General features: G+C 28.5%; 47 protein-coding genes (2 of these 47 cut by a window edge). 43 read left to right on the top strand and 4 right to left on the bottom strand.

The features are described from left to right. Positions 1 to 1240: the 5' portion of an undecaprenyl-phosphate glucose phosphotransferase gene (locus L1S46_RS00620; protein WP_238898817.1), read on the bottom strand. 182 nt of this gene lie to the left of the window's left edge; only the first 1240 of its 1422 coding nucleotides appear in the window; it begins with the start codon at positions 1238 to 1240; its stop codon lies beyond the left edge, outside the window. A 187-nt stretch (positions 1241 to 1427) separates the two neighbouring features. Between L1S46_RS00620 and L1S46_RS00615 the strand changes: the two genes are divergently transcribed. From L1S46_RS00615 to L1S46_RS00525, 19 genes are all read left to right on the top strand, one after another. Continuing rightward, positions 1428 to 2174, top strand: coding sequence for a glycosyltransferase family 2 protein (locus L1S46_RS00615; protein ID WP_238898816.1), 747 nt, complete (start codon positions 1428 to 1430; stop codon positions 2172 to 2174). 378 nt (positions 2175 to 2552) lie between these two features. After that, complete coding sequence (gene wecB, locus L1S46_RS00610; RefSeq protein ID WP_275298942.1) at positions 2553 to 3707, top strand: UDP-N-acetylglucosamine 2-epimerase (non-hydrolyzing); 1155 nt, start codon at positions 2553 to 2555, stop codon at positions 3705 to 3707. Positions 3708 to 3756: 49 nt separating this feature from the next. Next, the gene (locus L1S46_RS00605) at positions 3757 to 4563 is read left to right on the top strand and encodes an ABC transporter permease (protein WP_238898814.1); all 807 of its coding nucleotides are present in this window, start codon (positions 3757 to 3759) and stop codon (positions 4561 to 4563) included. Positions 4564 to 4582: 19 nt separating this feature from the next. Beyond that, positions 4583 to 5383, top strand: coding sequence for an ABC transporter ATP-binding protein (locus tag L1S46_RS00600; RefSeq protein ID WP_238898813.1), 801 nt, complete (start codon positions 4583 to 4585; stop codon positions 5381 to 5383). Between the two features lie 19 nt (positions 5384 to 5402). Then, positions 5403 to 6476 carry a methyltransferase domain-containing protein gene (locus L1S46_RS00595; protein WP_238898811.1) on the top strand — a complete coding sequence of 358 codons (1074 nt, stop codon included), beginning with the start codon at positions 5403 to 5405 and terminating at the stop codon, positions 6474 to 6476. Between the two features lie 13 nt (positions 6477 to 6489). Further along, a complete protein-coding gene (locus L1S46_RS00590; RefSeq protein ID WP_238898809.1) occupies positions 6490 to 9804 on the top strand; it encodes a glycosyltransferase in 3315 nt (1104 codons plus the stop codon). A gap of 321 nt (positions 9805 to 10125) precedes the next feature. Continuing rightward, entirely contained in the window at positions 10126 to 10455 is a 330-nt protein-coding gene (locus L1S46_RS00585; protein WP_238898807.1) for a transposase, read from the top strand. Between the two features lie 3 nt (positions 10456 to 10458). Next, positions 10459 to 10728 (top strand): hypothetical protein, encoded by a 270-nt coding sequence (locus L1S46_RS00580; RefSeq protein ID WP_238898806.1) that lies wholly within the window; start codon positions 10459 to 10461, stop codon positions 10726 to 10728. 364 nt (positions 10729 to 11092) lie between these two features. After that, positions 11093 to 11707 carry a hypothetical protein gene (locus L1S46_RS00575; RefSeq protein WP_238898805.1) on the top strand — a complete coding sequence of 205 codons (615 nt, stop codon included), beginning with the start codon at positions 11093 to 11095 and terminating at the stop codon, positions 11705 to 11707. 11 nt (positions 11708 to 11718) lie between these two features. After that, entirely contained in the window at positions 11719 to 13038 is a 1320-nt protein-coding gene (locus L1S46_RS00570) for a glycosyltransferase family 39 protein (protein WP_238898804.1), read from the top strand. A gap of 31 nt (positions 13039 to 13069) precedes the next feature. After that, on the top strand, positions 13070 to 13777 hold the full coding sequence (locus L1S46_RS00565) for a glycosyltransferase family 2 protein (protein ID WP_238898803.1): 708 nt from the start codon (positions 13070 to 13072) through the stop codon (positions 13775 to 13777). 7 nt (positions 13778 to 13784) lie between these two features. Then, on the top strand, positions 13785 to 14147 hold the full coding sequence (locus tag L1S46_RS00560) for a DUF2304 domain-containing protein (RefSeq protein WP_238898934.1): 363 nt from the start codon (positions 13785 to 13787) through the stop codon (positions 14145 to 14147). Next, positions 14144 to 14491: an EamA family transporter gene (locus L1S46_RS00555; RefSeq protein WP_238898802.1), complete on the top strand. Its 348-nt coding sequence runs from the start codon at positions 14144 to 14146 to the stop codon at positions 14489 to 14491. The genes L1S46_RS00560 and L1S46_RS00555 overlap by 4 nt, the downstream gene beginning before the upstream one ends. An 87-nt stretch (positions 14492 to 14578) precedes the next feature. Then, positions 14579 to 16135 (top strand): hypothetical protein, encoded by a 1557-nt coding sequence (locus L1S46_RS00550; RefSeq protein WP_238898801.1) that lies wholly within the window; start codon positions 14579 to 14581, stop codon positions 16133 to 16135. Positions 16136 to 16213: 78 nt separating this feature from the next. Next, complete coding sequence (locus L1S46_RS00545; protein WP_238898800.1) at positions 16214 to 17482, top strand: nucleotide sugar dehydrogenase; 1269 nt, start codon at positions 16214 to 16216, stop codon at positions 17480 to 17482. A gap of 454 nt (positions 17483 to 17936) precedes the next feature. Beyond that, a complete protein-coding gene (dltD, locus tag L1S46_RS00540) occupies positions 17937 to 19121 on the top strand; it encodes a D-alanyl-lipoteichoic acid biosynthesis protein DltD (protein WP_238898799.1) in 1185 nt (394 codons plus the stop codon). Positions 19122 to 19239: 118 nt separating this feature from the next. After that, positions 19240 to 20754: a D-alanine--poly(phosphoribitol) ligase subunit DltA gene (gene dltA / locus L1S46_RS00535; RefSeq protein ID WP_238898796.1), complete on the top strand. Its 1515-nt coding sequence runs from the start codon at positions 19240 to 19242 to the stop codon at positions 20752 to 20754. Continuing rightward, entirely contained in the window at positions 20754 to 21908 is a 1155-nt protein-coding gene (gene dltB / locus L1S46_RS00530) for a D-alanyl-lipoteichoic acid biosynthesis protein DltB (protein WP_238898795.1), read from the top strand. The genes dltA and dltB overlap by 1 nt, the downstream gene beginning before the upstream one ends. A 948-nt stretch (positions 21909 to 22856) precedes the next feature. Then, on the top strand, positions 22857 to 23621 hold the full coding sequence (locus L1S46_RS00525; RefSeq protein WP_238898793.1) for a PRD domain-containing protein: 765 nt from the start codon (positions 22857 to 22859) through the stop codon (positions 23619 to 23621). 75 nt (positions 23622 to 23696) lie between these two features. Here L1S46_RS00525 and L1S46_RS00520 read toward each other — a convergent pair whose 3' ends face one another. Beyond that, the gene (locus L1S46_RS00520) at positions 23697 to 24830 is read right to left on the bottom strand and encodes a cadherin-like beta sandwich domain-containing protein (protein WP_238898790.1); all 1134 of its coding nucleotides are present in this window, start codon (positions 24828 to 24830) and stop codon (positions 23697 to 23699) included. A gap of 246 nt (positions 24831 to 25076) precedes the next feature. Beyond that, positions 25077 to 26081 carry a C40 family peptidase gene (locus L1S46_RS00515; RefSeq protein ID WP_238898788.1) on the bottom strand — a complete coding sequence of 335 codons (1005 nt, stop codon included), beginning with the start codon at positions 26079 to 26081 and terminating at the stop codon, positions 25077 to 25079. A gap of 265 nt (positions 26082 to 26346) precedes the next feature. Here L1S46_RS00515 and L1S46_RS00510 point away from each other — a divergent pair, with 265 nt between their 5' ends. From L1S46_RS00510 to L1S46_RS00455, 12 genes are all read left to right on the top strand, one after another. Beyond that, positions 26347 to 27438: an AI-2E family transporter gene (locus L1S46_RS00510; RefSeq protein WP_017212064.1), complete on the top strand. Its 1092-nt coding sequence runs from the start codon at positions 26347 to 26349 to the stop codon at positions 27436 to 27438. Positions 27439 to 27806: 368 nt separating this feature from the next. Further along, positions 27807 to 28007: a hypothetical protein gene (locus tag L1S46_RS00505; protein WP_238898786.1), complete on the top strand. Its 201-nt coding sequence runs from the start codon at positions 27807 to 27809 to the stop codon at positions 28005 to 28007. Positions 28008 to 28138: 131 nt separating this feature from the next. Next, complete coding sequence (locus tag L1S46_RS00500) at positions 28139 to 29104, top strand: protein tyrosine phosphatase (RefSeq protein ID WP_238898784.1); 966 nt, start codon at positions 28139 to 28141, stop codon at positions 29102 to 29104. A gap of 149 nt (positions 29105 to 29253) precedes the next feature. After that, complete coding sequence (locus L1S46_RS00495) at positions 29254 to 29946, top strand: Wzz/FepE/Etk N-terminal domain-containing protein (RefSeq protein ID WP_238898782.1); 693 nt, start codon at positions 29254 to 29256, stop codon at positions 29944 to 29946. Positions 29947 to 30226: 280 nt separating this feature from the next. Further along, positions 30227 to 30949 (top strand): CpsD/CapB family tyrosine-protein kinase, encoded by a 723-nt coding sequence (locus L1S46_RS00490; protein WP_238898932.1) that lies wholly within the window; start codon positions 30227 to 30229, stop codon positions 30947 to 30949. A 123-nt stretch (positions 30950 to 31072) separates the two neighbouring features. Next, positions 31073 to 31855, top strand: a complete 783-nt coding sequence (locus L1S46_RS00485) for a CpsB/CapC family capsule biosynthesis tyrosine phosphatase (RefSeq protein ID WP_077829298.1) — start codon at positions 31073 to 31075, stop codon at positions 31853 to 31855. 344 nt (positions 31856 to 32199) lie between these two features. Further along, a complete protein-coding gene (locus tag L1S46_RS00480) occupies positions 32200 to 32862 on the top strand; it encodes a sugar transferase (protein WP_012060893.1) in 663 nt (220 codons plus the stop codon). Positions 32863 to 33019: 157 nt separating this feature from the next. Continuing rightward, positions 33020 to 34369, top strand: coding sequence for a UDP-glucose/GDP-mannose dehydrogenase family protein (locus tag L1S46_RS00475; protein ID WP_012060892.1), 1350 nt, complete (start codon positions 33020 to 33022; stop codon positions 34367 to 34369). A 116-nt stretch (positions 34370 to 34485) separates the two neighbouring features. Next, positions 34486 to 34935, top strand: coding sequence for a UDP-N-acetylglucosamine--LPS N-acetylglucosamine transferase (locus tag L1S46_RS00470; protein WP_012060891.1), 450 nt, complete (start codon positions 34486 to 34488; stop codon positions 34933 to 34935). Then, the gene (gene pssE / locus L1S46_RS00465) at positions 34878 to 35420 is read left to right on the top strand and encodes a PssE/Cps14G family polysaccharide biosynthesis glycosyltransferase (protein WP_238898780.1); all 543 of its coding nucleotides are present in this window, start codon (positions 34878 to 34880) and stop codon (positions 35418 to 35420) included. Before L1S46_RS00470 ends, pssE begins: the two co-directional genes overlap by 58 nt. A gap of 30 nt (positions 35421 to 35450) precedes the next feature. Next, complete coding sequence (locus L1S46_RS00460; protein WP_012060889.1) at positions 35451 to 36539, top strand: glycosyltransferase; 1089 nt, start codon at positions 35451 to 35453, stop codon at positions 36537 to 36539. A 228-nt stretch (positions 36540 to 36767) separates the two neighbouring features. Next, positions 36768 to 37322: an acyltransferase gene (locus L1S46_RS00455; RefSeq protein WP_012060888.1), complete on the top strand. Its 555-nt coding sequence runs from the start codon at positions 36768 to 36770 to the stop codon at positions 37320 to 37322. A 3-nt stretch (positions 37323 to 37325) separates the two neighbouring features. Here L1S46_RS00455 and L1S46_RS26245 read toward each other — a convergent pair whose 3' ends face one another. After that, positions 37326 to 37457 (bottom strand): hypothetical protein, encoded by a 132-nt coding sequence (locus L1S46_RS26245; protein ID WP_274603555.1) that lies wholly within the window; start codon positions 37455 to 37457, stop codon positions 37326 to 37328. Between the two features lie 394 nt (positions 37458 to 37851). Between L1S46_RS26245 and L1S46_RS00450 the strand changes: the two genes are divergently transcribed. The 12 genes from L1S46_RS00450 to L1S46_RS00395 form a co-directional block, all read left to right on the top strand. Beyond that, the gene (locus L1S46_RS00450; protein ID WP_238898779.1) at positions 37852 to 38853 is read left to right on the top strand and encodes a hypothetical protein; all 1002 of its coding nucleotides are present in this window, start codon (positions 37852 to 37854) and stop codon (positions 38851 to 38853) included. Between the two features lie 134 nt (positions 38854 to 38987). Then, complete coding sequence (locus tag L1S46_RS00445; protein ID WP_238898778.1) at positions 38988 to 40148, top strand: glycosyltransferase; 1161 nt, start codon at positions 38988 to 38990, stop codon at positions 40146 to 40148. A gap of 41 nt (positions 40149 to 40189) precedes the next feature. Continuing rightward, the gene (locus L1S46_RS00440; protein ID WP_012060885.1) at positions 40190 to 41158 is read left to right on the top strand and encodes a glycosyltransferase; all 969 of its coding nucleotides are present in this window, start codon (positions 40190 to 40192) and stop codon (positions 41156 to 41158) included. Positions 41159 to 41298: 140 nt separating this feature from the next. Then, complete coding sequence (locus L1S46_RS00435; RefSeq protein ID WP_012060884.1) at positions 41299 to 42480, top strand: glycosyltransferase family 4 protein; 1182 nt, start codon at positions 41299 to 41301, stop codon at positions 42478 to 42480. Between the two features lie 34 nt (positions 42481 to 42514). After that, positions 42515 to 43945: a lipopolysaccharide biosynthesis protein gene (locus tag L1S46_RS00430; protein WP_012060883.1), complete on the top strand. Its 1431-nt coding sequence runs from the start codon at positions 42515 to 42517 to the stop codon at positions 43943 to 43945. Positions 43946 to 43985: 40 nt separating this feature from the next. Continuing rightward, entirely contained in the window at positions 43986 to 45953 is a 1968-nt protein-coding gene (locus L1S46_RS00425; protein ID WP_238898777.1) for an ABC transporter ATP-binding protein/permease, read from the top strand. 1028 nt (positions 45954 to 46981) lie between these two features. Continuing rightward, positions 46982 to 48763 (top strand): cell wall-binding protein, encoded by a 1782-nt coding sequence (locus L1S46_RS00420; RefSeq protein WP_012060881.1) that lies wholly within the window; start codon positions 46982 to 46984, stop codon positions 48761 to 48763. Between the two features lie 432 nt (positions 48764 to 49195). Further along, on the top strand, positions 49196 to 50617 hold the full coding sequence (locus L1S46_RS00415; protein ID WP_012060880.1) for a cadherin-like beta sandwich domain-containing protein: 1422 nt from the start codon (positions 49196 to 49198) through the stop codon (positions 50615 to 50617). 322 nt (positions 50618 to 50939) lie between these two features. Beyond that, positions 50940 to 53174: a cadherin-like beta sandwich domain-containing protein gene (locus L1S46_RS00410; protein ID WP_012060879.1), complete on the top strand. Its 2235-nt coding sequence runs from the start codon at positions 50940 to 50942 to the stop codon at positions 53172 to 53174. Positions 53175 to 53443: 269 nt separating this feature from the next. Continuing rightward, entirely contained in the window at positions 53444 to 54751 is a 1308-nt protein-coding gene (locus tag L1S46_RS00405; RefSeq protein ID WP_012060878.1) for a methyl-accepting chemotaxis protein, read from the top strand. 272 nt (positions 54752 to 55023) lie between these two features. After that, positions 55024 to 57126: a cell wall-binding protein gene (locus L1S46_RS00400; RefSeq protein ID WP_238898776.1), complete on the top strand. Its 2103-nt coding sequence runs from the start codon at positions 55024 to 55026 to the stop codon at positions 57124 to 57126. 315 nt (positions 57127 to 57441) lie between these two features. After that, positions 57442 to 57671, top strand: the start of a protein-coding gene (locus tag L1S46_RS00395) for an Ig-like domain-containing protein (protein ID WP_238898775.1). Its footprint extends 3088 nt past the window's final position; only the first 230 of its 3318 coding nucleotides appear in the window; the start codon lies at positions 57442 to 57444; its stop codon lies beyond the right edge, outside the window.

Raw genomic sequence — 57671 nt, 5'->3', positions numbered from 1 at the left:
CATTTATTTGGGCTAGTCCAGTTATTCCAGGTTTAACTTGATGTTTGATCATATAACGAGGAATTTCATTTTTAAAATTTTCAACAAAATGAGGAAGTTCTGGGCGAGGGCCAACTAAGCTCATGTCACCTTTTAACACATTAAAAAATTGTGGCAATTCATCTATAGAAAATTTACGTATAAATGCACCAAACTTAGTTTTACGTGGATCAATATTTGTACTCCAAGCAGTTTGAGATTTAGAGTTTACTTTCATGGACCTAAATTTATACATAGTAAATAATTTTTTGTTTAAGCCTACACGAGTTTGTTTGAAAATAATTGATCCAGGAGAAGTAAGCTTAATTATAATTGATGAAATAAACATAATAGGAGATGTAATAACAATCAAAAATATTGAACCCAATATATCTAAACTTCTCTTTAAAAACGCATTACCTAAATTATCTAGAGGAATTCTTCTTAAATTTATTAAAGGAATTTTTTCGATTTGATCAATATAAGGTTGACTAGATATATATTTGTAGCAAAATGGTATTATAGAAATCTTAGTACCGCTTTTCTCACAATCAGAAATTATGTTCTCGATATATTTTGCATCACACAAGTCAAGTGCGCAAACTACTTCATCAAATTTAAATTTATATAATATATCTAATAATTGTTCATACCCACCGAATCTTCTACCAACGAAGTGTGAAGAATCAGAAACATAACCATCATAGCTATACCCAAAACTTTTATTATTTTTAATAATGTTTAGATACTCTAAAGCTGTTTCTCCGGAACCAACAATTAATACATGTTTTAAGTTCAATCCGTTTGTTCTAATATTAGATAAAGTTTTCTTTAGAAGAAATCTCTTGCTTATGACTAAAGTGGTATTAATAAAATAAAAGATAATTAAAACCCATCTTGAAATGTCAACTAATTTAAAGATGAATAATGCAGATAAGCAAAAAGCGATTAAAATGGTATTGCTTTTAATTACTTTAATATAGTCTTTACTAATTAAAGAGGATCTTATTGAATCATATAAATTGAAAAAGATATATAGCGTAACATTTATAGGAATCAAGAGAAAAGTAAATTTCATATATATATTAAATTTTAAATAGATTGTGTCAGGAGAAAAAATAAAAAAACGAATAAAATAAGCTATGCTCATAGAGATGAATAATATTAATATATCGCTAAGAGCATTTATTTTATTTAATAAGTTTTGATTTTCTCTTATCATTAAAATTCATCCTTTTTACTTAATATTTTTTACGGACTACATGCAGTTTGGCCTCAATATAATTATAGATGAATTTAAGGAATAATCCAACTATATTTTAAGAAGCTATGACTAAAAAACAAATATTAAATAAATTTATGTTGTGGTATACTGGATTAAGATAGAGTTTTGTAGGGGGAACTAGAAAGTGGAAGTGTTGGTGTCTGTAATTATACCTGTTTATAATGCATCTAGAACAATTGAAAAAACAATTAATTCAGTTTTAGATCAAAGTTATACAAATTTTGAGTTAATCGCCATTGATGATTGTTCAACAGATAACTCGTTTGAAATTCTAGAAAAGTTAAGTAGTGAAGATAATAGAATAATTTTATATAGAAACTCAAAAAACTTAGGAGTGGCGAAGACTAGAAATATAGGAATAGATATAGCAAGAGGTGAATTTATTAGTTTTTTGGATAGTGATGATATATGGAAGGTGTCTAAATTAGAAAAACAATTGAAATATATTAGACAAAAAAATGCTCACATATGCTATACATCATATGAAATGATAAGTAATGATGGAACTAATAGTGGTCTTAGATGTGTACCTAAGGAAATCAACCATACTAGGCTATTAAAGGAAAATGTTATTTGTCTTTCAACTACTATTGTTAAAAGTTATGTGCTTAAGAAATATTCTTTTCAAACAGAATTTTTTCATGAAGATTTTGTTCTGTGGCTAGAATTACTAAGATCTGGATATAAAGCAGTAGGAATTCAGGAGTACTTAGTAATATATAGAAAAGGGGGGCGCTCTTCTGATAAATTAAAGGCAGGTATGAATAGGTGGGTAGTATATAGGAAAAGTGAGAAGTTGAGTTTAGTATTATCAATTTATTATTTAATAAATTATATAATAAATGGCATGAAAAAATATTATTTGAGCTAAGTCTCACTCTATATAATATAGAGTGCTATTCGTTTGACATTTAATGTTAGATATGATTAAATCATTAGTAAGTATGCTAATGAAGATATTGATATGCAGTAATATTGGTATTTATAATAGGAAATTTGAATTTATCACCAAAGTTTGTTTAGCGATTGAGCTATAGAATTCAAGCTATATAAATTCGGTTTTAAAAATTTCATAATAAATATCTTTGATTATTTAGTGATATAATAATATTTAAGTCATTTTTATGTGATATATTTGGAGTGTTAACAGAATATTATATCGCAAAGGATGACTTGTTTACTTTTTGACAGATATGTTAGTTAGAAGGTTGTAGATAAGTTTCAAAAAATCTAATAATGAGGTGTATATATGAAAATAATTAAAGTTATGAGTGTTTTTGGAACAAGACCAGAAGCTATAAAAATGGCTCCAGTTGTAAAGGAACTTGAAAAAAATGAAAATATTGAAAGTATTGTATGTGTAACAGGTCAACATAGAGAAATGCTTGATCAAGTTTTAGAAATATTTGATATTAAGCCGGATTTTGATTTAAATATAATGCGTCAAGGTCAAAATTTGACTGACATTACTACAAGAGCTTTGGAAAGCCTTAGTGAACTTATGTCTGAAGTTAAGCCAGATATAGTACTTGTACATGGAGATACTACGACTACTCTTGCTGGCGCATTAGCAGCTTATTATAATAAAATAAAAGTAGGACATGTTGAGGCTGGACTAAGAACTTATGATAAATATCAGCCATTTCCAGAAGAAATAAACAGAAAATTAACAGGTGCTTTAGCGGACTTACACTTTTGTCCAACTATTCTTGCTAGAGAGCATCTTTTAAAAGAGAATATACCAGAAGAAGATATTTTTATAACTGGAAATACTGTAATAGATGCATTATCAACTACTATAGAGGATGAATATATATTTAGCGTTGATGAGTTAAACAATATAGATTTTAAAAATAAAAAAGTAATTGCTATGACAGCTCATAGACGTGAAAATCTTGGAAAACCGCTTATAAATATATGCAATGCAGTTAAAAGAATAGTAAATATAAATGAAGATGTAGAGGTTGTATATGCTGTTCATAAAAATCCTGCGGTTCAAGAACCAGTAAGAGAAATCTTAGGTGATAATGAAAGGATACATCTTTTAGAGCCTCTAGATTTAAAAGATATGCATAATCTCATGAAGCGTTCCTATTTGGTTATGACAGATAGTGGTGGGCTTCAAGAAGAAGTGCCGTCGATGGGAAAGCCAGTTCTTGTTCTTAGAAATGTAACGGAAAGACCTGAAGGAATTGAGGCGGGAACACTTAAATTAGCTGGAAATGAAGAAGCGGTTGTCTTTGAAATGGCTCATGAACTTTTAAATAGTAGAGAGGCATATGAAAAAATGGCACAGGCAAAAAATCCTTTTGGTGATGGGAAAGCATCTCAAAGAATTGTTGATATAATTCTTTATTATTTTAACATTAAAAATGAAAGACCATTAGATATTATTTCATATTAAATGTACGTAGTTAATTCGTTAAGTATACATTGAAAGGAAAAATGACATTATGTGGGAAAACATTAAAACTGTTTTTAGAGAAAATTTTGAGAATAGAAATAGACTATTAAGATTAGCAAATTATGAACTAAAAGCGCAAAACAATGGAACTATGTTTGGATTTTTATGGAATTTTTTTAATCCAGCACTTCAAATATTTGTATTTTGGTTTGTTTTTGCAATAGGATTGAAATCAGCTGCTCCACAAGGAAAGTATCCGTATATTATTTGGATGATTGTGGGAATTATTCCTTGGTTCTATATCAGTACAGCATTGACTACTACGGGAAGCTCAATATATTCATATAGTGGAATACTTAAAAGAATGTATATTCCTATGTCTATTGTACCTGTAAAATCTGTATTATCAGCTCTTATTGGTCATTTTTGGGCTATGCTTGTAGTAGTTGTAATTATATTTTGCTCTGGCTATAATCTTAGTTTTTATTGGTGGCAAACTTTTTACTTTACATTTTGCAGTTTTGCATTTCTTGTTGGATATGCACTTTTTGCATCTGCTATCGTAGTTATTTTTAGAGATTTTCAGAAAATTATGGCATCGATTATTAGACTTCTTTTTTATATTACACCTATTGTTTGGGTGCAAGATAATTTGCCCAAACAGCTTAGGTTTGCATTTAGTCTGAATCCATTTTCGTATATTATAGATGGATACAGGGATAGCTTGCTTTATGGAAGAAACCTTATGTGGCATTGGAAACAAGGTGTGTTTTTTTGGATTGTTACTATAATAATATTTATAATCGGATGTAACATACATATGAAATTTCGTAAACAATTTATAGATTTAATTTAAGATGGGCTTGGTGGATTATATGGATAATAATTTAGCTATTAAGTGTACAAATTTATATAAAAAGTACCCATTATACTCTGGAGATTTTGAAAGATTAAAGGGGCTATTTTTACCATTTTATAGACCTAAAGAATTTGCTGCACTTTCAAATATTAATCTAGAGTTCAAAAAGGGTGAAATTGTAGGATTGATAGGCCTTAATGGATCAGGAAAATCTACACTTTCGAGTATTATTACAGGTATAACTTATGCAACGGATGGAACAGTTGAAGTTGATGGTGAAGTAAATATGCTTTCTGCTAATGCAGGTATGGAAAATCATCTTACAGGTGTAGAAAATATAGACTACAAATGTCTTTTACTAGGCTTTAGCAAAAGTGAAACAGAATTTATAAGAGAGGATATTATTAATTTTGCAGATATAGGCGTTCATATAAACCAACCATTAAGGACATATTCGAGTGGTATGCGTTCTAGGTTAGGTTTTGCGATATCTGTACATATGAATCCGGATATACTTATAATTGATGAGGCTTTAGCTGTTGGTGACAATAGTTTCACTGAGAAATGTCTTGATAAAATGAATGAGTTCAAAGAAAAGGGGAAAACTATACTTTTTGTTAGTCATGCAGTTGCACAGATGGACGAATTTTGTGATAAAATAGTTTGGCTTAATAAGGGGAATATTGTAGGTGTTGATGTGCCAGAAAGAATTATTAAGCCATACTGTATTTTTGCTAGACAATTTAACGCTATGACAAATGATGAACGGAGTAATTTTGAGGTTAATTTAAAAGAGTATCAGGAAAAGTTTTTATAGTTAGAAAGTGAGATCTATTATGGCAAATAATGATAAAATTTATGAAGCATATATGGGGAATTTTGGTAATGAGACTAAAAATAATGTGATGGAAAGGGTTAATTGGATTTTAGATGAAGTTAATAATGCAAGGTCTATACTTGATGTTGGTTGCTCTCAAGGCATAGTATCTTTACTAATGGCAGAAAGAGGCAAAAGAGTTTTGGGGTTGGATATACAAAAAGAGGCTGTTGAATTTGCCGATTCATTATTGAAAGAAAAATATAATGATATTAAAGAAAATGTAGAATTCCGATGTATTGATTTTTTAGATTTTGATGAAAATGTAAAATTTGATACAGTTGTTATGACTGAAGTATTAGAACATCTAGAGGATCCTTCTAAATTTATAGTAAATGCAAAAAAATACTTGCATGATAATGGTTTGTTAGTTGTAACTGTGCCTTTTGGTGTTAATAATCATCCTGATCATTACTCTACGTTCTACTTAAGTAATATAATAGACGTTATTGAAAAAGAGTTCCAAATAGAAAAAATTGAGTATATGGGAAGATGGTTAGGTTTAGTTGCTAAAAAGTGTGAAAGAATAATTAAATTTAATTATACTCATGAAAATGTAGCTTTATTAGAAAGTAATTTTCTGAGAATTGATTGGGCAATGACTAGAAAGCTAGAAAAATTGTATTCTGATAAAATTAAAGCAAATGAAAAATATAGAGAGTCAACTCAAACATATTCTAAACTTAGAGAAAAACACAATAATACTATTAAAGAATTTAATACTATTAAGGAAAGACACAATAACACTATTAAGGAACTTAATAGCTTAAAAGCGGATAATAAAGGATTACTTGATGAAAAAAATCAATTAATGAATATCGTTGAAAAGCTTGTGAATGATTTTAATGATGAAATATCAATATTGAAAGAAAATAAAGCTCTAATAAATAGGCTTGAGACGCAAAAAAACTACCTTAAGCATGAAAATGATGAATATAGACGAAAATTATCATTAATCACTAATACATTCGTTGGAAAGATTGGGATTAAAGTGTATAAATTATTGAAAAAATTAAAGGCTAAATTGAAATAGGAGGTACGATAATTTGTTAGATTTAAGTTATATAGATAAAAGAATAAATTATATTGAGAAACAAAAAGAAGCAGTTATTAATATTGTTGAAAAAATGGGATTTAAAATAGTACAAAAAAATGAAATTAAAACAAATGCAGTACGTGATTTTAATTTGGATATAGATAATTTAAAAGATTTAAGAGTAGCATGTATTATGGATAGGTTTACTCTTGATAGTTATTCTCCAGAATGCACCGTGTTAGAAGTGACTCCAGAGGGATGGAAAAATGAAATAAACGAATTTAAGCCTCACATGCTATTTATTGAATCAGCCTGGAAAGGTAAAAATGATTTGTGGTATAGAAAAATAGCCAATGGAAGTAAAGAATATTTTGAAATGACAAGTTATTGTCAGGATAATAATATACCTATTATTTTTTGGAATAAGGAAGATCCTATTTATACTGATATATTTATGATAGCTGCTAGAATGGCGGATTTTGTTTTTACAACAGATATTGATTGCGTTAAAAAATATAAGAATTCTCTTAAACATGATAATGTATATCATCTTCATTTCGCAGCACAGCCTAAAATACATAATCCAATTGAAAAGTATGATAGAAAAGACAAGTATTCTTTCGCAGGTGCATATTATCATAAATATGTAAATAGATGTAAAGTTTTTGATGATTTCTCAAAGTTTTTTATAGAAACTAAAGGTTTTGATATTTATGATAGAAATTATAAGAATGCTCGTCCAGAACATAAGTTTCCAGAAATATATGATAAATATATACTCAGAAGCTTAGATCCTAGTGAAATAGATATTGCATACAAGGGATACAATTTTGGTGTTAATATGAATTCTGTTCAACAATCACAAACCATGTTTGCACGACGTTTATTTGAAATGTTGGCATCTAACACTGTTACAGTAGGTAATTATTCAAGAGGAGTAAAAAATTTTTTTGGAGATTTAACTATATGTACTGATGATGGTGAAACATTAAAGCAAAGTATAAATAAATGGTGCAATAATACTGTTGATTTTAGAAAATACAGATTACTTGGATTGAGAAAAGTATTAAATGAACATTTATATGAGGACAGGCTTTCGTATATTGTTGAAAAGGTGTTTAACAAAGATATTAAAAAGCCATTACCTAATATAAATATTTTAGCAAAGGTTAGTGATGAAAAAGAATTTAGTAGTATAATTAAATCTTTTAAAAGGCAAAAGTATAATTCGAAAAAGCTTTATATATTTGCTGAATATAAAATAAATGAAAATATTCAGGATGTAATTTATTTGACAAGTGACGAAATAAAAGAAGATATAGTAAGTAAGTTAGGTGAGAATGGATATATTACAATATTTAATAGTAAGAACTATTACGGTGAAAATTATCTGTTAGATTTTGCTCTTAGTACTCGCTATAGCGATTGTGATGGTGTTGGTAAGGCTGACTTTTATTATAATATAAAAGACATTATTTCGATAAAGAGTATAAATAATACTTATAAAGAAGTAATCAATCTAAAAATAGATAGAGCTATGTTTAAAAATAAGTTGTTCAAAAGTAATACCATTAATGAACTTTGGGAGTTAAGTGAAATTACAGGCGAAAAACTATTATCTGTTGATGAGTTTAATTTCTGCGAGAATTTAATAAGTGATAATTGTGAAGTAGTCGATGACATTATTATCACAGACCAAGGAATTCCGATGGAAACAATTGAAAAAACAGCTGAGCATATTAAAATAGATAAGTTCCAAAGTTTGGGACTGTCACTGTTAAATGAGGAACTATTTAATAATATGAAACAGTACAAAGACTCGTCTGTTACATTTAATAAAATCGATAATGCAGTTAAATTTATGAGTACCCTCGATAGTGAAATCAGCCATTACATTAATATAGAAAGATTATTTGATGTAAATGAATTTTTAGAGGATGGACATATAAATTTAGTATTTAATGGAGTAGGAAGTCTTGATTGTTTAGGTACATGCATCTTTTATGATAATAATCAAAAGAAAATATCTCCTGCATTTACTAAACTTAATAGGTTACTTAATGTAGAAGTACCAAAAAATGCAGTGTTTTTTAAATTATGTTTAAGGATCAAAGGAAGTGGAGAGTTAAAAATTAGCGAAATTTTAGTTGGTGCAGATGAAAATCCAGAAGAAAAAGCTTGCTTTGTATCACGTTCTAATGTGCTTGTATTATCAAATCATTACCCTTCTTCTGAGATGCTCTATAGAAATATGTTTGTGCATAAACGCATGATTGCTTATAAAGAGGATGGTTTTGTATATGATGTTATGCGTATGAACATTTATGCTAAAAATGAGTATAGAGAGTTTGAAGGGATTAATGTAGTTGAAGGACAAGGAGAGACTCTTGTAAACATTCTTGAAACTGGTAATATTGACACAGTTTGTGTTCATTTTTTAGATAGACAAATGTGGGAAGTTTTAAAGGGATTTAAGGATAAAATTAAGATTATAGTATGGCTGCATGGTGCTGAAATCCAACCATGGTGGAGAAGAAAATTTAACTATAAAACGGATGATGAATTAGAAATGGCAAAAAAGGATTCAGATTTACGAATGGATTTTTGGAAAGAAGTTTTTTCATGTTATAAAGAAATGAAAGTTCACTTTGTTTATGTATCAAAATATTTCTTCGATATGATAATGGAAGATTACAAAATATCAATGGATGATAAGGAATATAGCATAATTCACAATTGTATCGATACTAACCTTTTTAAATATTATAAAAAAAATCCGGAAGCTAGAAAGAATATTATATCTATAAGACCATATTCAAGTCAAATATATGGGAATGATTTGGCAGTAAAAGCTGTACTTGAACTTAGTAATGAAGATTTTTTCGAAAATATAAATTTTACATTCATTGGTGATGGCGATTTGTTTGACGAAACATTAAAACCATTAAAGAAATTTACGAATGTAACTATAAAAAAACAATTTTTAAGACAGCAGCAAATCTCGAAAATTTACGAAAATAGTGGGGTTGTCCTCGTACCTACAAGAGGAGATACACAAGGGGTTTCTCGTGATGAAGCAATGTCATGTGGTGTTGTACCTATTACTAATGCTGTAGCAGCTATACCTGAATTTGTAGATAAAAAATGTGGAATACTTGCTGGTGAGGAAGATTACATTGCAATGGCTGAAGGTATAAAAAATCTTTACAATGATCCTGAATATTTTTTAGATCTTTCAAAAAATGCAGCCAATAGAGTGAGAAATCAGACATCTAAAGAATTTACTATTGATAGAGAAATTCAGTTAATTAATAATATAAATTAGAAGTTATGTATAAAATTAGATGAAAGCATTTTTATAGTTGATTTAATAGTATCAGAAATAAATTGAATTATATAGTTAAATTAATATAACGCGTTGTGCTAGTTAAAATTTAATAAAGAAAAACTCTAACAAAATTTAATCATCCCAATTATAATTAAATTAACACTAAAAGTATAATAAGGAGATGATTAAAATGTTAGAGTTCACTTATTATAATACTGAAAAAATTGCTAATTTAAAAGATTTTTTTATAATTTCTTTTGTGTTAATCGATGATGTTTACACAAAGTAATTTTAGAAATCCAAAGATACTTTTCAAGTTTGCCAATATTTAGTGATGATGATACTAGAATTATTGACAGTATGCCTATCCCAGTATGCAAATTCGGAAGAGCCTGCTTTAGTAAATTATTCAAGGACATATCAACTTATAGTTATTGCGCTTCAAAAAAGAAAACTTATTTTGGATTGAAACTTCACGCTTTAATTACTACTGATGGTTTCATAACAGATTTTCTTTTAACGACTGCTAATACTGATCATAGAGATGCTGTATTCGAACTCATTCAAACAAACACCAATATAAAGATACTCGCTGATAAAGGATACATCGGTAATGAGCTTAAAGTATCATTAGCTGAAGAAAAATAAATCTTGTTTTTATCGCTGAAGAGAAAAAATAGTAAAACACCACTAGAAAAACGACTTCGTAACGCTTTATCAAAAGCGCGTCGGAGAGTTGAAACTAGTTTTTCTCAATTAGCTGGCCAATTTAATATTGCGAGAGTTCTAGCTAAATCAAAGTGGGGATTAATGCTGAGAATTACTCTAAAAATACTTACTCATAATATATCATTTGTACTAAATGCAATTACAGGAAATACTATTCATATAGCTCAAATTAAACATCTTGCATTTGGTTAAAATTCATTAAATTTTACTCAAGGATATTTTGCGCATTTTTATACTACAATAATTGCAATATAAAAATTAGCACAACGCGTTAATATAGTATATATTACGTAAAAGAGCAATAATTCTAGAAAAATATCATGCAAAAGACAATGATGCGAATTACCAATTGAAATATTTAAGAATTAATAGTTTCAGAACTTCTATAGTTAGTTAGATCAACATCAATGAGAAATATTTGCTTAAGTTCCAAAGGATAATTATTATATTAGTAACTTGGAGGGTATATATTTTATGGGTTTGAAATAATACTGTGTTAATAATAATTAAGGTTTATAATTATTTGAAGCTTGATTAGTGAAAAGGGGGAATTATCTTGGGAAATGCCAAAGAATATATAAAAAGACATAAGGCATTACATATATTTATTTTATGTCTAGTAATTTTATGTATAATAACTACAATGTGTATTAATTATAGTTACGCAAAAAATGATTTTAATTATTATACTGATTATGAAAAAACATCTGAATATCCATGGTTTGTGTACGGAGAAGGTGGGGATTTAAAAGTAAGTGGAGAGCATAGGATTGATCTTACTTGGACAGATAAATCAAATAAAATATATCTTCAAATGCTTGACGGTGATGGTGGAATTCTACCAAGTAAGAAGTATTTAGATTTAGCTAAGATACCGGAAGGAACAAGTAAAATTCAGTTTGATTGTACTTTGTATTTTAAACCTGGACAAAAGATTACAGCTTACATTTTTCAATTTAATGATTCCAAGAAAATCGAAAATGCAACCAAGATAGACAACATTTCTACAGATACTTTATATGAAAATGATAGTAATTTGCGAAATAAAGCATATTCTTTTTCAACTAAAGTAAACAATAAGGCCAAGTACTATAAAATTTTATTTGATATTAGAGGAGAAGGAAAAGCCGGAAGTCTAACATTAAGGGATATGGACGTAATTTTTAAGTAGGGGGGATTTCCATGAAGGATCATTGTAGTGATAATAAATCAATTATCACAGTTAAATTTTCTAATATAGTTTTAATTGTATTAGCTCTAGCATTATTAATACGAATATTTTTAATATTTAATTATGGAAATAAGTTATCAACTTATTCTGACGACAGAAATTATGTATTTGGAGCAATTTCATTTATAAAGAATAATGTGCTTGTTTACGGAATCGCTTGGCCAGAAGAACATGCAATGATAATAATGCCAGGCATATTGTTTTTGCTTAGATTACTATTCCAAATATTTGGATATGATCAAACTGGGATGCTATTATCTAAATGTATATTTGCTATTATAGGGTGTTTTGGAATATATGGAATGTATTTAATCATTGAAAAAACTATTAATAGATATGTATCCTTAATAACAATAATAATTCTAGCCATATGGCCTCCTTTGTTTTTGTGTGATGTTTTATTTTTAACACAAACACCTACAACAGTTTCTATTATTTGGTTCGTTTATTTTGTTTTAAGGTATTGTGAAACAAAAAGTGATAGAGATTTTATTTTATTAATGATAACATATATTATGCAATTAATGTTTAGAAACAATTTTGCATTAATTCCGATAATTTTTATTTTCTATTTTTATCATAAAAAATTTCCTATTAAGATATTGATAACAAAAGGGATTTATGCTGTTATTATTTTATCATTAGTATTATCGCCTTGGTGTGTTCGAAACTATAATGTGGTTGGTAGATTTGTACCCACAACTGGTGGAATTGGTGATCCACTTTTAGGAGGAACATTTAGTGGAAAGTATTTTCCAAAATCAGAAATGCAAATGAATGATTATAGAACAACTCTATATGATGCTAAAGAAGAAAATTCGTTGTATAACAGAATGGAAAGAGAAAAAAATGTTGCAATAGAAAGGCTCACACAATGGTGGAGAAACGACAAGAAATCGTTAGCTAAGGATTATTTATTTTATAAACCTAAGCAATCGATAGTCGATATCTATTATCCAATTACTTTATTAGATATTGAGAAAACATTGTTACAGAAAATATATTATGCTCTTTTAATTTTAGCTTTAGGTGGAGCAGTAATTGGGATTTTTAGAAGGAAAACTCGTCAAATTGTTATGATCTTTAGTTTAATAATTATATATTCTATAATACTTTGTGGTTTATTTTTACCATATCCAGAATATAACTATCCTATCTTACCTTTTTTATTTACGTTAAGTGGATATGCAATTTATGAAGTATACCAATATTATGTGATACTAAAAAAAGTATTTTTGCAAGCAATTAAAAAAGAACATGAGGTTAATTAATTTTTGTAATGCAATTGAAAGAAGGATGTAAATGAAAACATTAATTATAATCCCAGCTTATAATGAAGAAAGTAATATAAGGCAAGTTATTGATGAGCTACAGAGGATAAATAGTGACATTGATTATATAGTGATAAATGATTGTTCTAACGATAATACTATAAAAATCTTAAAAGATATAAATGCTAATTATATAGATTTGCCTGTAAATCTTGGAATTGGAGGAGGTGTGCAATTAGGTTACATATATGCTTTAAATAATGATTATGATATAGCTGTTCAAATGGATGGTGACGGACAACATGATCCTAAGTATATAAAGAAGATAATTGATCCTATAATTAATGGACAAGCTGATTTTGTTATTGGTTCAAGATTTATGAACAAAGAAGGTTTTCAGTCTACTGGGATGCGTAGATTTGGAATAAGTTGTTTGAGTATTTTAATCAAATTAGTTTCTGGGACTAAGATTTATGATGCGACTAGTGGATTTAGAGCAATAAATAGAAAAATGATAAAAATTTTTGCTAATAACTATGCACAAGATTATCCAGAGCCAGAAGCAATAATTGCAGCAGTTGTACATAAAGCAAGAATTATAGAAGTACCCGTGATCATGCATGAAAGGACGGGAGGAGAAAGTTCCATAACATCCTTTAAATCCATTTACTATATGATAAAAGTATCAATTGCTATTATTTTGTATAAATTAACTTTTAAGGGAAGGAAGGCGTTGTAGTTTGGATATGACATTAAGGATTACTCTTCTTTTGGGTGTGCTTTTATACTTCTATTTACTGTTAAAATTATTAAGAGATGACAAGTTATATTTAAAATACACTTTGTTATGGATTGGTTTGGGTGCGATTATGATGATTCTTGTTGTATCTCCAGATTTTCTTTTGCTCATAACAAAAAGTATAGGAATTATAGAAGCAACTAATGGATTATTTGCTATACTTATTTTTGGTATACTAATTATTTTAATGTCACTAACATCTATTGTATCGAAGTTGAATGATAAAAATAAAAAGTTAATTCAAGTTATAGCTATCTTAGAAAAAAGAGTTAGAGAGTTAGAAAATGTAGATTGTGAGGATAGAATATGAAAATGATTTTATTATGTTTTGGCAACACATTATTAATGGTTACTGGCCAGATTTTATTCAAGATTGGTTCAACTGGAAAAAATATAGACAGTATTTTTGATATAATAAAATTATTTTTTACACCTATTGTATTTTTTGCACTTTGTTTATATGCTTGTACTACAGGTTTATGGTTATATATTCTAAGTAAAATTCCTATAAGTTTTGCATATCCTATTCAGGCTTTAGCGTTTCCAATAGTATTATTCGTATCTATGTTTTTGTTTAAAGAGGAAATTCCGATAAGTAGATGGATTGGCATTATATTTATATGTGTAGGAGTTTTTATTTCAACGAAAGCATAAAATTAGTATTTCAATTTGCTTTTTATAACGGGAGCTGTTTTATATTAATTGTTTTGGGCTAGATTTAATGAAAATGAGGTTAACAAAGTGAAAGGGTTACTATATAAATTGTATAAAAAGCTAGATGATATACCATTAATTGCAACAATAGCATATTATTTATTTGGTGTATTGATTCCTAGGTTTACAGGAAATAATAAATCATGTGATTACAATATTAGTGATATAGAGTTTATTCCACAGGCTTACAATGAAGCAAAATATTATAAAGATATAAAAATTGCATTTGTATGTGATGAGATGACTTTTAAAAGCTTTAAAGATGAGTGTAAGGCTATCTTTTTAACACCATCAAATTGGCTTGAGGTAATGAAAGATTTTCAGCCAGATATCTTGTTCTGCGAATCTGCTTGGAATGGAATTGAGGAATATAAAGATTGCTGGAGAGGAAAAATTTATAAGAATAAAAATATTCTCTTTAATAACCGAAAGGATATTTTTAATATTTTAGATTATTGTAAAAAAAGTAAAATTAAAACAGTTTTTTGGAATAAGGAGGATCCCATTTTTTTTGATAATCCAAAATATAATTTTTGTGATACTGCAATGTACTTTGATTATATATTTACTACCTGCAGTGAATGTGTAGCAAAATATAAAGAATTGGGACATAACAATGTTTATACACTTATGTTTGGATTTTCTGAAAAAATATTCAATCCTATAAACTCAAATAATAAAAATAATATAGCTATATTTGCTGGCAGTTGGTATGCTGACCTTAGTGAACGATGTGAGGATATGCTTAAAATATTTAAAATGGTTCAAGATCACAATATTAAATTGAGAATATATGATAGAAATTATAACACTTCAAATCCATTGAAAGTATTTCCACAAAATTTTAGGTCTATTATTTTTAAAAGCATGCCTTTTGAGGAGTTAAAGAAAGTATATAAAGAAGCTAATTTTGCAATTAATATCAACACAATAAAAAATTCTGAAACAATGTTTGCAAGAAGAGTTTTTGAACTTATGGCTTGTAATACTTGTGTTATTAGCAATAATTCTATAGGGATGAGAAAAATGTTTGGTAAAAATGTTTGGTTCTTAGGAGAAAAGTTCCATTTTGATTCAATAAAAAAAATTTGTGCTGAAAATGTTCAATATGTTATGGAAAATCATACAAATAGCAAAAGGATTAAACAAATATATGATGACATTGGAATAAGTTATATTAATGATAAGAATAGTTTAACAATTATTTACGATAATTGTAATTTTGAAGAATGTAAAAAGCATTTTGAATCCATAATTTATGATAATAAATATGGTTTTATAATTAAATCAGATAAAGTTATAAATATTAATGATGAGAAAAATATTATAGATATAGAATATTTTATAGAGCATCACAAAACTGATTATTTTATAATTTTTGAATCACCAGAAGAATTGGATTTTGATATAAAAAAGGCAATAGTACATTTTAGTTATTTGGAGGGATTTATAGGTATTTGTGGTGGCAACAATAAGTTTATTATTGAGAAAAGTAGTAACTACTATAAATGTGTTTTAAATGGTTTATATCTAAAAAAAATAATAGTTAATAACTACAAAATAATTAAAAGATATACAATTTAAGTATTATTGAAATGAATTTAGGATTGTTTTATAATATATATTAGTGTAATTAAATTTAGCTTGAATGGAGATATAAATATGAAAATTTGCGTTATTGGTTTAGGTTACATTGGATTGCCTACTTCTGCTATGTTTGCAAGTAGTGGTTGTGAGGTTGTTGGAGTTGATGTTACCTCATCAGTTATAGAAACATTAAATAAAGGAAATATACATATTGAAGAGCCAGGACTTGAAGAAGTTGTTAAGAGAAATGTAGAGAATGGTACTTTTCATGCATCTTTAATGCCGGAGGAAGCGGATGTATTTATAATTTGTGTACCAACTCCTAATAATGATGATGAAAACTTAAGTTGTGATTTAACATATGTCTTAAAAGCAACAGAATCTATAATTCCTTACGTAAAGGATGGTAATGTAGTTATAATTGAATCTACTATTGCACCAAGATCAACAGAGGATTTTGTAAAGCCTATTTTTGAAAAAGCAGGTTTTAAAGTTGGACAAAATATATACCTTGCACATTGCCCTGAAAGAGTGCTACCAGGTAAAATTTTATTTGAATTAAGAAATAATAATAGAATTGTTGGAGGTATTACACCAGAATGTACTGAACGTGCAGCTAAAGTGTATGAAATTTTTGTAGAAGGTGAAATAATTAAAACTGAAGCTAAAACAGCTGAACTTAGCAAATGCATGGAAAATACATTTAGAGATGTAAATATTGCTCTTGCAAATGAGCTCACAAAGATATGTTATAAGTTGGATATTAATGTGCTAGATGTTATAAATATGGCTAATAAACACCCTAGAGTTAATTTGCATTTTCCAGGTCCTGGAGTGGGAGGTCACTGTTTAGCAATCGATCCATATTTCGTTGCAGCAAAAGCACCAAATGAAGCAAAAATAATTCGCCTTAGTAGAGATACAAATTGCGGTATGCCAGAATTTGTTGCGGAGAAAGTTGAAATGCTTGTTAATGATATTGTCGATCCTAAAATAGCTATATTTGGAATGACATATAAGGGAAATGTTGATGATATTAGAGAAAGTCCAGCTATTGAAATAGTAAGAATGCTTAAAGAAAAAAGATATAATGTTGTAATAAATGATCCTCATGTTAAAAATTCTGAATATGTTAATATGAGAGAAGCTGTTTCTGGGGCTGATATAATTGTTGTATTAGCAGATCATGATGAATACAAGGCATTTAATCATAGAGAAGTTGCTCAGGAAATGAGGACGCCTCAACTACTTGATACAAAGGGAATTATAGGTAAACAAGAGAAATCAGGATTGGAAATTATTAATTTTGGTAATTTATATAAACATAAAAAAATCAAAAGATAAAAATTAATAAATTTTTATCTGAATTATTTAGATAAATATATTAGAATATAAAGTCTAATTTTTGAACTGCTGTTCTAACGATTAATTCATATGAAGAGAGATATATGTAGTTAATGGTTAGAATAGCAGTTTTTAAGGATCATTTGTAGTTTGAGAATGTTTAATTTTGAATATTGAATTTATAAATATTTCTGATATTTTAAAGAAGGTTTAATTTGTTACCAAAAGACTATGATAAGCACGATATTTGTATAAAAAGCATAGTTTTTTCAAAGGATTTAATATTGAAATGAAAAATATAAATGATATTTCAAAGAGATTTTTGTTTTTAATCTTAACTTTTTAAAGTCAATGAATAATACAATTTCAATTATTCTGACAAGTTAGCTTTTGGAATAATATTTATCACTTATATATTTTATACGTAAACGTAATTTGGCCAGGAGGAGAGAAAATGTTAAAGAAAATTATATGCCTAGTAATTCCTATATTTACAGCTATAATAACAGTAATTTTTTTAAATATTTTTTTTAATAAAAATATAGAAACCATGTTAAAATCCAAAGAATTAGCTGAGATAAATAATGAGTATGGAAGTGTCTACAAAGATAAGGGAGTAGTATACAATAATTATATTTCTCAAAATAATTATCCAATATTGCAAGCGTCATCGGAATTAAATATTCAAATTCCTGAATTACCAACAAATTTTTTCCCGATAGAAGGAATGGATCATTTGGTTACTCAAGGAAAGACAGGTTCTCAAGATATTACGCAAATATCTATTTTGGGGAGTCAAAAGGAATATGGTGGAGATAGGAAAATAGCTATGATTGTTTCTCTCCAGTGGTTTTATAGTAAAGCAGGAATTACACAAAAAGCTTTTCAAGGAAATTTTGCGCCAATACAATTCTATGATTTTCTAGAAAATGAAAAAATAAGTCATGAAAATAAAAGAAAATATGCTTATAGAGTTGATAGTTTATTAGCTGGGAGTGACCAATTTTATCCAGAAAAGCTTTATGCAAAATTATACGCTAGTGATAGTAAAGTATATAAATTAATAGCATGCATACTTAGACCATATTTTTCGGCAAGGAAGAATATAGTAGAACTTAAGGATAAAGCAGCGTTATATGATAAATTAAAGACATTGCCAGATAAAACAGAATATAAAGATAAAAAAGTTAGTTGGAGTAAAGAAAGTCAAAAGGCAGAAGAAGATGGAAAGTCTAAGGTAACTAACAATGATTTTATGTTAAATGATGAGGCATATAAAAAATTGAAAGCCAGTGTGGAGGATGATAGAAAAATTGTAAAAAATGCAAATTTATTAAATTCGAATGAATTTAATGATTATGAGTTATACTTGGATACGTGTAAGGATCTGGGAGTAAAGCCCTATATAATATTAATGCCAACAAATGGTAGATGGTATGATTACCTTGGACTAACTAAAGATAAAAGAGATGCATTTTTTGATAAAGCACAAAAAATTGCAGAAGAAAAAGGATTTGAAGTTTTAAATCTAAAAAATCAGGAATATGAACCTTATTTTATGTATGATGCAGTACATTTAGGATGGAAAGGATGGCTTAAAGTAGATGAAGAACTTTATAAACACTTTAAAGAAAAATAGAGATATAAGTTTTGCAATAATGGGTTCGATAATAGTTATTTTAGCTATTTTAATATTAGTATATGAACCGTTTAAAGAGGTACCATTTATATATAATCAATTTTAAGGAGATATAGGAATGAAGATCTTAGAAGGAATAAAAAAATATTCAAAGAGTGATAGAATAGCGTTAAAGTGTGACGGACAAGTGATGAAATATAAAGAATTAGATGATATTTCAGAGCAAGTAGCATCATTTTTATTAAAAGAATTGGGAGATGATAGGACACCAATTATTATATATGGAAACAAAGAAAATCTAATGATGGCAGTTATGATGGCCGCGTTAAAGTCAGGAAGAGCATACATACCAATTGATATCAGCTATCCTAAGGAAAGAGTTGAAGCTATTGTTAGTGAAGTTCAACCCAATATACTTATAGATTTCAGTGAAGGAAACGTCTTTAATGGTGTACGTGTCTTAAAGGAAAAAGAAATCATTCAAATTGAACAGGAATATCAAGGCATGGAAGTTGATAGAGTTAACTGGGCAAAAGAAGATGAGAATGCTTATATTTTATTTACTTCTGGAAGTACTGGAAAACCAAAAGGTGTACAAATAAGTAGTAATAATTTAGATAATTTTGTTGAATGGATAGCAGACTATTTAAAGCTAGATGAAAGTGAAGAAGTATTTATGAATCAAGCTGCCTATTCTTTTGATTTATCAGTAACATCAATTTATCCAGGATTATGCTATGGGAAGACATTACATGGCTATTCAAAAGAAACTTTATCAAATTTGAAAAAAATGTTTGATGATATGAGTGAATCAGAAATTAATATCTGGGTCTCAACACCGTCATTTGCAGGAATGTGCGTTATTGAAGATGGTTTTAATTCAAATATGCTTCAAAACTTAAAATCAATGATCTTTGTTGGAGAAGTTCTACCTAAACCATTATGTGAAGAATTATTAAATAGATTTCCGAGCACAAGGATAGTTAATGGATATGGACCAACAGAAGCGACTGTAGCAGTAAGTGCTAACGATATGAGTAAGGAATTATTATTAGAAGAAGGTAGTTTACCTATTGGGTATCCTATGAAGAGTGCAGTTGTAAAAATTGTTGATGAGCAGGGTATCGAACTAAAGAATGGATTAAAAGGGGAAATTATAATTGTAGGTCCTAGTGTAAGTAAAGGATATTTCAATAATGAGGAGATGACAGAAAAGGCATTTTTCTACGATGATTACAATGGAGTCAAATGCAGAGCTTATAGGACTGGAGATTTAGGATATTATATAAATGGAAATTTATATTATTGTGGTAGAAAAGATTTTCAAATAAAACTTAATGGATATAGAATCGAAATAGAAGATATAGAAAATAATTTAGTAAAGGTTGGTAATGTTAAAAATGCAGCAGTAGTTCCAGTTTATAAGGAAGAAAAAATAGCATATTTAACAGCTTTTGTTGAGTTAAAGGAAGACAATGGATTAAGTGGATTAAAGAACGGAATAGCGATAAAAAAGGAATTAGGGAAACTCGTTCCTTCGTATATGGTTCCTAGAAATATAAAAATTATTGACCAATTTCATACTAATGTAAATGGAAAAATTGATAGAAAAAAATTACTGGAGGAAATATAATGGAATTAATACAATATGGGGATTATTTATATCTATATATGTTATTATTAACATTAATTCCAGCTATAATACTTATATTAAGTGGCTTTAATGCAAAATATTATGGAATAGTGGCATCTTTAGGAATGATAATAATAATAATGGGTAAGACATTAGGTTTAAAATTATTTTTAATATTTTTTATTTGTGAAACTATTCTAGTTTATGCTTATTTATATATAAGAAAAAAGATGGATAATAAATATGTATATTTTCTGGCGTTATTTTGTTCGATGCTGCCAGTTGTTGTAACTAAAATTACTGGTGTTACAAAGTATTCATCAATTATTGGCTTTATAGGATTGTCATATTTAAATTTTAAAATAATCCAAATGATAATTGAAATTTATGATGGAAGGATTACGAAAATAAATTTTGTTGATTATTTATATTTTATTATATTTTTTCCAACATTAAGTTCAGGTCCAATAGATAGATGGAAAAGATTTGAGGGAAATTTAGAAGGCCGATTAGAAAAAAAAGAATATATTAATAATTACTTAATAGTTGGATTTAAAAAATTATTAATGGGAATAGGGTATAAATTTGTAATAGCCTATTTAATAGATACATATTGGTTGTTAAAAATACCTCAAAGTATAACTATGATAAATAGTATAAATTATATGTATGCATATACAATGTATCTGTTTTTTGACTTTGCAGGCTATAGTTTATTTGCAGTTGGGACAAGCTATATATTGGGTATTAAAACTCCTGATAATTTCAACAAGCCATTCCTAAGCAAAGATATGAAAGAATTTTGGACAAGATGGCATATATCTCTATCGAGGTGGTTTGGCGATTATATTTTCTCAAGATTTGTATTAAATTCGATGAGAAATAAAAGATTTAAGAATAGATTTATAGCATCACATGTAGCACAAATAATAACTATGTTTATAATGGGATTATGGCATGGTTTAACGAAATATTATATAATTTATGGCTTATATCAGGGAATATCATTGGTTTTAACTGATATATATCAAAGAAAATCAAATTATTATAAGAAGCATAAAAAAGAAAAATGGTTTAATTACGTACAGATAGTAATAACATTTCATATTGTTTGTTTTGGTATGTTAATATTTTCAGGATATTTATTTAAGTAAAAGGAGATTTCTATAATTATGAAAGAAAAAATATTGGAGATATTTATTGTCAATAAGTTGATAAAATTCTTAGAAAATATAAACTGAAAAGAAATTGCTGCTGACTTTTTTGTTTTAGAGAAATGTTGGAGAATTTCTAAATAAAGTTACAAATATTTTCTGATATAGATGTATGAATTCAAATGAGTTACTGGTTCATGCTAGGAGTTTGAAATATAAATATACTATGTCATTATATAGAATAAAATCATATATACTAAAAGAGTATTATCTTATATGAGAACTTTCCTAACAAAGCAATGTCTTGAAATTAATAATAATTCAGCTAAAGAATCTATAAAGCAGTCTTATAATTGGCAGAAGAAACTTCATGTTTTCAACGACAGTAAGAGATGTAAAATAAAGTGTAGCAATTTAAAACATTATTGAAATATTTAAATCTAGTGGCATAGATAGTAGAAAGGTATTTAGTATATTTACTCTTTTTATACTGATTTAATATAATTTTTTCTTATAAGGTCTACAGTAAAAAGATTTTCCAACAATTATACTTATCAAAAGATATCAAAAGTAAATATAAAACCAACTCTGCATATAAATATAAAAATAGCAATTCATTGAAATTTAATAACATTAAATCAATGAATTATGATTACAATAGGTTAAAAAATTATCCATTAGGTTAATGATATATTCATAATTAAATGATATCTTATTTCTTTAAATAAAGGAAATATATTATCTATGTTGTAATATATATCTTTGATAAACTTTAATCATACCGAAGAGATTCAAGTGATAAATATGTTAGTGAAAGGATTGTAAATGTTTTGATGCTGTTATTAGGAAGTAGAAACCTTTGACGAGTGAAAAATATGGAAAATAACAGGAAACCTTCTAGGACCTTAAGGTGTGATATTAAGGCTTTAAATGATTTGCGGAAATAAAATGCAGATAAGGTATTGTATTTCTGAGTATATATTTAGTAGCAATAAGTCAAATTGTATAGATGATAACGAATTCTATAAAAATATATTTAATGGAATAGACTTGAGAACATTAAAAGAGATAGTGTTAAAAGTTATTTCTAAATATTCGATAAGGCCAACGGATGCGGCTTTTGAAAATATATTAACGCATATTGCTATAACAATTAAAAGATCTAGCAATAAAAATTTAATTGTATACAATATAGATCAGATAAATGTAATTGAAAAGACATCAGAATTACCAGTTGTAAAAGAAATAGTGAAAGAAATCTATGAAAAATTAAACATCTATTTAATTGAAACAGAAATATATTATATAACCCAGCACTTAATAGCAAGCAAGAAATATTTAAATATAATTGAAAATGAAGATATTGACGAATGTGATTATATAGTATTATTGATAATTAATAGAGTAAAAGAAATTACAGAAATTGATTTTTCTGATGATGGTCAATTAATAACAGGTTTGAAAATTTATCTAAAAATTGCAATAAGCAAAATGAAATTTGATATGAATATTCGAAATGATATGTTTGAAGTTATAAAAAATGATTGTCCGTTGACTTTAATAAATCAATTTATGCCAATTCAATATAATAAGATAAGAAATGGACTGTTAAGGAATGATCCAGAGGAACTTATTAAAGATTGGGTAGTTAATTGCATTGACGAATATATTTATGCATCAACTCCATCAGAAGTGAGTAAACAAGTTATTTAAAAAATAAAGCAGCTAATTCTTGTATTGTACACAAGATTAGCTGCTAGTTTTTTATTTTAAAAGGATAATTTAGGATTATTTAGTATAAGTTCCGTCAGAGCCTAATTTATATCCATCAATTGTGGTATTTTTAGCCATAGTTCCTGATTCTCTTAGATAATACCATTTTCCAGAAGAATCTTTTATCCAGCCTGTTTTCATTGCACCGCTTGCATCAAAGTAATACCAGTCATTTCCGATTAATGTCCATCCCACAGCTATAGTTCCGTCAGCTTTTCTATATTGCCAGCAAGCTTCTGCTTGTATAATTTGAGAGTTTTGATTAGTTGCAGTAGTGTTATTATTTGAAGATACTAGCGAACTGTTACCTCTTGTCACAACTAAATAGTACTCTCTAGTTTTACGATCAGAATTTATAATTCTAATTTTTATAATATTTTTTCCTTCATCTAAAGATACGAGTCTAGTATCTTTATCATCACTAGGATCTAAATCTTTGTCATTAATTGATAATTTATAGCTTTGTTGTTCTGGAACAGCTTTAACGTTAATATAGGATATGTTTTCATCAACATTTATATTTTGTACAGGTTCTGTCTTATCAAAAGAGAAATCGATTTTATTATTGTTAGGATCAAATAAAACTAATCGATTTAAGTAAATATCATCATAGTCTTTTAGAGTTATTGTATTATCATCTGTAGTTTCTTCTGTATTGGCATCAATAATATTATCTTCATCATTCATTTCTCTTTCTACAATAAGTTCATATTCTAAAGAATAATTGCTATCAGAGGCGTTTTTAGAATCATAAAGTCTTATATAAATAGTCTTGCTTTGACCTTCCGCGATATTTATTTTACCATAGATATCACTTAGCTTTATATTTTCATTTCCAACAAAGACTCTTATATCAGCGGCCTTAGTTTCAATGGTGCTCAAGTTAAAGCTAGTTTTATTAGAAGGAATTTTTGAATATATAACTACTGGAATTTTGTCGCCTTTTTTTACTCTATAATCTCCTTTGCGAGTTATACTATTGTATATTGACAAAATAGAACCTTCTGATGTTAGATCTAAAGATGTTATTTCATCTCCAGAGTATGCATAAGCGCATTTTTCTCCTATGCTCATAGTTGATGGCATCCATGTATAAAAAGCTGTACTTATAACGGTAAATATAATAATTTTTTTTACATTTTTGTTCATGATAAATCGCCTCCACAATAATTATGTATTCGATTAAATTATACCATTTTATATATATTCTATAAATACTAAAATATTACAATATATTATCTTATGAAAATTTACAAAATAAAGCAGCTAGTTTCTTTAATTAAACTAGCTGCTTTGCTTATAGTATATAATTTTATTTTTCGATATATGTTGCAATTAATCTTATACATCTCAGTATTAATTTAGTACTTAGCTTACTAAAGTTTTAAGTTAATATTAATTTAAAACTCTACCAAAATATTTCATATTTGAGGTGCTTAACTTACTTATTTTAACGACATCGCCAGTGTGAGGAGCCTGAATATACATATCATATCCTATGTACATACCTACATGAGTTGAATCCGAAACTTTATTGAAGACTAAATCCCCAGGTTTAATTTCTGCCATGCTAATAGGCTTGGCAAAACTTTGCTGTTCTTGTGATGTTCTTGGTATAGCGATCCCTTTAGAATTAAAGACATACTGCATAAGTCCGGAGCAATCAAACCCTTCAGGAGATTCCCCTCCCCACAAATATGGAACTTTCAAATATTTCTCTGCTTCTTCTATAACTCCTTTAGCCTGATCTGTAATATCAGAAGGTAATGTTACAGGAATAGTGATTCCTATATCCCCTGTTAATAGTGCGTTATTATCTTGTACATATTTTAAGAGAGTATCTTTTTTATCTTCCAAGTCCTTAATTTGTTTTTCAACATCATCTTTATCAGTTTGTAATTCTTGATTTTCTTTTTCTATAGTGGTTTTAATGTTTAAAAGATTGTCTTCTGATTTTTTTGTTTCTAAAATTAAATCTTTATCGCTTGTACAAATTTGAGAAATCAATGACACCCTTTTTAATGCATCCAAAATATCACCTGAAGAAAATAAAGCGTCTAAATATTGTAATGGTGTAGCTTCAAAGCCTCCATTGAATTGAATGCCCTTTAATCGTTCAGATAACTGGTTTTCTCTTTCAGTAAATTGTGTTTGGGTTAAATCAAGCTTAACTTGGTTATCTTTTATATCATTTTCTTTTTCAAGAATTTGCTCTTTTAGTTGATTTAACTTATCCATGTTATATTCAATTTCATTATCGTATTCCTGTATGTTTTGTATAGCTTGTTCAAGTGTTAAGTTGCTATCATTAGGGTCCGCCAATGCTGGTACTGAGTTGCATATTGACGTAATAAGTAGCGCTGAAGCCACTATCGTCCCAATTCTATTATTTCTTTTCATCTTATCCTCCTTTATGCCTACTCTCTGGATATGGTTTTTGTAAAGTAGAATAGATTATTAAATATTATCCAATAATTTATATTATACTACAAACAGTTTACAAAATAATTGCAATTTATTAAGATTTTATTAAAATGTTGAGGTAAATAGTTCCAGAGCGTAACTATTTTATTTAAATTTCTTAATATGGAAAGGTTTATTGGAATTTCTTGTTTTAAGCATATGATTTATAGGATATAATAATTACTAGAAGGGGGAATAAGATGTGAATTTCTTAAGAGAACTATTTAAAAAAGATATAGTCAGAAGAATTTGCGTTCTTCTTATTATTGTATTTTTTATGTATATATTAAGATCAATGCTTAATCTATTTTTACTTACATTTTTCTTTACATATATTGCATACAGTCTACAAGTAGGAATTACGAAACGGTTAGATAAGTTTATAAAGGTGAAACCGATAATAGTAACATTATTTTTATACATATTCATGACATCTATTATTATCTTTGCAAGTTATAGGTATATACCAATAATTATTAGACAGCTTACAGAGATTGGGATGAAAATATCTAGATTTGATTTTAGAGATATTGGTGGGGAAGTTTTATCTACGTACATTGTACCATACTTTGGAAAGGTTGATTTCATGTCATTTTTTAAGAATTCTGAAATAAATGATTTATTGAAATTTGATCAATTTTTGAAATATGCTTCAAATATAGGTACTTGGAGTTTTAATATATTTGTGTCTTTAATATTAAGCCTCTTTTTTATGGTTGAAAGAGAGAAAATCAAAGAATTTTTCTCAGAGTTTCAAGATAGTAAGATTGCCATATTATATAGGTATACAAAAGATTTTGGAATAAATTTTTTGAATTCATTTGGAAAAGTAATTCAAGCTCAAATAATTATTGCATTTGTTAATAGTATTTTATCTGTTATATCTCTTTTTGCATTGGGATTTCCGCAAGTTTTAGGCCTTGGAGTTATGATTTTCTTATTTAGCTTAGTCCCAGTTGCAGGAACAATTGCATCGTTAATACCTTTAAGTATAATAGCATACACAGTTGGCGGTTTTAAAATGATTTTATATATTCTTATAATTATCGCAGTTTTACATGCACTTGAGAGTTATGTATTGAACCCTAGGTTTATGGCAGATAAAACTGAATTGCCAGTCTTTGTCGTATTTATTACACTTTTAGTATCAGAGCATTTTATGGGAGTTTGGGGGTTATTACTTGGAGTGCCTCTTTTAATGTTTGTATTAGATTTGTTGAATATCAAACCAAGATCTAAAAATGGAAAGCATAGAAAACTTGTGACACTTAAGAAAAAACGCATTGTTGAGTAAAATTACTCTCTAAAATTTCAGAAGGAAATATCTTAGCTAGGTTAAAACTATTGGTTTCAGCCTAGCTTTTATTTTATGCTTTAATGCTCATAAAACCACCTACTAAGTGAATTTATCAGCCTAAAGGAGGTAATTTCACTTAGCAGGTAGGCTTAACTTTTAATTTTATTCAAGAATTATATTTTAAATAGAGTACAGTACAAAGGGCAAATGTTTAGAGATATTTGTATATATTTGAGTATTTATTAATCAAAGTATTTGGTGTTCATTTGAATAATCACATAATTTTCACATAACTATTTCATACTGGGTAATGGTGAGTGATTTTCCATTATGTAGATAAATCAATTATAAGTAAGGTTTATATTGTGAAATATATCTCAACTAGAAATAAGAATTATGCTTTTGTGAAATGTTTCATTAGGAATTTGATGGTTTTGATTCTTAGATTAAAAGTTGTTCCAAGTATGCTAGTTCAAAGCATGTCTTTGAGGCTAGCATCTTGGATGCAACTTGTGATCTTAGAATCATCCATCATAAATTCCTTAGAAACTGGAACAACAGCATAATTCTCATTTCGGCGAGATATATGAATAAGTATAGATTATAGTTGGATATCTATAATCATTAGCAAAGCACAAAAGAATCTAAGATTTATGAGTGAAAAATATTCAAATATCAAGAGGAAGGGTGATATTTAATGAAGAGGAATAAGGTTGCATATATAATAGTAGCTTTAGTTATAATAGGAGGAGCAACTATTATGTATAGTATAAATCAACATTATAAAAGTAGTAAAATAGCAATTGAAAAGACAAATGGTGTACAAGCTAATAAAGTGAAACTTGTAATAGATACAGATAATAAGGACGTATTACCCAAAAACTTTAGGACTACTAAGGATAAAATTAATGATGAGAAATCAAAAGATATTAACCTTACAGGATTGAGTGATCTAAATATTTCTGGTAGTGGAGCGCTTTCGGAGAAAAGTTTAGCGATGGTAAAAGAAAAAATAGGTGATAAATCTATCATAGATATTGACTTGCGCCAAGAAGATCATGGATTTATAAATGGTATGGGAATAAGTTGGTTTGGAAAGAATAATCAAGCTAATAAGGGAATTAATAGAGAACAAATTATATCTGATGAGAACAGCAATTTAGATAAAATATCTAAGAACAAGCATGTTAAGTTTGATGAACTTCCAAAGGGAAAGTCCTTAAACACAGTGAAATCAATTGATAATCCTGAAAGTGTAGAAACAGAGGAAGAATTAGCTAAAGGCTTGGGTATGAGCTACTTAAGAATCACAGTTACAGATCATGAGAAACCTTTAGATGATCAGGTAGATTTATTTATTGAATCAATTAAGAATCTGCCAAAGGATACATGGATACATTTCCATTGTAGAGGAGGAGCAGGCAGGACTACAACATTTATGTCTATGTATGATATGATGCACAATGCAAAAAATGTGAGTTTTGAAGATATAATGAACCGTCAAAAATTGATTGGTGGATCAGATTTACTAAAGGAAACAAATAAAGATGAAGATAAATCAAGAGTAGAGTTTTTAAATATGTTTTATAAATATTGCAAAGATAACCAAGATGGGTATGAAACATCGTGGTCTCAGTGGATTAAGAATAGCGGAAAGCAATAATGCAAATGTATAAAAGGTTAATTCTAGTGGAAATTTTCCATTAGGATTTTTTTATTTTAAAAATATGAATGAAAGAGAAGGAAATTACTAAAAATATAATTATTGTATTTAGCACTATTGAAAAATTTATTGTATATGGAGAAGTTTAAATGATGAATAACGATATTATAAGAATTGATGAAATAGCAAATCCAATAATAAAAAGATGGAAAATGATACTCTTAGTAACATTAGTAACGACATTGTTAGCTTTAATTATAAGCTATTTTATAATTCCACCTAAATATGAAGCAAATACTAAAGTCTTTATAGGAAAAGAAAATACCACTGGTCAGGATCAAAACTATAGCACTAATGATGTACAAATGTATCAAAAACTGATAAAGACTTATGCAGAAATAATAAAGACCAATGATCTAGTACAAAGGGCCATAGACTCAAGTAATATAAACTTAAATTCAGAAAATGTTCTTGATAATTTATCAGTTACACCAAGAACAGATACACAAATATTAGAAATTAGTTACGTGAGTGCAAATCAAGCATTAGCTGGGGATGTAGTAAATTCAGTTACAAATGAGTTTATAAAATCATCTAGAGAGTTTATACCTAATGGTAACGTAAAGGTTGTAGAGAGTGTTAAAGTACCTCAAAAGCCAGTCAGTCCAAATAAAAAAATGTATATAGGAGTTGGTCTTTTGCTTGGTCTGATAGGCAGTGCTGGAGCAAGTTTCTTATTAGAGTTCTTTAATAATACTTTTAAAACTAGGGAACAAATAGAGGAGATTTTAGGATTACCAGTTCTAGGCGTTATTCCTGACTCATTTAAAGAAGGTAAGTGATGTGAATTGACAGGAAAAGCGGAGATAGAAATTCTATTTTTTATCAATTAATGCGCTAGATAATTAAAATAAATCATCTACTCTTAAAAAATGAAGTTTATGCTAATAAATTATTTGTAAACAAATGCAAGTTGTACTTTGTGATTATTAATGTAGCAAATTTATTTTGATGTTAGGAAGGTGTGAAATCATGTCGTTACTAGAGAAAATAAAAGGCTATACACTAGAAATAATGAAAAGATATAAATTAGAAGAAGCGAGGAGTTATAAAGCAGATAGAATGAAAAGATATAAATTAGAGAAAACAGTAGTTGATAATAGAATTCATGCCGGCTTCATAGTAGAAGATAAACCTAAATCTATAGTTGCAGAAGCTTATAGAACATTGAGAACTAATATACAATATTCTTCCTTTGATAAGGAGATAAGAACAATAGCTGTTACTAGTGCAGAAATGGCAGAGGGAAAATCAACAGTTGCAGGAAATATTGCTGCATCTTTTGCTCAAAATGAAAAGAAAGTTATACTAGTAGATTGCGATTTACGAAAACCCTCAGTTCATAAAAATTTTAAAGTCTCAAATTTGATTGGACTTTCTGAAGTTCTTCTTGGAAAGGCTGCCATTGAAGAAGCAGTACAAAAAAGGAATGATAATTTCTATTTTTTAACATCAGGGAAGATTCCACCAAATCCATCAGAAATGCTATCATCTTCTGCTATGAGCAATTTAATAGAAAGATTAAAAGTAGAATTCAATATAGTGGTTTTAGATACAGCACCGCTTAAAGCAGTTACAGATGCACAAATACTATCAACAAAGGTAGATGGGACTATTTTAGTTATAAGGGCGGGAGAAACGAAAAGAGATATAGTAATAGATGCAAAAAATCTTTTGGATAAAGTGGGAGCTAATATTATAGGAACAGTATTGCATGCGGTGGAGAATACAAGAGGAAAATATTCTTACTATTATGGAAATGATGAAGACAAGGATAATTTATAGTGAACAAATGTTAGTTTATAATATAAGGAATAAAATTTATGTGATTTCGGCTGATTACCACATAAGCCTAGGTTAAAAGTTTGGTATCAATAAAATAAATTATACACTAAAAGAGGTGCGGTTATGATAGATATTCATTCTCATATACTACCGGGAATTGATGATGGATCTAAGGATATGGAAATGACTTTAGAGATGCTAAGAAATGCAGAAAAAGATGGAACAAGAGAAATAGTTGCGACACCTCATTATTTATTAGAGTACGGGGAAGCTACTATTGGTGAAGTTAAATCGCTGGTACAAGAAGTTAACTCAATTATAAATAAGGAAGGTATAAATATAAAAGTATATAGTGGACAGGAAGTTTATTTTAATGAAAATATAATTAATAACTATTTGGAGGGTAAAATAGGGACAATAAATGATTCAAGATATATGTTAGTTGAATTTTCAATGCATAAGTTTGATGATAATATATTTGATACCCTTTATGAACTCCAGGTTAGAAATATCACACCTATAATAGCACATCCAGAAAGATATAAGCCATTTAGAGAAGATCCTTCACTTATTAATGGATTTATTGATCAAGGATACTTATTTCAAATGAATGCAGGAAGTATAACAGGTAGATTTGGAGAAAGTATTAGAAAAACTACACATATATTTTTAGAGAATAATATATATAATTTTATTGGTTCTGATGCTCATGACATAGATAACAGAACTACTGGCATAAGAAAAGCTATAAATACATTAGATGATAATAATAATGAAATAATAAATAAAAATATCTTTGAAGAGAGCTCTAAAAAGCTGATCAATAATGAAGTTATAAATTTCGTTGGAAAAAAAGTTAAGATAAAGAAATCAATATTTTCGTTTTTTAAAACTAAGTCAAAGTAAATAATATTTTGAAGTGCCTAGAACGTAATAAATAAGGCAAGGGGGACGTTCTTTTGGCTCACAGCTGCCATAAAAAAGAAAATAAATTAAATATTTGTCATAGAACGCTATATTAGCAACTAACCTTTTTATTGCTTAATATAGCGTTTATTGTGCGTTGAATTATAGTAGACATACAAGGTAAGATATTTAGTAAGAAGTGCAGAAATACAAAATATTATTATTATAAAAGTCTATAAAATAAAATCAACAAATGAAAAAATGTTGTCATTTATCAAAGTAAATATAAATTAAAAAAGCTAAAGTATTTAGCTAAAAATTAATTCTTATGAGGTGGTGATAAAATGCAACAAGTAAAGGTTAATAAAGGAGAATTCATTTTTCAAGAAGGTATAGAACGCAGGATTGAATATTACTTTTTTAAAAGAGTTATGGACATACTTTGTTCATTAATCGGATTAATAATCTTGACTCCATTATTTTTAATTGTTGGAATTTTAATTAGACTTGAATCTAAGGGATCTATAATTTTCTCTCAGGAGAGGATTGGTAAAGACGGTAATGTATTTAAAATGTACAAATTTAGATCTATGGTTGCTAATGCTGAGGAGTTAAAAGGTAAGCTATGTCATAAAAATGAGATGAGCGGACCTATGTTTAAGATGAAGGATGACCCAAGAGTAACTAAGATAGGCAAATTCATAAGAAAGACAAGCATAGATGAACTTCCGCAATTGTTTAATGTTCTAAAAGGTGATATGAGTTTAGTCGGACCTAGACCATCTCTTCCAAAAGAAGTAGAAAAATTCGATAATTGGATGATGACAAGGCTTGAAGTAAAGCCTGGTTTAACATGTTACTGGCAGGTATCAGGAAGAAATGATATTGATTTTGAAGATTGGATGAAACTAGATATTAAGTATGTAAGGGAAAGAAACACTTTAGTTGATATTAAGTTAATATTTAAAACATTTTTTGTGCTGTTTGGAGACAAGCATGCAAGTTAAGTGACTTTAGGCATATGGACGTGTTGTTTTTTGATTATACATTAATAGGGCGCATTAGAGGAAATAATAAATTTAAATCTATTGTCTCTAAAGCTATGGGTAATATGGGAGTAAATAAATTTAATCAATTAGAATTACGGAATATATGGAGGTAAGTATGAAAATAGTAGTAGCAGGAACAGGATACGTAGGTTTAGTTACTGGAGCATGTCTTTCGGAAATTGGTCATAATGTAACTTGCGTTGATATAGATAAAAATAAAGTTGAAATGATGAAACAAGGAATTTCACCAATATACGAACCAGGATTAGATGAACTTTTAAAAAGAAGTCACGATGAAGGCAGATTAGATTTTACAATAGATTATAAAAATGCTTATAAAGATGCTGATTTGATATTCATAGGGGTTGGAACTCCAGAAAGAGACGATGGTTCAGCAAACTTAGATTATGTGTTTAATGTATGTAGACAAATTGCTGAAAATGCTGAAAAAGATTGTTTAGTAGTGGTTAAATCAACAGTACCAATAGGAACTAATGATAGAATTGAAGAGTTTTTAAAGGAAAATGTTAAAAATAATATTCAAATAGAAGTAGCTTCGAACCCAGAATTTTTAGCACAAGGAACCGCAGTTGTAGATACTTTATATGCAAAGAGAATTGTAATAGGAGTTGAATCTAAAAAGGCGGAAGAACTTTTAAAAGAGGTTTATGGAGGCTATAATCAACCAATTGTTGTTACGAATAGAAGAAGTGCAGAAATGGTTAAATACGCATCAAACGACTTTTTAGCACTTAAGATATCATTTATGAATGAAATAGCAAACTTCTGCGAAATGGTTGGAGCAGATGTTGAAGATGTAGCTAAAGGAATGAGCTTTGATCCAAGAATCGGTGATAAATTCTTAAATGCTGGAATCGGGTATGGCGGATCATGTTTCCCTAAGGATACAAAAGCACTTCATTGGCTTGCAAATGATAATGGATATGAATTAAAAACAATAAAAGCAACAATAGAAGTAAATGAGAATCAAAAATATAAATTGTTTAGACAAGCTAAGAATAAATTTGGAAGTTTAAGAGGATTAAAAGTGGCTGTGCTTGGATTAACATTTAAGCCTGGAACAGATGATTTAAGAGAAGCTCCATCTATACCAAATGTAAGAAGATTATTAGATGAAGGTGCTGAAATAATTGCATATGATCCAGTTGGTGTTGAGAATTTCAAAAAGATATACACTGATGTTAAGTACGTAAATGCTCCAGAAGAAGCTTTAAAGGATGCAGATATGACATTCATATTTACAGAGTGGAATGAAATTAAATCTTTAGATCTAAGTGTATATGAAAAGCTTATGTATACTCCAATTATATTTGACGGTAGAAATTGTTATAAAATTAAAGAGGCTAAGGAAAGACAAATAGATTATTATTCAATTGGAAGAAAATCTGTATTGAATTTAGAAGAAAAAGCTTTAAGTAAAGGAAAAACAGCAATGGTAATATAGCAAGGGAAATTAAATGAAACTTTTCAGATGGGCATGGTAACTCCATTTAAACTCATAGCTTAAAGAATGCTAACTATGGTATGGTAAATTTTTAAATGGTTAAGGAGGAGAATATTATGAAGGTATGTTTTATAACATCAAGTGGTGGTCACTTAACTCATTTAATCCAATTAAAAGAGTGGTGGAAAGATAAGGAGAGATTCTGGGTAACCTTTGAAAAGGAAGATTCTAAATCAATACTTAAAGACGAAAAAAAATATTGGTGCTATTTTCCTACAAATAGAAATATAAAAAATTTAATCAAAAATACACTTCTATCAATAAAAATATTACTTAAAGAAAAACCAGATTTAATTGTCAGCACTGGTGCAGCGCCTGCAATTCCATTTTTCTATATTGGGAAATTATTTGGTGCAAAAGTTGTTTATATTGAAGTGTATGATAGGATAGAAAAACCAACTATAACGGGGAAGGTAGTTTATCCTATAAGCGATTTATTTATATTACAATGGGAAGAACAAAAGAAGTTTTACCCAAGAGGACAAGTATTGGAGGGATTATTTTGATATTTGTAACAGTAGGAACACATGAACAAGGCATGGAAAGATTATTTATCCAATTGGATAAACTAATTGAAAGTGGAGATATTAAAGAAGAAGTATTTGCTCAAATTGGGTACTGTAATTATGAGCCTAAAAATTATGAATACAAGAAAATGATTGGATATGATGAAATGGATGAATATGTGAGAAAAAGTGATATAATCATAACTCACGGAGGACCAGGAAGTATATTTCATCCTCTCCAATATAATAAGGTTCCAATTGTAGTGCCAAGAGATCCAGAGTTTGATGAACATGTTGATGATCATCAAATACTTTTTACCAAAAGATTAGATAAAAATTCAAAGATCATTGGAGTATATGATATAGAAGATTTATGTAGCGTAATAAGTAATTATAAAGAATTATCGGCAAAATGTAATACATATAGTTCTAATAAAAATGACTTCATTAGAAAGTTTGATAATGTAATCGGCCAGATAATGTAGAGCAGCATTCATAAATAAAGGAGATTATTGATGAATATATTATATCTTAACAGAGGTATGGGCCTTGGAGGAGTTGAGAAATGTATTATTCAACTATGTAAGTTATTCAATAGCAGTAACAAAGTTATAGTTGCAAGTATGGGCGGTGAATTAACTAAGGATTTAGAAAAAATGGGAGTTAAACACTACAATATTTTAAATACAGATTCCAAGAATCCCGATATTATATTAAATAACTTAATAGCCATATATAAGATGGTGAAAAAGGAAAATATAGATATAATTCATAGTCATCATAGAATGACAACATTATTAGCTAAATTAATATCGAAAATTACTAAAGTTAAAGTAATACATACTCAACATTTATGTATAGAAGATAAGTTTAAGTTAACGAATGTATCTTTAAAAGGCATTAAAACAATAACTGTAAGTGAAGCAGCTAAAAGAATTTTAATTGAAAAGGCTGGTTTAGAAGAAAAGAATATAAAAACTATATATAATACTGTAGAAACTGAGCATGATAGTAAAGAAGTTGATGATAAGCTTTTAGAGCTAAAGAAAAAAGGATACTTTATAGCAGCTCAGGTAAGTAGAATAGTAGATTACAAAGGAATCTATGATTTTATTTCTATCGCAAAAAGTACTGCATTAGAAAATGAAAAAATAAAGTTTGTATTAATAGGTGATGGACCAGAATTAAGCAATATTAAAGAACTTATAAAGAAAGAGAAATTAGAAGATTATATTTATCCGTTAGGTGCGAAGGATAACATTATAGAATACCTAAAATATATAGATGTATTATTATTATGTTCCTATATAGAAGGATTACCACTAACTCCATTAGAAGCATTTTCACAAGGGGTTCCAGTTGTAGCTACCAATATAGATGGAACAAATGAAGAAATAGAAAACGGATATAATGGGTATTTAGTAGAGGCTAAAGATATTGAAAGCTTTAAAGAAAAAATACTTGAATTATATGAAGATGAAGAAAAATATTCTTATATGAAGGGTAATTGCTTTGAAATTTTCAATACTAAATTCAATAAAGAGATATATTTTAAATTACATCTTAAAGAATATAAAGAAATTTTAAGCCATGAAAGAAAATAATGAGTCCAAAATGTCATGATTATTTTTCATTATGTGAGGAAGCAGATTGAACTCATAGCGAGTCTATTAGTAAAATCTGCTGGTAAGAAGAGAACCCAAATCTATGATTTGGTGTAAATCGCTTACTCATGGAGCGTAACAAGTCGAGTTCCCTCTATAATGGAAAACAGGATTGGTAGATGGATTTGTTATTTTTTTGATTATAATTTAAGTTAGGTGAAATAAAGGATGATTGGAAAAGGTATTAAGTATTTAAGATCATTAATGAGAATTGTTGTATTAAAAATAAGATATAGCAATAGAATTGAGTTTGAAATTAAGAATTTAAAATCACTTTATATAGGGAAAAGTGTAAAAATAAGAATAAGTAAAGGAAATGTATTATCTCTTGGCAATAATGTTTATATCGAAGATTATTGCAGCTTCGAATGTATAAATGGAAGTATTTATATTGGAGAGAATACATTTTTTAATACTAATAATAAAGTAGTATCTTTAGAAAAAATAAGTATCGGATCAGATTGTTTATTTGGACCTAATATAGGGATTTTTGATCATGATCATCGCTATGACATTAGCGATAAGCCAATAATATCTCAAGGATATAATACTAATGAAATAAATATAGGTAATAATATTTGGATTGGATGTAATTCTACTATTACACGTGGAGTAAATATATGCGACAAAGTGGTTGTTGCTGCCAATTCAGTTGTAACTAAAAACATTGTTAATAAAGGGGTTTACGGTGGGGTTCCCGCTAAACTTATTAAAGAACTGTAATGACTAGTCAAATTCTTCTCTATTAGATGATATATATCGTCTCTTTAATCTGTTATTTTCTTTATATTTATCCAAAGATGAATATATAATTTCAACTTTTGGGTAATCTATATATAGAACTTTAAATTCAGTCATATAAAAAAATAACAAGTCCAAAATGCTATGATTATTTTCATTAGGCAAGGAAGCAGATTGGTCTCATAGCGGGCTATTAGGGTAATCTGCTAACATAGCATAATGGGAAATAGGCTTAGCAGATGGATTTGTTATTTTTTGATTATGCTTAAGAAGGGAGTAACAGATGCTTTTCGTTCTGAATGTATTATTTGATATTTTTATCTTTCAAAATTGTCTAATTGCGTATATTCCACAATTGGGGCATATTGATGAGCTATTCACATTTATGCTGATAATTCTATCAGTTTTTTATATATTTAATGGAAAAAATAAAATAAGCATGTATTCTAGTGAAGTCAAATCTATAATTTTATTTTTTTGTTTGCTGCTTGTAGGAGTAGCAGGAAACGTCATGCATAAAATTCAACCAGAGAAGATTGCTATATATAAAGATATTTTAGCTATAAGTAAATTTGTAGTTTGTTACACATTTACGCTAATTGTATCAAATAATATAGATAAAGATTTGTTGTTAGAAAAGGTAGCAAAAAGATCAAGAATTTACGTAAATATAATATTTACTTTTTTGATTTTAAACATAATTCATGATATAGGAATGTCATCAGATATAAGATATGGAATAAGAAGTTATAAATTTCTATATCAGCATCCAACATATTTGGTTTCAGCAATTGTAATATTTTTATGTGTAATATTAAGTGATAATAGAAAAAAGTTTGATAATTTTATTATTTTTGAATCAATAGCTATATTATTTTTTACATTAAGAAATAAAGCATTTGTATTCATATTAGGATATTTCTTTATGAAATTAGTTATGAAATATGCTAAATCTATAAAAATAAGATATATATTGATACTTGCTGTCATAGGAATCTTCTCGACATATAACAAAATAATGGAATATGCATCATATTATCTTACAGCTGCTCGGCCAGCGCTATTTATAGTAGGTTATAAACTAGCTTGCAAATATATACCTTTTGGAAGTGGTTTTGGAACCTTTGCATCAGAAATATCCGGAGATTATTATTCGCCTATATATTATGAATATGGAATAAATGTAGTTAGTGGATTAGAGGAAACCGCTCATTCGTATATTGGTGATACTTTTTGGCCTTATGTATATGGTCAATTTGGCTTTTTGGGTTTAATTATATTTTTATGGATTATATTGAATATATTTAAATCAATACAGAAAAGATATCAGTATAATAGAGAAATTCAATCAGCGGCATTTTTGCTGCTATTATATATTTTAATAGCATCTACTGCAGAAGCTATATTTACGGATGTAACAGGCTGCTTTACTTTTGCTGTGATTGCTACTTACTTAGGAAACAATATTATAGACAGTGATTCGCAAGAATGTGTTACTGCTAGTATAGAATAAGATAAAAATTAATTATCTATTTATAATTGAAGCTTGATTTCATGAGAAGAATTTACTCATGAATCTTAGAAAGCAGAGCTTCATATATGTGAATGATAATTATAGTGCCTGATATCAGATGAAGGAAGGTTGTTATGGAAAATAAAACGTTAAGAGTTCTCCAAGTTGTGGATTCATTAGGAGCTGGAGGAATTCAAGCCTTTATATTAAATATAAATAGAAATATGCATTTAGATAAAGTTAAGTTTGATTATGTAGTATATAAGAATAAAGAAGAAACTGAATTTTATGATGAAAGTGTTGAGAAAATGGGTGGACAAATAATATGTCTAGAAAAAAATACTGGGATTAAAAGGCTAAAATCTTTTGTAGATTTATATAGATTACAAAAAGACAAAAAATACTCAGTAGTACATATACACGGCGATCGTGCAAAAAGCTTTTTTGAAGCAGTTGTTTTTAAAATATGTAAAACACCTACAATTATTATGCATTCACATAATGATAGAATAAGTAGAGATAAGAGGTTTTATCATTTACATTTAGGAATACAGAATGTCATAAGAAGCCTTTGGAAATATGTAGTTGATTATGAATTTGCATGCTCAACTAATGCGGCGCAATGGATGTTTTCCAAGGAAGATGTAAGAGATGAAAAGGCTAAGGTTATAAATAATGGTATTGATGAAAAAAAGTTTATTTATAATGAAGGGATAAGAAAAGAATATAGAAGAAAATTAAATTTGGAAGACAAATTTGTATTAACTCATGTAGGGCGCTTTAGCTATCAAAAAAACCATGATTTCTTAATAGATATTTTTAATTCTGTGAATAAGCAATATAGTAATTCAGTGCTATTGCTAATTGGAGAGGGAGAATTAAAAGAAAAGATTGAGGATAAGGTTAGATCACTGAATTTAGAGGATAAAGTAATATTTTATGGACTTTGTAATGAAATTCATAACATTCTACAAGCGTCGGATATATTTGTTTTTCCATCTCATTATGAGGGGCTTCCAGTGGTTGGAATAGAAGTTCAGGCCGCAGCTTTGATGGCTGTAGCCTCTGATGCTATAAGCAATGAAATAAAAATAACTCATTATTGGAAATCTGCTTCTTTAGATAGTCCACCAGAGGAATGGGCAAAGATAATTCTGAAATATAAAGATGGATATAGCAGAAAGGATACTTCTGAAGATATTATAAAGTCAGGTTTTAGCGCTAGAGCAATATCAAGAAACTTGGAGAACTTATATATGAATGCTGATAATAATCAAAAAAGTGGTAATAAATAATTTAGTATAGAATATCTTAGTGGTTCAAGGAGAACAAATATATGATAAGTATTATTATTCCAGTTTATAATGTTGAAGAGTATATTAAAGAATGTTTAGATAGTCTTTTAATGCAGACGTATAAAGATTTGCAAATATTGATTGTTGATGATGGATCAACAGACAAAACTATGGATATAGTTAAAGATTATGAAGATAAATTTGAAGACTTCACTATATTGTATCAAAAGAATCAAGGTGTATCTGTTGCTAGAAACACAGCATTTGATTATATAAAAGGTGAATATACTATATATATTGATCCAGATGATTTTTTGGAATTAGATATGCTTGAGAATATGTATAATAGAGCAGAAAAAGTTAATGTTGACATAGTAATAAGTGAATATTACGTATATTATGATGAAAAAGATAGCAGAAACTATATTGAGAAATATATGATAGATCCAAGAAGAATATATAACAATTATGAGGTTATGAATCTTATGCTGAATTATGAATTACAAGGTCAACTATGGAATAAGTTTTTTAGAACTGAATTATTAAAACAAATTGAGTTTAAGTTTGAACCTCATAGATATATTCAGGATGCATTTCCAGTTTTTAAAGCAATACATTTAAGTAAGGGAATAGCTTTTATAGATAAACCATTGTATTACTATAGACAAAGAGCAACATCTACAGTTCATAAGAAAAATGCTAAGCTCGCAGAAGATTATTATTTCGCTATGAGCAGTATTATAAATTATATAGAAGATAAAAATATAAAAGTAGATAAGAAAAGCTTAAACATTTTTAGAATCAAAGTATTATCTCATTTCATAGCTCACTACACTAATGCACATGAGGAGAATAATCTAAAAAGTTTTAAGGAAAGTAAATATAATGAATTGAGTGTGAAAAATAAGGATTTTTTATTTTTAAATGAGATATCTAAAGACGATAAATTAAAGCTATTTTTATGGAATTGTGGTTTATACCCAGTTCTGAAGAAAATAAAAAATAGATGATAGATTTAAGGTAGAGAGACTTTGGTAAGAAAATATTATTATGTACTCAGGCGCAATTTTAAAAATAATAGACTAGTATGTTTTCCTATTTCGCATAATTGGTCGATTATTTTCATTCATGTGCCTTATAAGGAGAAACTATGAAAATATGTTTTATAACTACCACAATTTTTAATTTGGGAGGAGTTCAAAGAGTAGTATCTGTTTTGGCTAGTGAATTAAGTAAAAATAATAAAGTTGATGTAATTTGTACAGATAGAACTTTTAAAGTTAATAGAGAAATGTATAATTTGAATTCTAATGTAAGTATAAAGTTTAATTCAGAGCTGTTACATAAGAAGTTTACTAACAAAGTTATATGTAAGATTTCTAGAGAGGTGAATTCTATAACTGGAATTTTAAATAATTCTGTTATGAGTGATTTATTACTTTACGGATATTGCCCTAATGAAATTCAAGATAGGTTTATAAATTATCTAAATACAAGAAATTATGATGTTATCATAGGTATAGAAGGTTATTATAGTATAGTTCTTGGAAAAATAAGTGATAAGTTAAATGGTAAGACTATAGGATGGATGCATAATTCTTATGATGCGTATTTAAATAATAAGGGCAAATATTATTGGAAGCAAGACGAGTTGTTTAAAAGATATATACCAAAATTAAATTATAATGTAGTTTTAACTTATGATGACAAGATTAGATATAAAGAAAAGCTAGGAATAGATTGCAAAGTAATTTATAACCCTCTAAGTTTTGAATGCAATAAAAAATCTTCGTGCGATAAGAAAAGTATAATTTTTGTTGGAAGATTGCTAGAGCAGCAAAAGGGATTAGATCTTCTTATTGAAATTTTTAATATAATTCACAAAAAGAAAAGTGATTGGATTTTAAAAATAGTTGGAGAAGGTCCTGATAGAGAAAGTCTAATAAATCATATTGAAAAGTATAATCTAAAAAATAATGTAATATTGCTTGGTCAATGTGATAATGTTAAAGATCATTATTTGGAATCTTCAATTTTTGTTTCAACTTCAAGGTGGGAAGGCTTTGGATTAGCTATCACAGAAGCAATGGAATGCGGATTGCCAGTAGTGGCTTTTGATAATTCTGGTCCTAAAGAAATAATAAGCAAGCCGAACATAAATGGAGTTTTAGTTGGGAATTATAATATTAACAAATTCGCTGATGAGATTATATCATTAATAGAAAATGATGAGAAAAGAGCAAGTATGTCATTAGAATCTATAAAAAGAGCTCAAGATTTTAAGATAGATAATATTATTAAACAGTGGATTAAAATTATAGAAAAACAATAGATGCATGATGTAAGTATTTATAACCGGAGGAATCATGAGAGAGTATTCAAATTTAAAAAGTGGAATAATGATTACGTTCATATCTAAATATAGCAATATATTTGCACAGTTAATTATAAATTCAGTGTTAGCTAGGTTATTGATGCCAGCAGATTTTGGCATAATTGCAGTAATAACTGTATTTATATCATTTTTCAATATGCTTGGTGATATGGGGATAGGACCCGCTATAATACAAAATAAATCTTTAGATGAAAATGAGATTTCAGATATATTTAAGTTTTCGATAATTGGATCTATAGTTATAGCAATTGGATTTTACTTTTTTTCTTATTTTATAGCTTATTTTTATAATGATAAGATATATATAAGATTGGGAGGATTATTATCTTTTTCTGTGTTATTTTTTATATGTAATATAGTACCAAATGCTATATTATATAAAGCTCAAAAATTTAAACAAGTAGGAATAATAAATATAATTGTAAATGTAATAGTTGGAACTTTGACAATATCTCTTGCCTTTAAAGGATTCTCTTATTATTCATTAGTTTTTGATTCTATATTAAAAAGTTTATTTATTTTTGTATTGTGTTTTATGGCATGTAAATTAAAAATAAGTAAAGGTTATTCATATGGTTCTATAAAAAAGATAAAGAATTACTCAAGCTTTCAATTCCTATTTAATTTTATAAATTATTTTACAAGGAATTTAGATAACATATTAATTGGTAAGTTCTTAGGCGCATCAACTTTAGGGTATTATGATAAATCATATAAGCTTATGCTTTATCCAGTACAAAATTTGACGAACGTAATAACGCCTGTATTGCATCCAGTATTATCTGAATATCAGAATCAAAAGGATATAATTTATGAAACATATATAAAAGTTATAAAAGTTCTTGCTTATTTAGGAATTTTTATAAGCGTATATTGCTTCTTTTCTGCAAATGAAATAATACGCATAATGTATGGTCCTAATTGGGATGCATCAATACCAATATTTAGAATATTATCAGTGACAATTGTGATACAAATGGTATTATCAAGTATTGGATCAATATTTCAAGCTACTGGTTATGTTGATAAATTATTTTCTACAGGAGTAGTATCAGCAATATTCACTGTAAGTGCAATAGTTACAGGAATAATGAATAGAAGTTTAATTATATTATCGTTAGGATTAGTTATAGCATTTATATTAAACTTTATCCAATGTTTTTACGTACTTATAACTCAGGTATTTGAAAAAAGCTTTATTTCATTTTTATTACAATTAAAGAACATTCTTATTATAGGTGTATTAATGGTTGTAGGATATATATTAATAAGCAAAATAGTAATAAACAATATGTTAGTAAGTGCAATATTTAAATTTATTATTGGAATTATAACTTACTCTATAGGATTATACATAACAAAAGAATATAGACTATTGAAAAAGATAATTTTGAGAAAATAGAATTGAAATGTTGATAAAATCAACAAGGAGTATACGAAAAATGGCTTTATTAGAGTTGAGAAATATTAATAAGTATTATAGATTAAAAGATAATGATAAATTTCATGTATTGAATAATATTAATCTATCTTTTAATGCTGGAGAGTTAGTTTCTATTATAGGAGAGTCAGGTAGTGGTAAATCTACATTAATGAATTTAATTGGTGGATTAGATTCTGATTTTTCAGGAGAATTACTTGTAAATGAAAAAGATATTAAAAAGTTAAGAAGAAAAGAGCTTGATAAATATAGAAAAAATGAAGTTGGATTTATTTTTCAAAGTTTTAATTTAATTGGTCACCTATCTGTTTTGGATAATGTTACGATTGCAATGACACTATCTAATGTTAGAAAAAAAGAAAGATTAAAACGTGCAAAAGAAATATTAAGAGATTTAGGTTTAGAGAATCATATAAATAAGAAACCAAGTCAATTATCAGGTGGTCAGAAGCAAAGAGTTGCAATAGCTAGAGCTTTAATAAATAATCCTAAAATAATTATTGCTGATGAGCCTACAGGTAGTCTAGATTCAAAAACTACAATTCAAGTTTTAGAAATAATGAAGGATATTGCTAAAAAGGGAAAGCTAGTAATTATGGTTACTCACTCTGAAAGAGTAGCATCCGCTTCAAGTAGAATAATTAAAATATCAGATGGAGAAATAATTGATGATAACAAGGTCATAGAATTAGATAATGAAGTTAATATAGAAAAACAAGATAATATTAGAAAGCAAAAGCAAAATCTTAGTTTAATATCATCTGCAAAATTAGCGCTTGTTAATATGAAAGAAAAACTTCCACGTAATATACTTGTTTCTGTGGGAGGAAGTATAGGAATAATGAGTATAATTTTAATGTTGTCATTAGGCAATGGAGTGAAATCTTATTTTAATAAGACTATGAACAATTATGTAAACCCATTAGTAATAGAAGTTAATATGCCTAGTGAAGAAGATGAGGATATAAATTTAGATGTCACAACAGTTCAGAAACCGGATGTTAATTCTACTAAACCATTTGAAGAAAGTGATATTGATACATTATCAAAAATAGAAAATGTATCTTCTGTGGAAAGAGGCTATAGTATAATTTCTCTTGGGGCAAATTCATTAGTATACAATAATAAAACTAATAATTTAATGAATGTTTCAACAATATCTTCAAATATAACGGCGGCTAATGTTGAAACTGGAACATTACCTAAAGATGGGGAAGTATTAATTAATAAAGCATTAAGCGATAATTTGGGTAAAGATATTATCGGCCAAAAAGTGAATTTACGCATACTTGCTAATCAAAAGATTTTAAATAGAGACTTTATTGTAAGTGGCGTTTATACTACAACAAGTGGAGATTTAACTGCAAATATGAAATCTGCTTTTTTAAATTATGCTGATTTAGAAAAATTATATTCAGATAACGGCTATAAATTGAAACCTAATGTGATTTATGTTAACACAACAAATAGCAAATATACCTCTCAAATTAAACAAAAGGTTAATGAACTTGGTTATTCACAATCATCTCAGGAACAAATGGCATCTATGTTTAATCAAATGATAGATATATTAACATATGTACTATCAGGAATTGCAGCAATATCTTTAATTGTATCAGCGATTATGATAATAGTTGTTATGTACATAAGTGTTGTAGAAAGAACTAAAGAAATAGGAATAATAAAAGCAATTGGAGCTAGAGCAAAAGACATACGTAGAATTTTTGTTTCAGAAGCTTTTTTAATAGGATTTTTTAGTGGCGCAATAGGTTTAGTTGGAGCATATTTAATTATGAGAGGAATAAATCTTATGTCAAATAAACTATTTGGAGTAAGTGTAGTTTTAATAAAAAGAGAATATGCAATACTTGGAGTTATCGTAAGTATTGTAATAAGTACATTAGCAGGTTTACTACCAGCAAATAAAGCTGCAAGGTTGGATCCAGTAGAATCATTAAGGAGAGAGTAAAGAAAATAAAAGTAAAATAGCCTCGAAGCTATTAGCAGTATTTATTAATAAGAAGGTAGCTGGATCATTTACTTTCTTATAGGCGGTAATGAAATAAAGTCAAAAGTTTAGTTACATATATAGATATCAAATATAAAGGGTTAACTTATTAGATAAGTATATTTACAAATTTTCTAAAACTTTAATTTCATATATTTAATAGAAATTATAAATATGGGTTATGCACTTAGTATGGGGGAGGTGCATAACCTATATTTTTTATTGGCATGCCTAAAAGATAGTCTTTTCTGCTTTAAACAAGGTTTCTTCATCAATTGAGTATTGTATTTAGGAATTAGAATTATGATTTTATTGATGTAAGTATTTTTATTAGATAGTTTAAAGAATGTTTTATATAAGGTCTTAATGAATTAGGATTCATGGACGGCTATAAGTGTAAGATATTATAAAGTAGAAAATCATATGTCGATTTTTGTATTTCGTTATAGGAAAGTGGAATTAATGAATGTATATTACACTAATACCATGAGTTTTCAACCTATAATTTAAAATCATTCAGGAATTGTTAAGGAAATTCAATTATAATAAAGATACGGGTAAAATTCTTAGCATTCTAAAGGAAAGCTTTAAAGTCAAGCTTTTGTAGCCTGTTTTCATATATAATGCTTATGTTAATATATTAATTACAACCAGGTAACGTATATATGAAGATAATTAATTGGAGATTAGTATAATTGTGCTCAAATATTGGTATTTTATTAAGTAAATCTTATAGAAACTTGGCCCTTAATTTTACAGTTAAGTATGTAGATTTACAATAAAAGAATAAAATTCAGCAAGTACTAATATTTTATTAAAAAAATATCGACAAAAACCTCCAAATAAATACAAAAAGACGTAGACAAGCATAAATAAAGTTGCTATAATAATATTCGTAAACCAGAATAATATTTTTAAACCAAGATATTATTTTTAAACTAATAAATAATTAATAAACCAAAAAATGAAACTCTAGGAGGAATATACAAATGATAAAAAGAATGACTAAAGCAACATCGTTACTAGTAGCTGCAGCTGCTATTATTTCAATAGTACCTGCACATGCAGCTGACTACACAAAAATCGATTCACAAGAAGGTACTATCTATGATGCAGTAGCATATAAAGATGGTAAGTTCTATGTTGATGGAGAAGTTAATGACAAAGACGAAGCAGCTTATTATTTAGCAGATGGTAAATACAATAATTTATCAGATATTGATAGTGGAGCAGATACTGATATTTATGGATCTAAATATTTAGAAGTACAAGATGGTGACTACTTTGTTGACTTAGATAATGGTTCAGTAACTGATGAATCTATAAAAGAAAATGCAGAAGATGATGCAGCATCAGCTTTAAGAAAGAACCTTAAGAAAGATAATGATAAAAGATATGCTTCAAGCGAAGCTGAAACAATTCAAGATTTAGCTGGCGCAGAAATTGCAGGAAATAAATTCTCAGCTCCTTGGTATAAATTTGAATATACAAAAGATAATGCAACAAACGGTTCAGTTGCTAAATTAAATGTTTATACTGATGCTCAAGGAAATTACATTGATGCTGATTACAATTTAGGATCAATTAAAGTAACTACAACTGCATCTTCAACAACTTCTAAAACAGTAACTATAGCTAATACAGATGATTCTTATGATGCTGATGGTACTTCTGATGCTACTGGAAAAGAAAAAGTTTCAGCAAGTGTTGATACTTCTGCAGGAAAAGTAATTGGACAAGATGCAAACTACATATACAGAACAGCAAAGGTTACTGTAAATGCTGCTAATGGAGCTACAATAACTAAAATAAATGGAATGGATGTTACTGTTGATGGTGGACATACATTTACTGTAAGCAATGGTACATTAGGATCAAGTGCTAGTACAGTTGGATTCAATGTTATCCAAAAAATATCAAAAGCACAAGCTTCAGGTAATGTTGATGGAGCTAAATATGCTAAATCAGTAACAACTTATATAGTTTCTGATGAAGATGGAAAAAATGAAGCTTTCGCTTATGATAACTATACTGTTGCTAACGGAAAAATAGTTGGTTATACTGCTAATGGTACAAATGTAAAGACTGCTACAGGAACATTAAGCTCAAAGAACGGTTATTACTATGTTGATTTAGGCGATGAAGCAAGTGAAGATGTAAAAGAAAATGGTACTAAGAGTGCTGTTGATACAGATGTAGATGGAAACCTTTGGAGATTAGATGCTGGATACATCTACAAATGGGATAATGATGAAGATTGGACAAAAGTATACAAAGTAGATGGATCATTTGATCAAATGTCAGTATACAACCAAGATAATATCGTAGCTTGGAGTAAAGAAGATGATGTTTACTCAGTAATTGGTGGTAAAGGTACAACTACACCAACAGATCCTACTCCAGTTGTAAATAAAGGATGGGTTAAGACTGATGCAGGTTGGACATTCTACAATACTGATGGAACTCAAGTAAAAGGACAATGGGTTAACGATGGTGGAGTTTGGTATTACATCAAAGCTGATGGAACTATGGCAACTGGTTGGATTCAAGATGGATCAACTTGGTACTATTTACAATCATCAGGAGCAATGAAAACTGGTTGGTTAAATGATAACGGAACTTGGTACTACTTACAATCATCAGGAGCAATGTCTACTGGTTGGTTAAATGATAATGGAACTTGGTATTTCTTAAATTCATCAGGAGCAATGTTAGCTAACACAACTGTTGATGGATACAAATTAGGAGCATCAGGAGCTTGGATTAAGTAATAAATTAAAATAAATAGAAGTTTAGATAATAAATTTTAACTTCTACAACATAATACTAAAGATAAAAGATTACTTTTGAATAATTTCCTTATTCAAAAGTGAGTATAGGTAATGAAGGCTGCTCATAATGGTTTATTTAAATCGTTATGAGCAGTTTTTTTGTGGTATCATTAAATAGTATTTTTACTAAAGTGTTAAAATAAAATTAATATAAAATTAAGATTTAAGATTATTCATCCGCGTTTACAGTAAAGTATTATAATGGTAACATTATTATTAGAAGAAATATAAAAATAGAATTAATCATATTGGATTCACAGCTTATTAATATACATATAGAAGTGAGTATCTGTAGAATTTATACTCTATTTATATATTAAATATAGAGATTTAGTTTAGAAATATTAAGTGGTGACAAAAGGGGGGCAGAATATGAGTAAAATGGTCAGAAGGATAATTTCAACATTTTTTATTATTTATAGCGTTTCATTTTTACAGACAAGCTCTTTGAATTTGCTTATGACAAAGGTTTATGCAGAACAAGATAATCCTTCTTTAAAAGATATTTATTTAAGTGATGGAGGAAATCTCGATTTTTCAGAAGATAAATACTCATATGTCACAGATGTTGGTAATGATATTGATCAAGTGTTAATTAAGGCTAAACCGTATGATTTACTAGATACGGTTAAGGTTGATGGAGAAATAGTAACTAGAGATGATAGTTATAGAAAAGTCGTACCTTTAGTAAAAGGTAAAAATAAGGTAGAAATAGAAGTCTTAGATAATAGGAGCGATGCAACATCTACCTATAATGTGTATATTTATAAGGGAGGAAAAGATGCTGTTTATCTAAAGGATATTAATATAAATGATAGTAATATTGGATTTGATAAAAACACCAATTTCTATAATATAGAGCTAGATGAAGGAACAAATATGATGGAGCTTGAGGCAACTCCAGAGGATGGAAACTATTCAATGACAGCCAATGGAAAGCAATTAAGTAATGATTCTATAAAGGTTAAGTTTAATGGTATAGGAAAATATACTATTAATCTAGGGGTTAAAGATGATGATACTCAAAGAATTGGGAATTATACTTTAAACATGTATTTAGGTATTCCGGTAACACCGAATGTTCAGGATACAATTAATTCAATAATAAAACCTAATCAATGGGTAATAGTTAATGGAAGATGGAGGTATAATGATACCGCAGGTAAGTGTTTGAAAAATACTTGGTATTATGACAATAAATATAAAAGTTATTTTTATTTCAACGCTAGAGGAAATATGCAGACAGGTTGGATGGAAGATGACGATAAGTGGTACTATCTGGAGGCAAATGGAGAAATGCAAGCTGGATGGTTATATTATAAAAATGAATGGTACTTTTTAGATAATAATGGTGTAATGAAAACTGGTTGGATTAAAGATAATGATAAGTGGTATTTCTTGAAAGACGATGGCACGATGGCAACAGGATGGATAACCAGTAATGGAACTTGGTATTTCATGGAGCGTAATGGTAGTATGAGAACAGGGTGGATATATTATGGAAAACAGTGGTATTATCTAGAGCAATCGGGCGCCATGAATACTGGATGGGTAAATGAAAATAATCAATGGTATTTTCTAAATGCTGATGGCAGCATGAAAGCTGGAGAATGGGTGTATTGGAAAAATAACTGGTATTATTTGAATTACGCGGGTAATATGAGGTGTGGATGGCTTTATAAAGATGACAAGTACTACTATTTTAATGAGGATGGCGCTATGAGGACTAGTCCTGTAGAAATTGATGGATATATATATAATTTTAATAATGATGGTTCCGTGAATTTTGGGTAATTACCATATCTAAATCTGACTTTTAATTATTTGAAAAAAGCAAGTTTTGTGTAACATTATAGTAGAAAATACAGAATATATTAGAATAAAAGTCAAAAAGGAACCAATATTTCCAGGGAAATTTGTATATTGTAGAGGAAATAAGTATTAATAAAGGCAGCATATCTATGTTTATTTAATTAAAGAAACTTTAGGAAAATTCGATAATAAATATAGTATAGATTATATACTTTATAAACTTGAATATACTATTTCTGGTATTTAAATACATTTGAAATAGATGATAATAAATTTCGTAAACATAAGATGGGAGGACATACTAATGAGTGCAAAAAAAATCAATCTTAATAAGATTACTTCTTATTTATTAATTTTTACTGTATTTTTTACACTTATGCAGACAGTAAATTTACAGAAAGCTAGTGCAACTGATGAAACTCAAGTAAAAGGTCTGCAATTTCACATAGGAGATGTGAATGGAAAAACTAAAAATATTGATGGAAACGAGAAAGATGGATATTTATGTGAATTCCTTCCAATAGGTGAAAATTTCACTTTGGTAGCTGATTCGGGTTATTCTATTGTAGGTGTTCAAAGTAGTAACTCAAGTTTTATGAATGTTAAAGGAATTCCAAATTCAAGTGGAGGAAAGGATTATGTAGTAAATACAATAACTGATTATAGTGATTTTACACTTACGGTGACTATGAAAGATAGTTCAGGAAAACAATTTATCTATCCAATAAAGATGAAGTTTGAATCAGATTCTTCTCTTTCGTTCGGAACTTTAAGGGTTACATTAGATGGTAAAGCAACTTACGATTTACTTTTCACACAAACAGATGCAAATGGAAACTACAATATTCCTGATGTAAATTCTGATGTTAAAATGGCGAAAGTTCAGTTGTTCGACAATAATAAAACGCCAATGAATTTTTCTGCTAATGGAGGTAGCAGCGCTGCTGAGGCGACTGTAAACTTAACTGGTGGAGACAATGTTATAAGTATAGCTGTGACAAACCAAAATATCTCTAGACAATATAAGTTGATTATAACTAAAAAAGGAGAGGCTAAATTACAATCATTAGTGCCATCAACGGGTACTTTATCACCAGCATTTAATTCAAGCACTTATGACTATACACTTCAAGTGCCAACGGCTCAAACAACAATTGCATTTACACCAACAGCGGTAGATAATTCATCTACTATTAAAGTTAATGGTGTGACTGTAAAAAGTGGAAGTAGAAGTCAAAATATAAAGTTAGACGAAGGAGAAAATGATGTCGAAGTTATTGTTACAACTAAGGATGGGGATACAAATACATATAATATTAAAGTAACACGTACAGCTTTATTTAGAAGTTCTCAGCTTATTGGGTTGACACTGACATCAGGAACTCTAACTCCTGCTTTTAATAAAGGAATATATGAATATTCAGGAACCGTCGATAATAGTGTTACATCAATAGGGGTTACTCCAACAGCAGAGGATGTTAATGCGACAATTACGGTTAATGGAAAGAAAGTACCTAGCGGTGCAACTTCGCCTTATATAAGTTTGGATGAAGGTGGAAATACCATAAATGTAAAAGTTACAGATTCTAAAGGAAACAGTAATACATATGTATTAAATATTACAAGAAGATATCCAAAAGATAATGTTAATTTAGCTAGTCTTTCTGTAACTGATGGAACAATGTCACCAAAGTTTGATCCAGAAACTTACCTTTATAGTGTTAAAGTAGCTAGAAATATTGAAAAAGTAAGAGTTATGTATACTTCACAAAATGACAAAGCAAAGATTAAGATAAATGGTAAAGAGTATACTAATGGACAATCTGATTACATAAAACTTGATATAGGAGCGAACCTTGTAGTTGTTGAAGTAACTGCTGAAGATGGAAAAACAACGACTACTTATAAGTTAAGTGTAATTAGGGGAGATATAGAAGGAACTAATCAGTGGGTACTTGTTGGAGGAAATTGGACATTCTATAATGCAGCTGGTATGCAAATTAAAAATCAGTGGGTTAAGTATGACAATCAATGGTATTTCCTAGATATAAACGGGTATATGCAAACTGGATGGATACAGGATTCTGGTAATTGGTACTATTTAAATAAAGATGGTATTATGCAAACAGGTTGGTTTTATGACAAAGGATATTGGTATTACCTTGAAGCTAATGGAGCTATGAGGGTTAATACATGGGCTACTTACGATGGAAAATGGTATTACTTTAATAACTTTGGAGAAATGCAAACAGCTTGGGCACAATATAAAGGTAAATGGTACCTTATGGATGATCATGGGGTAATGCAAAAGGGTTGGGTGACCTATGATAGAAATAAGTACTACTTGAATGATGATGGTAGTATGAGGACAGGATGGTTATATAATGGAAAGTCATGGTACTATTTAGATGATAGTGGAATAATGATAACTGGATGGAAGAATATAAATGGAAAGAATTATTACTTCGATGCAGGTGGAGTTATGAAGACAGGAATGTTGTTCCTTGATGGGCAATGGATAAATTTGAATAATGCATAATTAAGAATAGAAGTGATATCTTATGATAGGATATCACTTTTATTTTTGTACAAAGGATAAGTTAAAACTATGTAACATTATTTATATATATGTCCAAATAATGTTATAATTGTAGAGTTATGTTTGTATTAGTTGAATGTAGGAAAAAATAATGATATTATAAAGTTGGGTAGGATAGTAAATCACTGTCTATAAATATGAATCTATTTATTAAAATATTTCATAAGTGAATGCAATTAGATTGGAAGGTACATATAGGAGGAGACAAAATGAATAAAGAGAAAAAAAATGTATCATTAAAGGTTAAACTTCAAGTTTCGTATGTAATTATGTCTATTTTGGTATTTATATCAGGAATAGTGAATTTTAAGCAGCTTAGTGATATAAAAAATGGTATTGCCAATGGAGATACGCTGGCAAGAGATATTACGACAACTGTAGTGGTATGTATCATAAGTATAATTGCTGCAATTTTTGCTGGATTTTACATGCATAAAAATATAATCTCAAGGTTAAACAGTCTTCAGAAATTTGCTATGAAATTGGCAAGCTATGATTTTTCAGAAGGTATTGAAATAACTAAAGATGATGAAATTGGGGCGACTGGAAGAGAATTAAACGTAGCTCAGGAGAATGTAAAAAATCTTATTTCAACTATTTTAAATGAAGCTTGTAATATGAGTGGATTAAGTCAGGAACTATCTGCGAATGTAGAAGAAGTATCAGCCAAGCTTGATGAAGTTGATAATTCATCCAAAAATATAAATGTTACAATGACGGAAACAAGTGCAACGGCAGAAGAGATTGCTGCTTCTATTGAAGAAGTTAATTCCAGCATGGAAAGCTTGGCAAATAAAGCAGCCGATGGAAGTACAAATGCTGAAAAGATTCAGAGAAGAGCTGAAAAGGTCAAGGAAGATAGTAAAATTGCTATTGCAAATACAACACAAATAAGAGAACAAAAAGAAAAGGATATAATAAAGGCAATTGAAGATGCAAGAGTTGTTGAGGAAGTTAAAGTTATGGCTGGGGCTATAGCTGATATTGCGGAGCAAACTAATCTTTTGGCACTAAATGCAGCAATAGAAGCGGCTAGAGCAGGAGAATCAGGAAAAGGTTTTGCGGTTGTTGCAGAAGAAATTAGAAAACTTGCAGAGGAATCTTCCCAAACTGTTTTTACAATCCAAGATACAATATCTAAGATACAGGATGCAGTTAAAAATCTCTCAGATAACAGTAATGATATACTTAACTTTATGTCGAGTGAAGTTAATAAGCAGTTACAGGATTATGCTAAGATTGGAGAAAAGTATAGTAATGATGGTGATTTTGTAAGCTCAATGTCAGAGGAACTAGTATCAATGGCTCAAGAGGTTGAAGCTACAGTTGAGCAGATAAATGAAGCACTTCAAAGTACAGCTGCAGATGTTCAAAAATCTTCTGTTAATAGCGAGAAAATACAATCAGAAATAGAAACTAGTTCATCAGCTATATCGCAAGTAGCCAATGCAGCAACTCAGCAAGCTCAGATAGCAATGCATTTAACGGAATTAGTACAAAAATTCAAATTAAAATAATAAGAATAAATATTTAAGGAATAAATTGATTAAAGAGTTTTAGAATAACCATATCAAAGATATAATTTTTGTATCACGATATGGTTATTTTTATGCGGATATTTATAGCTCAATTCGTAAATATAGTTATATCATTAATTATATAATTAGATATTTGTCCAATGAATTTTACATAATATAATGCACATTAAAAGTAACTATATATTATTAGAATATTTAAACTCACCAGTATAAATGATATAATATATATAGATATTTTGGAGGCGATTGGCATGATAAGAAGAATTAATAAAATATTAGCACTTATATTAATTGGGACAAGTATTATAGCTACAATACCAAATAGTGTTTTCAGTACTCCAGTTAAAGCGGAGACTAATGATATTTCAAAAATAATTTTAAATCCCCAAACTAATAACATAGCTCTTTCTGGAATTGATATAGGATCAATGGTTCCTGATGGAGATACTCTTATAGGAATGGCCGAAAACACAACTATAAACCCTCAGTTAGAAAATGGAGTAAAATTGATGTTTAGCAGTAAAGGCGCAAAGTCAATCGATAATGAGGAATGTGGCAAGTTATCGTACAATCTGTCTGGTTCGCTAGTTGATGAAATTTCAGCACAAGTTTATGAGGTGTTGAAAGATCCAATAACAAATGCAGTTGTATCGAAGGCAGAATCGGCTACAGGAGGTACTATACCAGAGGAAACGCTTAAAAACGTAATCGAACCTATAGTGGAGAAAAACTTACAAGCAGCATTACCAAGTGCTATTAAGAGCAGATTTCAGAATATCCCTATATATCAGTATACTGGGAAAAATAATTCTGGTGATGTCATAGCTCAGGCCTTTGTGGTAAAGGGGTTAGTAGGATCAATAGTTAATACTGTGGTAGGAAATGGCGCATATTGCATAAATACTTATAGTGCTAATGTGAGGAATGCATCTTACAGTAGCCTAGATATAGTTCCGTCATTGACATTTGACCCAGCAGTAGGTACAACGGCTTATTCAAAAGTAATTAATTTAGATAATGGTTCTAAAGTTATTGGTGATGGTATGAGTATCAATGTTATTGATTCCGTAAACAACAAGGTATATGTAATTAATAACCCAATTTATAATATGTTAAAGGCAAAACAGGGGCAATCAGATAAAATAAATAGAGATTTAAATATTATTGATTTTAATGGTGTTACTAATTTGAGTGGCAGCTTAAGTTTTCCTTTGGATATAGATGGAACTAAATTCTCTATTTTAAGCTTATCATTAACTAAAAACGGAGATATCACAGCAAATAAAAGTTATAAATATGCTGTTGTAGTTGGAGATTACGAAAAGAATTTATTAGATAATATGATTGACGGAGTTAATCTAGGTAATGTTGGGGATAAGATAAAGGTAATGATAAAAAGTGGGACATACAATATGATTCCAGATATAAATACTCAAATTGGCGGCTTGATAGATAAAGGTAAGAATGAATTTGATAAAACTATAGATGGAATAAGTGATGGGATAAATGACATAAATGACTCCTTAGATGATCTTACCGATGCTCTTAAAGATAAGAATAATGATGTTGATGATGCTTGGGATAAAGTGTTTGACAGGTATGATAATGATAAAGGCTGGGGAAAACATGATGGATATATATACTATTATGATAAAGACGGAGTCAGTTTAAAAGGGATACAAAAGATAAATGGAAAAATATATTATTTTAATAGAATTGATGGGGCCATGGAAACAGGTTGGCAGATCGTAGATGGTAAGAAGTGCTACTTCGATAAGAAAAAGGGCTATGAATTGTTTAATCAATGGGTACAAGATGATGATTGGTATTATGTTGGTGAAGATGGAGCTGTTAAAAAGATGGAGTGGGTTAATTACAATGGTAAATATTATTACTTAAAAGCTGATGGGAAGATGGTAAAGGATTGGTTTAAAGTTGATGAGTACTGGTATTATTTTAATAATGATGGATCAATGTCAGCTTCAATTTGGAAATCTTCTAATGGAAAATGGTATTATTTAAAAGATAATGGACAGGCAGCTGGTGATTGGCTTAACTTGGGTAGTAATTGGTACTATTTTAAGAATACATCAGGAGAAATGCAGACAGGTTGGTTTAGAGCTAATGGAAATTGGTATTATTCAAATGATGATGGCTCAATGAAAACAGGATGGATTTATTCTAAGAATAATTGGTATTATTTAGATGAAGGTACGGGTGTAATGAAAAAAAATGAATGGGTAGTTATTGATGGTAAAAACTATTATTTTAATATTAATGGAGAAATGGTAACGGGATCAAGATATATAGATGGAACAAAATATATGTTTGGTTCAGATGGAACCTTATATTAATTGAAGTCATGAATTAAATCTAAGGGGGAAGACGGCAACTTTCCTCCTTAGATTTTTAAATTATACTCAATATGGGATATTTAATGTAAAATGGTATTATATCTATATAGTTATTCAAAAAAGCTTCGATAATAAATAGAGTAATAAGATAAATTCAGGAATATTATTTGGATAATTGTGTGATAAGAATTCAATTGTTCAAAAGTACATATTATCTCTGTTAAATTTTATTATAATAGTTGTTTGAATTATGGTAAGACAAAAGTACTTTTTAATATAAGGTACTATGAAAAATATAAGATAGGGGTAGATTTGATGAAATGGAAGTTTATAAATAAAATAATTTCAGCAATTACCGTTTCTATGACATTATTCACTCTAATTCCATTAAGGGCTTCAGCCGAATGGGTAAATGATTATCAAGGGAATTTTTATTATATGCAAGATAATCAAAAAGTTACAGGATGGAAGAGGATTGACGGACAGATATATTATTTTGATGGAAATGGGAAAATGCAAACAGGATGGATCAAAGCAGGCTCTTC

It is taken from the genome of Clostridium sp. YIM B02500 (genome assembly GCF_022324665.1).
GTDB classification, from domain to species: domain Bacteria; phylum Bacillota; class Clostridia; order Clostridiales; family Clostridiaceae; genus Clostridium; species Clostridium beijerinckii.
Note: the sequence above shows the minus strand (reverse complement) of the source record. Positions and strands in the feature narration are given on the sequence as shown.

Coding starts and splice junctions, on each gene's coding strand:
- wecB (WP_275298942.1), top strand. CDS start 2,553: ATGAAAATAATTAAAGTTATGAGTGTTTTTGGAACAAGACCAGAAGCT.
- L1S46_RS00605 (WP_238898814.1), top strand. CDS start 3,757: ATGTGGGAAAACATTAAAACTGTTTTTAGAGAAAATTTTGAGAATAGA.
- L1S46_RS00600 (WP_238898813.1), top strand. CDS start 4,583: ATGGATAATAATTTAGCTATTAAGTGTACAAATTTATATAAAAAGTAC.
- L1S46_RS00595 (WP_238898811.1), top strand. CDS start 5,403: ATGGCAAATAATGATAAAATTTATGAAGCATATATGGGGAATTTTGGT.
- L1S46_RS00570 (WP_238898804.1), top strand. CDS start 11,719: ATGAAGGATCATTGTAGTGATAATAAATCAATTATCACAGTTAAATTT.
- L1S46_RS00565 (WP_238898803.1), top strand. CDS start 13,070: ATGAAAACATTAATTATAATCCCAGCTTATAATGAAGAAAGTAATATA.
- L1S46_RS00560 (WP_238898934.1), top strand. CDS start 13,785: ATGACATTAAGGATTACTCTTCTTTTGGGTGTGCTTTTATACTTCTAT.
- L1S46_RS00555 (WP_238898802.1), top strand. CDS start 14,144: ATGAAAATGATTTTATTATGTTTTGGCAACACATTATTAATGGTTACT.
- L1S46_RS00545 (WP_238898800.1), top strand. CDS start 16,214: ATGAAAATTTGCGTTATTGGTTTAGGTTACATTGGATTGCCTACTTCT.
- dltD (WP_238898799.1), top strand. CDS start 17,937: ATGTTAAAGAAAATTATATGCCTAGTAATTCCTATATTTACAGCTATA.
- dltA (WP_238898796.1), top strand. CDS start 19,240: ATGAAGATCTTAGAAGGAATAAAAAAATATTCAAAGAGTGATAGAATA.
- dltB (WP_238898795.1), top strand. CDS start 20,754: ATGGAATTAATACAATATGGGGATTATTTATATCTATATATGTTATTA.
- L1S46_RS00525 (WP_238898793.1), top strand. CDS start 22,857: ATGCAGATAAGGTATTGTATTTCTGAGTATATATTTAGTAGCAATAAG.
- L1S46_RS00520 (WP_238898790.1), bottom strand. CDS start 24,830: ATGAACAAAAATGTAAAAAAAATTATTATATTTACCGTTATAAGTACA.
- L1S46_RS00515 (WP_238898788.1), bottom strand. CDS start 26,081: ATGAAAAGAAATAATAGAATTGGGACGATAGTGGCTTCAGCGCTACTT.
- L1S46_RS00500 (WP_238898784.1), top strand. CDS start 28,139: ATGAAGAGGAATAAGGTTGCATATATAATAGTAGCTTTAGTTATAATA.
- L1S46_RS00495 (WP_238898782.1), top strand. CDS start 29,254: ATGATGAATAACGATATTATAAGAATTGATGAAATAGCAAATCCAATA.
- L1S46_RS00490 (WP_238898932.1), top strand. CDS start 30,227: ATGAAAAGATATAAATTAGAGAAAACAGTAGTTGATAATAGAATTCAT.
- L1S46_RS00485 (WP_077829298.1), top strand. CDS start 31,073: ATGATAGATATTCATTCTCATATACTACCGGGAATTGATGATGGATCT.
- L1S46_RS00480 (WP_012060893.1), top strand. CDS start 32,200: ATGCAACAAGTAAAGGTTAATAAAGGAGAATTCATTTTTCAAGAAGGT.
- L1S46_RS00475 (WP_012060892.1), top strand. CDS start 33,020: ATGAAAATAGTAGTAGCAGGAACAGGATACGTAGGTTTAGTTACTGGA.
- L1S46_RS00470 (WP_012060891.1), top strand. CDS start 34,486: ATGAAGGTATGTTTTATAACATCAAGTGGTGGTCACTTAACTCATTTA.
- pssE (WP_238898780.1), top strand. CDS start 34,878: ATGGGAAGAACAAAAGAAGTTTTACCCAAGAGGACAAGTATTGGAGGG.
- L1S46_RS00460 (WP_012060889.1), top strand. CDS start 35,451: ATGAATATATTATATCTTAACAGAGGTATGGGCCTTGGAGGAGTTGAG.
- L1S46_RS00455 (WP_012060888.1), top strand. CDS start 36,768: ATGATTGGAAAAGGTATTAAGTATTTAAGATCATTAATGAGAATTGTT.
- L1S46_RS26245 (WP_274603555.1), bottom strand. CDS start 37,457: ATGACTGAATTTAAAGTTCTATATATAGATTACCCAAAAGTTGAAATT.
- L1S46_RS00450 (WP_238898779.1), top strand. CDS start 37,852: ATGCATAAAATTCAACCAGAGAAGATTGCTATATATAAAGATATTTTA.
- L1S46_RS00445 (WP_238898778.1), top strand. CDS start 38,988: ATGGAAAATAAAACGTTAAGAGTTCTCCAAGTTGTGGATTCATTAGGA.
- L1S46_RS00440 (WP_012060885.1), top strand. CDS start 40,190: ATGATAAGTATTATTATTCCAGTTTATAATGTTGAAGAGTATATTAAA.
- L1S46_RS00435 (WP_012060884.1), top strand. CDS start 41,299: ATGAAAATATGTTTTATAACTACCACAATTTTTAATTTGGGAGGAGTT.
- L1S46_RS00430 (WP_012060883.1), top strand. CDS start 42,515: ATGAGAGAGTATTCAAATTTAAAAAGTGGAATAATGATTACGTTCATA.
- L1S46_RS00425 (WP_238898777.1), top strand. CDS start 43,986: ATGGCTTTATTAGAGTTGAGAAATATTAATAAGTATTATAGATTAAAA.
- L1S46_RS00420 (WP_012060881.1), top strand. CDS start 46,982: ATGATAAAAAGAATGACTAAAGCAACATCGTTACTAGTAGCTGCAGCT.
- L1S46_RS00415 (WP_012060880.1), top strand. CDS start 49,196: ATGAGTAAAATGGTCAGAAGGATAATTTCAACATTTTTTATTATTTAT.
- L1S46_RS00410 (WP_012060879.1), top strand. CDS start 50,940: ATGAGTGCAAAAAAAATCAATCTTAATAAGATTACTTCTTATTTATTA.
- L1S46_RS00405 (WP_012060878.1), top strand. CDS start 53,444: ATGAATAAAGAGAAAAAAAATGTATCATTAAAGGTTAAACTTCAAGTT.
- L1S46_RS00400 (WP_238898776.1), top strand. CDS start 55,024: ATGATAAGAAGAATTAATAAAATATTAGCACTTATATTAATTGGGACA.